58 protein-coding genes and 2 tRNA genes (2 of these 60 only partly in view) are annotated in these 55,696 nt (G+C 69.8%); 18 read left to right on the forward strand and 42 right to left on the reverse strand.

Annotated features, from left to right (window positions below):
* Positions 1-193, forward strand: partial view of a murein hydrolase activator EnvC family protein gene (locus ABMQ42_RS13675; protein ID WP_349723540.1) — the final stretch only. 218 nt of this gene lie to the left of the window's left edge; the window shows 193 of its 411 coding nt (coding positions 219-411); the start codon falls outside the window, past its left edge; it ends in the stop codon at positions 191-193.
* A 3-nt stretch (positions 194-196) separates the two neighbouring features.
* On the opposite strand, the gene ABMQ42_RS13680 is transcribed toward ABMQ42_RS13675, so the two are convergent.
* The 9 genes from ABMQ42_RS13680 to ABMQ42_RS13720 form a co-directional block, all read right to left on the reverse strand.
* Complete coding sequence (locus ABMQ42_RS13680; RefSeq protein WP_349723541.1) at positions 197-1,105, reverse strand: tyrosine-type recombinase/integrase; 909 nt, start codon at positions 1,103-1,105, stop codon at positions 197-199.
* A 16-nt stretch (positions 1,106-1,121) separates the two neighbouring features.
* Positions 1,122-2,327 carry a DNA-processing protein DprA gene (dprA, locus tag ABMQ42_RS13685; RefSeq protein WP_349723542.1) on the reverse strand — a complete coding sequence of 402 codons (1,206 nt, stop codon included), beginning with the start codon at positions 2,325-2,327 and terminating at the stop codon, positions 1,122-1,124.
* On the reverse strand, positions 2,324-3,853 hold the full coding sequence (locus tag ABMQ42_RS13690; protein WP_349723543.1) for a YifB family Mg chelatase-like AAA ATPase: 1,530 nt from the start codon (positions 3,851-3,853) through the stop codon (positions 2,324-2,326). The genes dprA and ABMQ42_RS13690 overlap by 4 nt, the downstream gene beginning before the upstream one ends.
* The gene (locus ABMQ42_RS13695) at positions 3,844-4,212 is read right to left on the reverse strand and encodes a YraN family protein (protein ID WP_349723544.1); all 369 of its coding nucleotides are present in this window, start codon (positions 4,210-4,212) and stop codon (positions 3,844-3,846) included. The genes ABMQ42_RS13690 and ABMQ42_RS13695 overlap by 10 nt, the downstream gene beginning before the upstream one ends.
* Before the next feature lie 108 nt (positions 4,213-4,320).
* Positions 4,321-4,641, reverse strand: a complete 321-nt coding sequence (locus tag ABMQ42_RS13700; RefSeq protein WP_349723545.1) for a DUF2469 family protein — start codon at positions 4,639-4,641, stop codon at positions 4,321-4,323.
* A gap of 44 nt (positions 4,642-4,685) precedes the next feature.
* Positions 4,686-5,345: a ribonuclease HII gene (rnhB, locus tag ABMQ42_RS13705; RefSeq protein ID WP_349723546.1), complete on the reverse strand. Its 660-nt coding sequence runs from the start codon at positions 5,343-5,345 to the stop codon at positions 4,686-4,688.
* Entirely contained in the window at positions 5,342-6,100 is a 759-nt protein-coding gene (gene lepB, locus ABMQ42_RS13710; RefSeq protein WP_349723547.1) for a signal peptidase I, read from the reverse strand. Before lepB ends, rnhB begins: the two co-directional genes overlap by 4 nt.
* Before the next feature lie 100 nt (positions 6,101-6,200).
* Complete coding sequence (gene rplS / locus ABMQ42_RS13715) at positions 6,201-6,548, reverse strand: 50S ribosomal protein L19 (protein ID WP_349723548.1); 348 nt, start codon at positions 6,546-6,548, stop codon at positions 6,201-6,203.
* 167 nt (positions 6,549-6,715) lie between these two features.
* Positions 6,716-7,231: an MFS transporter permease gene (locus ABMQ42_RS13720; RefSeq protein WP_349723549.1), complete on the reverse strand. Its 516-nt coding sequence runs from the start codon at positions 7,229-7,231 to the stop codon at positions 6,716-6,718.
* Positions 7,232-7,340: 109 nt separating this feature from the next.
* On the opposite strand from ABMQ42_RS13720, the gene map reads away from it, so the two are divergent.
* Complete coding sequence (gene map / locus ABMQ42_RS13725; protein WP_349723653.1) at positions 7,341-8,126, forward strand: type I methionyl aminopeptidase; 786 nt, start codon at positions 7,341-7,343, stop codon at positions 8,124-8,126.
* 33 nt (positions 8,127-8,159) lie between these two features.
* Positions 8,160-9,083 (forward strand): NADP-dependent oxidoreductase, encoded by a 924-nt coding sequence (locus ABMQ42_RS13730; protein ID WP_349723550.1) that lies wholly within the window; start codon positions 8,160-8,162, stop codon positions 9,081-9,083.
* A gap of 16 nt (positions 9,084-9,099) precedes the next feature.
* Here the strand turns inward: ABMQ42_RS13730 and ABMQ42_RS13735 are convergent, their stop codons facing one another.
* Both ABMQ42_RS13735 and trmD read right to left on the reverse strand, forming a co-directional pair.
* A complete protein-coding gene (locus tag ABMQ42_RS13735) occupies positions 9,100-9,855 on the reverse strand; it encodes a class I SAM-dependent methyltransferase (protein WP_349723551.1) in 756 nt (251 codons plus the stop codon).
* Positions 9,852-10,556, reverse strand: a complete 705-nt coding sequence (gene trmD, locus ABMQ42_RS13740) for a tRNA (guanosine(37)-N1)-methyltransferase TrmD (RefSeq protein ID WP_349723552.1) — start codon at positions 10,554-10,556, stop codon at positions 9,852-9,854. Before trmD ends, ABMQ42_RS13735 begins: the two co-directional genes overlap by 4 nt.
* Before the next feature lie 151 nt (positions 10,557-10,707).
* On the opposite strand from trmD, the gene nirB reads away from it, so the two are divergent.
* The 6 genes from nirB to ABMQ42_RS13770 all read left to right on the forward strand — a co-directional run bounded on the left by nirB (position 10,708) and on the right by ABMQ42_RS13770 (position 18,217).
* Positions 10,708-13,287 (forward strand): nitrite reductase large subunit NirB, encoded by a 2,580-nt coding sequence (nirB, locus tag ABMQ42_RS13745; protein WP_349723553.1) that lies wholly within the window; start codon positions 10,708-10,710, stop codon positions 13,285-13,287.
* A complete protein-coding gene (gene nirD, locus ABMQ42_RS13750) occupies positions 13,284-13,667 on the forward strand; it encodes a nitrite reductase small subunit NirD (protein ID WP_349723554.1) in 384 nt (127 codons plus the stop codon). Before nirB ends, nirD begins: the two co-directional genes overlap by 4 nt.
* Entirely contained in the window at positions 13,664-14,893 is a 1,230-nt protein-coding gene (cobA, locus tag ABMQ42_RS13755) for a uroporphyrinogen-III C-methyltransferase (protein WP_349723555.1), read from the forward strand. Before nirD ends, cobA begins: the two co-directional genes overlap by 4 nt.
* Positions 14,887-16,026, forward strand: coding sequence for a uroporphyrinogen-III synthase (locus ABMQ42_RS13760; protein ID WP_349723556.1), 1,140 nt, complete (start codon positions 14,887-14,889; stop codon positions 16,024-16,026). The genes cobA and ABMQ42_RS13760 overlap by 7 nt, the downstream gene beginning before the upstream one ends.
* On the forward strand, positions 16,023-16,712 hold the full coding sequence (locus ABMQ42_RS13765) for a sirohydrochlorin chelatase (protein ID WP_349723557.1): 690 nt from the start codon (positions 16,023-16,025) through the stop codon (positions 16,710-16,712). Before ABMQ42_RS13760 ends, ABMQ42_RS13765 begins: the two co-directional genes overlap by 4 nt.
* Positions 16,713-16,825: 113 nt before the next feature.
* A complete protein-coding gene (locus ABMQ42_RS13770; RefSeq protein ID WP_349723558.1) occupies positions 16,826-18,217 on the forward strand; it encodes an MFS transporter in 1,392 nt (463 codons plus the stop codon).
* A gap of 4 nt (positions 18,218-18,221) precedes the next feature.
* Here ABMQ42_RS13770 and rimM read toward each other — a convergent pair whose 3' ends face one another.
* From rimM to rpsP, 3 genes are read right to left on the reverse strand one after another with little or no spacing between them, the layout of a single operon-like run.
* A complete protein-coding gene (gene rimM, locus ABMQ42_RS13775; protein ID WP_349723559.1) occupies positions 18,222-18,860 on the reverse strand; it encodes a ribosome maturation factor RimM in 639 nt (212 codons plus the stop codon).
* Between the two features lies 1 nt (position 18,861).
* The gene (locus ABMQ42_RS13780) at positions 18,862-19,092 is read right to left on the reverse strand and encodes an RNA-binding protein (protein ID WP_349723560.1); all 231 of its coding nucleotides are present in this window, start codon (positions 19,090-19,092) and stop codon (positions 18,862-18,864) included.
* Between the two features lie 5 nt (positions 19,093-19,097).
* Positions 19,098-19,505 carry a 30S ribosomal protein S16 gene (rpsP, locus tag ABMQ42_RS13785; protein ID WP_349723561.1) on the reverse strand — a complete coding sequence of 136 codons (408 nt, stop codon included), beginning with the start codon at positions 19,503-19,505 and terminating at the stop codon, positions 19,098-19,100.
* A 188-nt stretch (positions 19,506-19,693) separates the two neighbouring features.
* On the opposite strand from rpsP, the gene ABMQ42_RS13790 reads away from it, so the two are divergent.
* Positions 19,694-20,860: a glutamate--cysteine ligase gene (locus tag ABMQ42_RS13790; RefSeq protein WP_349723562.1), complete on the forward strand. Its 1,167-nt coding sequence runs from the start codon at positions 19,694-19,696 to the stop codon at positions 20,858-20,860.
* Positions 20,861-20,863: 3 nt separating this feature from the next.
* Here the strand turns inward: ABMQ42_RS13790 and ffh are convergent, their stop codons facing one another.
* Positions 20,864-22,411 carry a signal recognition particle protein gene (gene ffh / locus ABMQ42_RS13795; protein ID WP_349723563.1) on the reverse strand — a complete coding sequence of 516 codons (1,548 nt, stop codon included), beginning with the start codon at positions 22,409-22,411 and terminating at the stop codon, positions 20,864-20,866.
* A gap of 12 nt (positions 22,412-22,423) precedes the next feature.
* Complete coding sequence (locus ABMQ42_RS13800; protein ID WP_349723564.1) at positions 22,424-22,990, reverse strand: TetR/AcrR family transcriptional regulator; 567 nt, start codon at positions 22,988-22,990, stop codon at positions 22,424-22,426.
* Between the two features lie 75 nt (positions 22,991-23,065).
* On the opposite strand from ABMQ42_RS13800, the gene lipB reads away from it, so the two are divergent.
* Together lipB and lipA are read left to right on the forward strand one after the other, a co-directional pair.
* Complete coding sequence (lipB, locus tag ABMQ42_RS13805) at positions 23,066-23,704, forward strand: lipoyl(octanoyl) transferase LipB (RefSeq protein WP_349723565.1); 639 nt, start codon at positions 23,066-23,068, stop codon at positions 23,702-23,704.
* Entirely contained in the window at positions 23,701-24,696 is a 996-nt protein-coding gene (gene lipA / locus ABMQ42_RS13810; RefSeq protein ID WP_349723566.1) for a lipoyl synthase, read from the forward strand. Before lipB ends, lipA begins: the two co-directional genes overlap by 4 nt.
* A 33-nt stretch (positions 24,697-24,729) precedes the next feature.
* On the opposite strand, the gene ABMQ42_RS13815 is transcribed toward lipA, so the two are convergent.
* From ABMQ42_RS13815 to smc, 4 genes are all read right to left on the reverse strand, one after another.
* The gene (locus tag ABMQ42_RS13815) at positions 24,730-25,230 is read right to left on the reverse strand and encodes a DUF2004 domain-containing protein (RefSeq protein WP_349723567.1); all 501 of its coding nucleotides are present in this window, start codon (positions 25,228-25,230) and stop codon (positions 24,730-24,732) included.
* Positions 25,231-25,275: 45 nt separating this feature from the next.
* Entirely contained in the window at positions 25,276-26,145 is an 870-nt protein-coding gene (gene ftsY / locus ABMQ42_RS13820; RefSeq protein ID WP_349723568.1) for a signal recognition particle-docking protein FtsY, read from the reverse strand.
* Positions 26,146-26,503: 358 nt separating this feature from the next.
* Positions 26,504-27,154, reverse strand: coding sequence for a hypothetical protein (locus tag ABMQ42_RS13825; RefSeq protein WP_349723569.1), 651 nt, complete (start codon positions 27,152-27,154; stop codon positions 26,504-26,506).
* Positions 27,155-27,210: 56 nt separating this feature from the next.
* Positions 27,211-30,726, reverse strand: a complete 3,516-nt coding sequence (gene smc, locus ABMQ42_RS13830) for a chromosome segregation protein SMC (protein ID WP_349723570.1) — start codon at positions 30,724-30,726, stop codon at positions 27,211-27,213.
* 481 nt (positions 30,727-31,207) lie between these two features.
* On the opposite strand from smc, the gene ABMQ42_RS13835 reads away from it, so the two are divergent.
* Both ABMQ42_RS13835 and ABMQ42_RS13840 read left to right on the forward strand, forming a co-directional pair.
* A complete protein-coding gene (locus ABMQ42_RS13835) occupies positions 31,208-31,474 on the forward strand; it encodes a hypothetical protein (protein WP_349723571.1) in 267 nt (88 codons plus the stop codon).
* Positions 31,475-31,513: 39 nt separating this feature from the next.
* The gene (locus tag ABMQ42_RS13840; protein ID WP_349723572.1) at positions 31,514-32,629 is read left to right on the forward strand and encodes a bifunctional GNAT family N-acetyltransferase/hotdog fold thioesterase; all 1,116 of its coding nucleotides are present in this window, start codon (positions 31,514-31,516) and stop codon (positions 32,627-32,629) included.
* 12 nt (positions 32,630-32,641) lie between these two features.
* Here ABMQ42_RS13840 and mutM read toward each other — a convergent pair whose 3' ends face one another.
* The 6 genes from mutM to ABMQ42_RS13870 are packed head-to-tail and all read right to left on the reverse strand — an operon-like array spanning position 32,642 to position 37,752.
* The gene (gene mutM, locus ABMQ42_RS13845) at positions 32,642-33,538 is read right to left on the reverse strand and encodes a bifunctional DNA-formamidopyrimidine glycosylase/DNA-(apurinic or apyrimidinic site) lyase (RefSeq protein WP_349723573.1); all 897 of its coding nucleotides are present in this window, start codon (positions 33,536-33,538) and stop codon (positions 32,642-32,644) included.
* Between the two features lies 1 nt (position 33,539).
* The gene (rnc, locus tag ABMQ42_RS13850) at positions 33,540-34,229 is read right to left on the reverse strand and encodes a ribonuclease III (RefSeq protein WP_349723574.1); all 690 of its coding nucleotides are present in this window, start codon (positions 34,227-34,229) and stop codon (positions 33,540-33,542) included.
* Positions 34,230-34,239: 10 nt separating this feature from the next.
* Positions 34,240-34,449: a 50S ribosomal protein L32 gene (gene rpmF / locus ABMQ42_RS13855; protein ID WP_275276726.1), complete on the reverse strand. Its 210-nt coding sequence runs from the start codon at positions 34,447-34,449 to the stop codon at positions 34,240-34,242.
* A gap of 20 nt (positions 34,450-34,469) precedes the next feature.
* Positions 34,470-35,027, reverse strand: coding sequence for a YceD family protein (locus ABMQ42_RS13860; RefSeq protein ID WP_349723575.1), 558 nt, complete (start codon positions 35,025-35,027; stop codon positions 34,470-34,472).
* Between the two features lie 16 nt (positions 35,028-35,043).
* Positions 35,044-35,541, reverse strand: coding sequence for a pantetheine-phosphate adenylyltransferase (gene coaD, locus ABMQ42_RS13865; RefSeq protein WP_349723576.1), 498 nt, complete (start codon positions 35,539-35,541; stop codon positions 35,044-35,046).
* A gap of 45 nt (positions 35,542-35,586) precedes the next feature.
* Positions 35,587-37,752 (reverse strand): ATP-dependent DNA helicase RecG, encoded by a 2,166-nt coding sequence (locus tag ABMQ42_RS13870; RefSeq protein ID WP_349723577.1) that lies wholly within the window; start codon positions 37,750-37,752, stop codon positions 35,587-35,589.
* 49 nt (positions 37,753-37,801) lie between these two features.
* Between ABMQ42_RS13870 and rsmD the strand changes: the two genes are divergently transcribed.
* Positions 37,802-38,377 carry a 16S rRNA (guanine(966)-N(2))-methyltransferase RsmD gene (rsmD, locus tag ABMQ42_RS13875; protein WP_349723578.1) on the forward strand — a complete coding sequence of 192 codons (576 nt, stop codon included), beginning with the start codon at positions 37,802-37,804 and terminating at the stop codon, positions 38,375-38,377.
* Here rsmD and thiL read toward each other — a convergent pair.
* On the reverse strand, positions 38,368-39,360 hold the full coding sequence (thiL, locus tag ABMQ42_RS13880; protein WP_349723579.1) for a thiamine-phosphate kinase: 993 nt from the start codon (positions 39,358-39,360) through the stop codon (positions 38,368-38,370). The genes rsmD and thiL overlap by 10 nt on opposite strands.
* A 33-nt stretch (positions 39,361-39,393) precedes the next feature.
* On the opposite strand from thiL, the gene ABMQ42_RS13885 reads away from it, so the two are divergent.
* On the forward strand, positions 39,394-39,873 hold the full coding sequence (locus tag ABMQ42_RS13885) for a DUF3515 family protein (protein WP_349723580.1): 480 nt from the start codon (positions 39,394-39,396) through the stop codon (positions 39,871-39,873).
* A gap of 7 nt (positions 39,874-39,880) precedes the next feature.
* Here the strand turns inward: ABMQ42_RS13885 and ABMQ42_RS13890 are convergent, their stop codons facing one another.
* From ABMQ42_RS13890 to ABMQ42_RS13925, 8 genes are all read right to left on the reverse strand, one after another.
* Entirely contained in the window at positions 39,881-40,966 is a 1,086-nt protein-coding gene (locus ABMQ42_RS13890) for a D-alanine--D-alanine ligase family protein (RefSeq protein ID WP_349723581.1), read from the reverse strand.
* Positions 40,872-41,999, reverse strand: a complete 1,128-nt coding sequence (locus ABMQ42_RS13895) for an NAD(P)H-dependent glycerol-3-phosphate dehydrogenase (protein WP_349723582.1) — start codon at positions 41,997-41,999, stop codon at positions 40,872-40,874. Before ABMQ42_RS13895 ends, ABMQ42_RS13890 begins: the two co-directional genes overlap by 95 nt.
* Positions 41,989-42,753 (reverse strand): lysophospholipid acyltransferase family protein, encoded by a 765-nt coding sequence (locus ABMQ42_RS13900; RefSeq protein WP_349723583.1) that lies wholly within the window; start codon positions 42,751-42,753, stop codon positions 41,989-41,991. The genes ABMQ42_RS13895 and ABMQ42_RS13900 overlap by 11 nt, the downstream gene beginning before the upstream one ends.
* 4 nt (positions 42,754-42,757) lie before the next feature.
* Positions 42,758-44,122, reverse strand: a complete 1,365-nt coding sequence (gene murA / locus ABMQ42_RS13905) for a UDP-N-acetylglucosamine 1-carboxyvinyltransferase (protein WP_349723584.1) — start codon at positions 44,120-44,122, stop codon at positions 42,758-42,760.
* Positions 44,123-44,151: 29 nt separating this feature from the next.
* On the reverse strand, positions 44,152-44,760 hold the full coding sequence (leuD, locus tag ABMQ42_RS13910; protein ID WP_349723585.1) for a 3-isopropylmalate dehydratase small subunit: 609 nt from the start codon (positions 44,758-44,760) through the stop codon (positions 44,152-44,154).
* 1 nt (position 44,761) lies between these two features.
* Positions 44,762-46,252: a 3-isopropylmalate dehydratase large subunit gene (gene leuC, locus ABMQ42_RS13915; RefSeq protein WP_349723586.1), complete on the reverse strand. Its 1,491-nt coding sequence runs from the start codon at positions 46,250-46,252 to the stop codon at positions 44,762-44,764.
* Positions 46,253-46,414: 162 nt separating this feature from the next.
* Entirely contained in the window at positions 46,415-47,428 is a 1,014-nt protein-coding gene (locus ABMQ42_RS13920; protein WP_349723587.1) for a TerC/Alx family metal homeostasis membrane protein, read from the reverse strand.
* 201 nt (positions 47,429-47,629) lie between these two features.
* Positions 47,630-47,702: transfer RNA gene (locus ABMQ42_RS13925), tRNA-Glu, on the reverse strand.
* Positions 47,703-47,821: 119 nt separating this feature from the next.
* On the opposite strand from ABMQ42_RS13925, the gene ABMQ42_RS13930 reads away from it, so the two are divergent.
* Positions 47,822-48,460, forward strand: a complete 639-nt coding sequence (locus ABMQ42_RS13930; protein WP_349723588.1) for an MBL fold metallo-hydrolase — start codon at positions 47,822-47,824, stop codon at positions 48,458-48,460.
* Positions 48,461-48,536: 76 nt separating this feature from the next.
* A complete protein-coding gene (locus ABMQ42_RS13935) occupies positions 48,537-50,555 on the forward strand; it encodes an ArnT family glycosyltransferase (RefSeq protein WP_349723589.1) in 2,019 nt (672 codons plus the stop codon).
* A gap of 3 nt (positions 50,556-50,558) precedes the next feature.
* Here ABMQ42_RS13935 and ABMQ42_RS13940 read toward each other — a convergent pair whose 3' ends face one another.
* The 7 genes from ABMQ42_RS13940 to gltX form a co-directional block, all read right to left on the reverse strand.
* Positions 50,559-50,834: a hypothetical protein gene (locus tag ABMQ42_RS13940; RefSeq protein WP_349723590.1), complete on the reverse strand. Its 276-nt coding sequence runs from the start codon at positions 50,832-50,834 to the stop codon at positions 50,559-50,561.
* Between the two features lie 51 nt (positions 50,835-50,885).
* Positions 50,886-51,908 carry an LLM class flavin-dependent oxidoreductase gene (locus ABMQ42_RS13945; RefSeq protein WP_349723591.1) on the reverse strand — a complete coding sequence of 341 codons (1,023 nt, stop codon included), beginning with the start codon at positions 51,906-51,908 and terminating at the stop codon, positions 50,886-50,888.
* 37 nt (positions 51,909-51,945) lie between these two features.
* The gene (sigJ, locus tag ABMQ42_RS13950; RefSeq protein ID WP_349723592.1) at positions 51,946-52,917 is read right to left on the reverse strand and encodes an RNA polymerase sigma factor SigJ; all 972 of its coding nucleotides are present in this window, start codon (positions 52,915-52,917) and stop codon (positions 51,946-51,948) included.
* A complete protein-coding gene (locus ABMQ42_RS13955) occupies positions 52,914-54,095 on the reverse strand; it encodes an NAD(P)/FAD-dependent oxidoreductase (protein ID WP_349723593.1) in 1,182 nt (393 codons plus the stop codon). The genes sigJ and ABMQ42_RS13955 overlap by 4 nt, the downstream gene beginning before the upstream one ends.
* A 259-nt stretch (positions 54,096-54,354) precedes the next feature.
* Positions 54,355-54,426 (reverse strand) — tRNA-Gln (locus tag ABMQ42_RS13960).
* An 82-nt stretch (positions 54,427-54,508) separates the two neighbouring features.
* Positions 54,509-55,000, reverse strand: a complete 492-nt coding sequence (locus tag ABMQ42_RS13965; protein ID WP_349723594.1) for a lipocalin family protein — start codon at positions 54,998-55,000, stop codon at positions 54,509-54,511.
* A gap of 63 nt (positions 55,001-55,063) precedes the next feature.
* Positions 55,064-55,696 carry the final stretch of a glutamate--tRNA ligase gene (gene gltX, locus ABMQ42_RS13970; protein WP_349723595.1) on the reverse strand. Its footprint extends 888 nt past the window's final position, so only the last 633 of its 1,521 coding nucleotides appear in the window; the start codon falls outside the window, past its right edge — the gene reads right to left on this strand; its stop codon occupies positions 55,064-55,066.

The following is a 55,696-nucleotide window of genomic DNA, read 5'->3' on the forward strand; positions in this document are numbered from 1 at the left end:
GGAGCCGATCGATTCGGATCTGGATGCCGGGACGAGCGTCCGCCGAGATCAGCCCGTCGGCACCCTCTCCGTCGGCGGCCACGCCGCACCGGGCACCCTCCACTTCGGGGTGCGCCTCGACGGCGCCTATGTGAACCCCCTCCTGCTGCTCGGCGACGTGCCGCGGGCGGTGCTCCTCCCCTGCTGCAGCTGAGCGTCAGCGCTCGGCCCGCGGATGCGCGAGCCGGTAGGTGGCCAGCAGCCGCTCGCTGGACACGTGTGTGTAGATCTGCGTCGTCCCGAGGCTGGCGTGGCCGAGCAGCTCCTGCACGCTGCGCAGATCGGCACCGCCGTCGAGCAGATGGGTGGCGGCCGAGTGGCGGAGGGCGTGGGGGCCGATGGTCTCGACGCCGACCTCGGGGCCGAGCGTGCGCGACACGACGGTGTACACGGCACGCGGGCCGAGCCTGCCGCCGCGAGCGCCGAGGAACAGCGCCGGCGTCGTCTGCGCCGCACGAGCGGCGAGGACAGGGCGTGCCCGGACGAGATAGGCGTCGAGCGCGCGCTCGGCGGGAAGCCCGTAGGGCACGACACGTTCCTTCGAGCCCTTGCCGAGCACCCGCACCGTGCGGCGGCCGCGGTCGAGGTCGTCGAGATCGAGCCCGCACAGCTCGGACACGCGCAGCGCAGACGCATACAGCAGCTCGAGGACCGCGTCGTCGCGCAGCGCCAGTGGGTCGCCGGAGTCCGCAGCGACCGCAGCCGACTCCATCACGTGGGACAGGCCGTCCGCCGTGGCGACGGCCGGGAGCGTCCTCCCCCGCTTCGGCGCCACCAGGCGAGCGCTCGGATCGGTGGCGATCGCCTCGGCGTCGAGCGCCCAGGCGAAGAATCCGCGGACCGAGGCCGTCCGACGGGCGAGGGTGGCGCGTGACCGGCCCTGCTGCATGGCGGCCCACAGCCAGTCACGCAGCAGGTCGAGCGTCACGTCGTCGACGGGCGGATCGCCGAGCACCTCCACGAGGTCGGACAGATCGGCCCGATAGGCACGCACCGTCGCCGGCGACAGACGGCGCACATCGCGGAGATGACGCAGATAGTCGTCGACGGCACGGGAGGTCTTCACCCCACCAGGATGCCGGTCACCCGGCGGCCCGGGCCGCGACGCGCCGCCACCCGCCGCCCTGTGCTTCGGCGGTGCCGTCGAGTGCGAGCAGGCCCAGATGCGTGCGCACGTCTTCGGGCGCCATGCCGCTGCGACGCGCGACATCGTCCACGTCGCGCCAAGAGCGGCTGCTCAGTGCATCGACGACACGCGTACGGTCGTCCGTCCGGGTGCCCGTCTCGACCTGTGCCGCGTTCGACAGCCCGATGAGCTCGCACACTTCGTCGGCCGTCGTGACACACTGCGCCTGGTACTCGCGCAGGATGCGGTGGCAACCGGCCGACGCACCGCTGGTCACCGGACCGGGAACAGCCGCGAGCGGCCGCCCCAGTTGAGAGGCGTGCGAGGCGGTGTTCAGCGAACCGCTGCGCCATCCCGCCTCGACCACCACGGTCGCACCGCCCAGAGCCGCGATCAATCGGTTCCGCTGGAGAAAGCGCCATTTGGACGGCACCGAACCGCAGGGGACCTCGCTCGCGACGACTCCCGACGACGCGATCCGCCGGAGCAGATCGGCGTGCCCGGTGGGATACGGCTTGTCGACACCGCCCGCGACGAGCGCCGCCGTAAGGCCGTCGGCCGCCAGAGCTCCCCGATGAGCCGCCCCGTCGATGCCGTATGCGCCGCCGGAGATCACGGCGATCCCGCGACCGGCCAACTCTGCCGCGAACTCCCCCGCCAGGTGCTCGCCGTATCCGGTCGCCGCTCGTGCGCCGACGATGGCGATCGCAGGCTCGAGCTTCGCGAGGCGACCCGAGTCTCCGCGAACCCAGAGGCACAGCGGCGCATGGGCGCCGAGGTCGCGCAGCGCCCTGGGCCAGCAGTCGTCGTCGGGCGTCACCAGACGCGCACCCACATCGCGGGCGCGTGCCAGCGCGAAGGCGATCTCCTCGGCCTGCAACCGGGGCTTCCACCGGGAGATCCCGGCCCGCAGCTCCGCGGCGGTCAGGCCGGCTGCATCCGCCGCGATGCCGTCCCGCGCGCCCGCGAGCACCTCGTGCAGGGCACTGTCCGCCCCCAGCGCTCCCACCAGCGCGCCGGCCACGCCATCCCCCGGTTCGACGAGATAGCTCCACACCGCCGTCGCGTACCGGCGCGCGAGCCGATCGCCGGCGGGCTCCGATGTGTCGGCGAGTTCTGCAACGATCTGGGCGGCAGTGTCGTCCCAGCGGAACGCGGTCATGAGCGGATTCCCTTCTTCAGATACAGCGCACGACCGATGTCTTCGGTCGTCAGTCTCTCGCGACCAGCCAGATCGCACAGTGTCCACGCGACCCGCAGGATGCGGTCGAACGACCGCATCGTGAGAGTGCCGCGGTCCAGCGCGGCGTCCAGCGGCCGTCGGATGACGGGCGCGGGGGCCAGCGGACCCTGTCGGAGCCAGAGTCCGGACACCTCCGAGTTCATGCGCCAGGGCGTGTCACGCAGACGGTGCGCAGCGTGGGCCCGGGCCGTGACCACCCGTTCCCGCGCCTGAGCCGTCGTCATCGACGACGACGCGCGCAAGGGATCTGCGACCCGCACCCTGGCGAGCTGCATCTCGATGTCGATGCGGTCGAGGAGCGGGCCGGTCAAGCGGCCCCGATAGCGCCGGATCGCCGCGGGCGGGCACGAGCAGCTCGCTCCGCGCACGCCGTAGTTGCCGCACGGACACGGGTTGGTCGCCATCACCAGCTGGAACCGGGCCGGGAACGAGGCCGTGAATCCGGCTCGATGGATCTCGATGCGCCCGGTCTCCAACGGCTGGCGCAGGGCATCGAGCACTCCGGCCGCGTGCTCGCCCGCTTCATCGAGGAACAGCACCCCTTCGCTCGCGCGGGCGATCGCTCCGGGGCGCACGGCCCGCGATCCCCCGCCGACGAGAGCCGCGATGCTCGCGCTGTGGTGGGGCGCCTCGAACGGCGGCATCCGATCCAGGCTGTTGACCACGCCCCCCGACAGGGAGCGGACCGACGCCGCCACCAGGGCCGCCTCGTCGTCCAGCTCGGGGAGGATCCCGGGCAGTCGACGCGCCAGCATCGTCTTGCCGGCACCCGGCGGGCCGACCATGAGCATGTGGTGGCCACCGGCCGCGGCCACCACGAGCGCGCCCACGGCGTCGTCCTGGCCGATGACGTCGCCGAGATCGAGCCGCTCGCGGGGCGCGGTCTCGTCTTCAGCGACGGCGACCGGCGTCACGTGCGCGGGCACCTCGACGTCGGCGCCGTGCAGACGCGCCACCTCGGCGAGTGTGCTGGCTCCGACGACCTCCGCGCCGGGGACCAGACGTGCTTCGGCGCGGTTCGCCCACGGAACGACGATGCGCGGCACACCACCGCGCACGGCCGCGCGTACCGCGGGCAGCACGCCGGGCACCGGCCGAAGCCGCCCGTCGAGCCCCAGTTCGCCGATGTGGACGGTGCGGGCGATGGATGCGGCATCCATGTCTCCGTCGGTCGCGAGCGCCGCGATCGCGATCGCCACGTCGAAACCCGATCCCTGCTTGGGCAGACTGGCCGGCGACAGGTTGACGGTGAGTCGACGCTTGGGAAGAGCGAGCCGGCTGTTCTCGCTCGCGTTGCGGACGCGCTGGACCGCCTCGCCGAGCGCGCGGTCGCCCAGCCCGATGATGCGGAACTCGGGCATCTGCTTGGTCTGGTCCGCCTCCACCTCGATGAGAGTCCCCTCGAGGCCGGAAAGGGCGACCGCCCATGTGCGCGTCACGCCCATGGCACGTCCTCGACATGCTCGAGCCGACCGCATGCCGGGTCTCCGCCGGTGATCCCGATCACGTCGAGACGCCAGCGCCTTCCCTGCGCGAGGTCGGGATGGGCCGACGACCACGCGTGGGCGAGTCGCCAGATGCGGGCCCGCTTGCGCGCGTCGACGGCCTCGAGAGGGTCGCCGAACAGGTCCGTCCGTCGGGTCTTCACCTCGACGAACACGAGGTCGCCCGCGGCGCATGCCACCACGTCGACCTCGCCGTCGGGCGCTCGCCAGTTGCGGTCGACGACGTCGAACCCGCGTGCGGTCAGATACGCGACGGCGCGGTTCTCACCCGCGCGCCCCAGTTCATCCTTCGCAGCCATAACGGCATGCTCCCGTGAACGCGCATCCTCGCGCGGCGCGAGAAGGGGATCTGGGGACGAATGTGCCGAAAGCCCGGAAAACCGCCTTCTGTGGAGGAACCGGTGACGCTAGGAGTCCAGCGAGAGCTCCTCGGGCAGGTGCAGGTCACGGCGCTGCAGTTCTTCGACGTTCACATCCTTGAAGGTCAGCACCCGCACGGATTTCACGAAGCGATCGGCCCGGTAGATGTCCCACACCCAGACGTCCTTCATCGTGATCTCGAAGTAGAAGTCGTGCTCGGTGTCGCGGCGGACCACATCCACGTCATTGGCGAGGTAGAAGCGCCGCTCGGTCTCGATCACATAGGCGAACTGCGAGACGACGTCCCGGTACTCCTTGTACAGCGCCAGCTCCAGCTCGCGGTCGTAATCGTCGAAGTCGTCGTCCATGGTGTCTCTATCCTAGGCGCCGCACCGCGCCCGCACGCACGCGGTCAGAAGAGTGTGGGAGCGTCTGCGATGGCCCAGGACGCGCGGTGATACGGACTCAGACCGTGGTCGCGGATGGCCGCACGGTGCGCCGCGCTCGCGTACCCCTTGTTGCGCGCCCATTCGTACGCCGGATGCTCGTCGTGCAGAGCGACCATCTGCCCATCACGGGCCACCTTGGCGATGACGGATGCCGCTGCCGCACTCGCGCAATCGCGATCGGCCTTGATCTGCACGAGCACCTCGGTCGCCACCTGTGCGACGGGCGCGATGTAGTCGTGGTTGCCGTCCAGGAGCACGATCGCGTCGTCGACGGCCACGCCCGCGCTGCGCAGCCCGGCGATCGCCCGCACGGCCGCCGTGCCCAGCGCCCACATGATGCCGTGCTCATCGATCTCCGCGGCGCTCGCCCAGCCGACGGCGTCAGAGCACACCCACGCCGCAGCGCGCTCGGCGACGGCGGGGCGACGCGCCTCGGCGACGAGCTTCGAGTCGCGCAGCCCCTGCGGCACGCGGCGGCGCGACGCCTGAGCGTCGATCGCCACCGCACCCACCGCGACCGGCCCCGCGAGCGCACCACGACCGACCTCATCGCAGGCGATCAGCACCGGGCGCTCGCGCAGAAGACGACGTTCCAGCGTCAGCGTCGGCTCGACGACGGTCACGGCGACGACCCCGACGCCGTCGGCGTCGGGACTCCCGCGAACACGGCGTGGTGGGTGTCGATGAGTCCGAAGCGGTCGAACGGCCAGGTGATCACGAACGCGCGGCCGACGACGTTCTCGATCGGGACGAAGCCCTTGCCGGGCTGATCCTGGTTGTAGCGCGAGTCACGAGAGCGGTCGCGATTGTCGCCGAGGACCCAGAGCCTGTCTGCCGGCACGGTCACGTCGAACGGGACGACCTCGGGCTCGTTCTCACCCGCGGCCAGCTTGAGGTAGGGCTTCTCATCGATGGGCTGGCCGTTCACGGTGATCTGGCCGATCGCGTTGCAGCACACCACGTGATCCCCGGGCAGACCGATGACACGCTTGATCAGATGGTCGTCGCTGTCGGGCGCGGACACCCCGATGAGGGAGAGCACCCAGTCGAATGCCTCCACGATCCACGGTCGGGGCGCCTCCGCGGTGGACTCTCCGGTCAGCCATCCGCCCGGGTCGCGGAAGACCACCACGTCCCCACGGTGGTAGCCCGTGAACCGTGGCGTGATCTCGTCGACCAGGATCCGGTCATCGATCTGCAGCGTGTTCTCCATCGACCCGGAGGGGATGTAGAACGACCGGATCAGGAAGGTCTTGACCAGGAATGAGACCAGGAGCGCGACGATGATGATGACCACCACGTCGCGCAGGAACGCGAGTGCGCCACGCCGCTTCGGCGGACGACGTTCGGGCACGGCCGCCGCGGAGTTCTCAGTCATTCACACCCTTCGACGATCGCACACTACAGCGTCGCACATTCTCGGCGGATCAGACGACGACGCCCCGAGGCGTCTGCCTCGGGGCGTCTGTGGGAACGCGTCAGTTGTCGCGCTTCTCCTTGATCTTGGCCTTCTTGCCACGCAGGTTGCGCAGGTAGTAGAGCTTCGCGCGGCGCACATCGCCGCGGGTGACGACCTCGATGCGGTCGATCACGGGGCTGTGCACCGGGAAGGTGCGCTCAACGCCGACCTGGAAGCTGATCTTGCGGACGGTGAAGGTCTCGCGCACACCGTCGCCCGAGCGGCCGAGGACGACGCCCTGGAAGATCTGGATACGGCTGCGGTTGCCCTCGGTGATGTTCACGTGCACCTTGACGGTGTCACCGGGGTGGAAGTCGGGGATGTCGGAGCGGAGCGATGCCGCGTCGACAGCGTCGAGGATCTGCATGATCGTGTCTCTCTGCGACCGCCACAGGTCGGCCGCGAAAATGGAAGGAATACGTGAGTCGGTGCACGCTACGCAGTCAGGATGACGCGCGGACTCCCCTGAGGCAGAGTCGGTGCGCGGGCACGATCATCAATTCTGCCATGGATGCCGCATCCTGACCAAAACGGCTAGTGGACGTTCCGTCCGTCGCCGGGTCGCCCCACCTCGTGCACGACGATGACTTCAGCGTGCTGACGCGCGCGCTCGCGGATGTCTTCATCGGCGTCGGGCAGGTCGGCCGGCCCCGTGCCCGACGACATGCGGCGCAGCGAACCGCGCGCCCCGTTCCAGAGCTGTGCGAGCGAAGACCAGAACACGGCGAGGAACACGATGATCGCAGCGACCAGCACGGCGAACGACACCGGCTGGATGAAGCACCCGAAGACGATGATCAGCGCGTGCCACACCGTGAGCCCGAGCACGTCCCACCAGGAGACCGCCCGCTCGGTGCGCACGGTCGGGCGGGCGCGGATCAGCAGCGCGAGGACGAGCTCACCGACGAGCACCGCGGGGGCCGCGACGAACAGGATGCCCAGGAACGCCCAGCCGCTCGCATTGAACACCGCCCAGCCGACAAGAAGCCAGGCGGGCAGGACGATGGCGGCCGGAAGGAGCCATTGGAAGAAGCCACGACGGAGCCACATGACGCGATACTACGCGTTGGCGTGCGACGCGTGGGGCGCGCCGCCTGTGCATCCGCAGAGCGAACGCCGATCATCATCCGCGAGAATGGACGCAGACGAGAGGAACACGATGATCGAACTGCGCACCCCGGCCGAGATCGAGCAGATGCGGCCGGCGGGTCGTTTCGTCGCCGAGGTCCTGGCGACGCTGCGGAACGAGACCAAGGTCGGGACCAACCTTCTGCAGATCGACGAGAGCGCTCACCGCATGATCCACAAGGCGGGCGCCCAGTCGTGCTACATCGACTACGAGCCGTCGTTCGGCAGCGGGCCGTTCGGCAAGGTCATCTGCACCTCGGTGAACGACGCCGTTCTTCACGGCATGCCGCACGACTACGTCCTGCGCGACGGCGATCTCGTCTCGCTCGACTTCGCCGTGTCGCTCGACGGCTGGGTCGCCGACTCGGCCGTCTCGTTCGTGGTCGGCACGCCGCGCGCCGAGGATCTCGCCCTCATCGACACGACGGAGCGGGCACTGGATGCCGCGATCGCGGCGGCGACGGTCGACCACCGCATCGGCGACATCTCCGCGGCGATCGCCGAGGTCGCGCATGCGGGCGGCTATTCCATCAACACCGACTTCGGCGGGCACGGCGTCGGCCGGATCATGCACGGCGACCCGCACGTGCCCAACGACGGCCGGGCCGGGCGCGGCTACCCGCTGCGGGAGGGCCTCGTGATCGCGATCGAGCCCTGGTTCCTCGCCACGACCGACGAGCTCATCACCGACCCCGACGACGGCTGGACGCTGCGCAGCGCCGACGGCTCGCGGGGCGCCCACTCCGAGCACACCGTCGCCATCACCGCCGACGGGCCCATCGTGCTCACCGATCGGTCATTCCTCGGCACGGACTGAGCCCCGGCCCCGAACGGGGTGTTGACTGGCGGTATGGCGAAGAAGTGGGTCGTGTCGGGCCGTGACGGCCTCGACGGTCTGAAGCTCATCGACGTGCCGGTGCCCGCGCCGTCCCCCGGAGAGGTCACCATCCGGGTTCATGCGGCCGGCGTCAACCCGGCGGACTACAAGCATCTGGTGCGCACCCAACCGGGTGACGGCATCGGCTACGAGGTGGCCGGCGTCCTCACCGCGCTCGGGACGGACACCCGGATCGCCTCCGGCGGCGGCGCCATCGGCGACGAGGTGTTGGCCTTCCGCGTGCAGGGCGGCTATGCCGAAGAGCTCACCGTTCCTGCGGCCGATGTGTTCGCCAAGCCTGCCACGCTGTCCTTTCCGCAGGCCGCGAACCTCCTGCTGGCGGGCACGACGGCAGCCGACATGCTCCATGTCACCGACGTGGGCGCTCACGACGTCGTGCTCATCCACGGCGCCTCGGGTGCGGTGGGCATCAGCGCGATCCAGCAGGCGCTGTGGCGCGGTGCACGGGTCATCGGCACCGCGTCGAGAGGGAACCTCGACCGGGTGCGCGCCTTCGGTGCCGAGCCGGTCGCGCACGGGCCCGGCCTCGAGGATCGCATGCGCGCTCTCGCGCCCGACGGGGTGGATGCCGTTCTCGACGCGGTCGGCACCGACGAGGCGGTCGCGGCATCCACCGCCCTTCTGCGGGATGCCGCGCGTGCGGTGACCATCGTGCGGGGGCCGGCGACGGATGCCGCGGGCTTCACCGCGATCGGCGGTGCGATGCCTGCCAGCAAGGCGTTCCGTGACGCCGCGCGCGCCGGGCTCATCGCGCTCGCCGGCGCCGGCGAGCTCGCCGTCCCGGTCGCGCGCACCTTCGCGCTGGAGGACGCGGTGGAGGCGCTCCACTTCCTGCAGCAGGGCCACCCGGGCGGCAAGCTCGCGCTCGTGCTGTGAGGCCCGGTCGCCGGCCTCAGCCGTCGATGACCTCGTAGCGGAACGCGTCCGCGACGTTCGTGAGAGGGAGCACGCTCCGGCCCGCGGTGACGGGGTCGGTGTCGAGGATCGCCTCGACGCGCGCGGTCATCTCGGCGTGCTGTACCTCATCCGCGGTGAGGAACGCGCTGACCGTGTGCCAGCGGCGGATGTAGTCGGCGCGCGGAATCTGCTCGGCCCAAGGGACCTGCCGCTCCTGCACGAGGCGGAAGCCCGGAAGTCGGTCGGCGGCGGGGTCATCCGCGGTCGGGTCCTCGTCACGGACGGCAACCGGCGGGTGCGCGACATGACCGCAGGCCCAGTCCCACGCGCAGTCCGGGGTCGATCTGTTCCAGACAAGGCCCAACGTGCCGCCCGGACGCAGCACCCGCCGGATCTCGGCGGAGGCGGCATCCCGATCGAACCAGTGGAAGGCCTGTGCGACGACGACGACGTCCGCACTCGCGTCGGGCAGCGGAATCGCCTCTGCCGTTCCCCGCAGCGCCGCGACGAACGGCAGCTTCTCGCGCAGGACCGAGAGCATGCGCTCCGACGGGTCCACCGCGAACACGCGCTCGGCCCGGTCGCGCACGAGCTCGGTGAGCTTGCCCGTGCCGGCGCCCAGATCCAGCAGTGCGGTCACGCGGGTCGGCACGAGCACATCAAGCGCCTTCTGCGGAAACGAGGGGCGATACCGGTCATAGTCCCGCCCGGTGCGTTCAAACGACCGCGCGAGCGCGCCGTGCGCGGTCATCCCTCGTCCTCCCGGCCGTCCAGCAGATCCGGCCGGCGCTCGCGCGTGCGTGCGAGCTGCTGCTCCCGTCGCCATGCGGCCACCGCCCCGTGGTTCCCGCTCAGCAGCACCGGTGGCACCTCACGGTCGCGCCAGACCGCCGGCTTGGTGTAGCTCGGATACTCGAGAAGCCCGTCCTCGTGCGATTCCTCGACCAGGCTGTCGGGATTGCCCACCACACCGGGCACGAGCCGTCCGGCGGCCTCGACCATCGCCATGACCGCGACCTCGCCGCCATTGAGGACGTAGTCCCCCAGACTCACGAGACGCACGTCGCCGAGCGTGGCCGCATAGTCGAAGACGCGCTCGTCGATCCCCTCATAGCGACCGCAGCCGAAGACGAGATGCTCGATACCGCTGAACTCGCGGGCCGTGGCCTGTGTGAAAACCTCGCCCGCCGGCGACGGGAAGACGAAGGTGGGGCGGGATGCCGCATCCCGCGCGATCTCGTCGAGCGCGTCGCCCCACGGCTCGGGCTTCATGACCATGCCGGCTCCCCCGCCGTACGGGGTGTCGTCGACGGTGCGGTGCCGGTCGTGGGTCCAGTCCCGCAGGTCGTGCACACGCACGTCGAGCAGCCCGTTGACGCGGGCCTTTCCCAGCAGCGACACCTCGAGGACGTCGAAGAAGCCGGGAAAGATCGTCACGATGTCGATGCGCACGACACGAGCCTAGTCAGGGGCGCTTGTCACACCGCCCCGACGGCGGATGTGACGCGGGCGTATCGCAAGGGTCACACGAGTGAGCATCACGTCACGAACACGAAACATGCATCACACACCGACGAAAACCCGTCTTCCTATCGTGAAGGCCATGAACACGGACGACGCTCTCCCCCGACTTGTCGTGGTCGGTGCCGGAATGGTGGCCCACCGACTCGTCGAGAGCATCGTCACCCGCGAGCCAGGGCGCTTCGACATCACCGTGCTCGGGGACGAGCGGTTCGCCGCCTACGACCGGGTCGGGCTGACCGTCTGCCTCACCGGAACGCCCGCGGACGACATCGCTCTCGACGCCGGGGTGTTCGCGGCCGAGGGCGTGACGCTGCGCACCGGCGTCCGCGCCACGCGCATCGACCGCGATGCGCACACCGTGCACTGCGACGACGGCTCGTCACTCCCCTACGACCGCCTCGTGCTGGCCACAGGCTCGAGCGCCACCCGCCCGCCGGTCGCCGGCGCCGACCACGACGCCTGCTTCGTCTATCGCACCCTCGATGACGTGCTGGACCTGCGCGCGTTCGTGCAGCGGCGCATCGCGGAGCTCGATCGCCTCGTCAACGGTGTCGTGATCGGCGGGGGACTGCTCGGGCTCGAGGCGGCCGGCGCCCTGCAGACGCTGGGTGCGGAGGCGACCGTCGTCCAGTCGTCGGACCGGCTCATGTCGGCACAGCTCGATCGCCCGGCCGGCGACGCTCTCCGCCGACTCATCGAGCAGCGTGGCATGGCGGTGCGCACCGAGTCGCGCAGCACCGCGGTCGTGGTCGGCGACGGCGGCGACGTGACGGAGGTGCTCTTCGGCGACGGCTCGTCACTGCCCGCCGACGTGGTCGTCTTCACGGTCGGCGTGCGGCCCCGTGACGAACTGGCACGCGACGCAGGCCTGGCCATCGCCGAACGCGGCGGCGTCATCATCGATGCGGAGTGCACCACCAGCGACCCGGACATCTTCGCCATCGGCGAGGTCGCCAGCTTCGGCGGTCAATGCGTGGGCCTGGTCGCACCGGGATATGCGATGGCCGAGGTCGCCGCCACACGCCTGCTCGGCGGCACGGCATCGTTCCCCGGGTACGACGAGTCCACGAAGCTCAAGCTGGCGGGCGTCGACGTCGCCACGTTCGGAGACGCCTTCGGCGTCACACCGGGGGCCCTCGACGTCGTCTACGCCGACCCGATCGCCGGCCTCTACAAGAAGCTCGTCCTCTCCGACGACGCGCAGACGCTGTTGGGCGGGATGCTGGTGGGCGACGCCTCCGCGTACGGCTCGCTGCGTCCGCTGGTGGGCGCTCCCCTCGGCGGCGATCCCGCCGCCTATCTCATGCCGGCGGACGGCGTCGCGGCCGCACCCACCGGCGATCTGCCCGACGAGGCGCTCGTGTGCTCGTGCAACGGCATCACCGCCGGGCGCATCCGGCTCGCCGTGACCGACGACGGGTGCACCGACGTCGCGGGCGTCAAGGCCTGCACTCGCGCAGGGGCCACCTGCGGCTCGTGCATCCCGATGGTCACCAAGATCGTCGGCGCTGAGCTCGCGAAGACCGGCCACGCGCTGAGCACCGGGCTGTGCGAGCACTTCGAGATGACGCGCCCGCAGCTGTTCGACGCGGTCCGCGTGACGGGGCTGACGACCTTCAGCGCGATCGTCGAGCGCTTCGGCACCGGTCGCGGATGCGACATCTGCAAGCCGGTCGTGGCGAGCATCCTCGCCTCCGTCGTGCACAGCCACGTTCTCGAGGGCGAGAACGCCGCCCTCCAGGACACCAACGACCATGTCATGGCGAACCTGCAGAAGGACGGCTCGTACTCGGTGGTCCCGAGGATCCCCGGCGGCGAGATCACGCCCGAGGGCCTGCTCGTCATCGCCGAGGTCGCACGCGACTTCGGCCTCTACACCAAGATCACCGGCGGCCAGCGCATCGACCTCTTCGGGGCGCGGCTCGAGCAGCTGCCCGACATCTGGGGCCGACTGGTCGACGCAGGCTTCGAGTCGGGCCACGCCTACGGCAAATCGATGCGCACCGTGAAGTCGTGCGTCGGCTCGACCTGGTGTCGCTACGGAGTGCAGGACTCCGTCGGGATGGCGGTGAAGCTCGAGCTGCGCTACCGGGGGCTACGCTCGCCCCACAAGCTCAAGCTGGGCGTCTCGGGCTGCGCTCGCGAGTGCGCCGAGGCACGCGGCAAGGACGTCGGCGTGATCGCGACCGAGGCCGGATGGAACCTCTACGTCGGCGGCAACGGCGGGTTCACCCCGCGCCACGCGACCCTCCTCGCCGAAGACCTCGATGACGACGGCCTCATCACCGCCATCGACCGCTTCGTCATGTACTACATCCGTACGGCCGATCGCCTGCAGCGCACCGCGGCCTGGCTGGAGGACCTCGACGGCGGGATGGACGCCCTCCGCGCCGTTGTCTTCGACGACAGTCTGGGCATCTGCGCCGACCTCGACGAGGCCATGGCCGCCCACGTCGACTCGTACGAGGACGAATGGAAGGCGACCCTCGAAGACCCCGACAAGCTGCGGCGCTTCGCCTCGTTCGTCAACGCCCCCACCACCCCCGACCCCGCGCTCGCATACACGATCGAACGCGGCCAGCCCCGTCCCGCCACCGCCGACGAGCAGCAGGACCGCCGCGTCCTGATCGCCGGCACCACTCTGGAGGTCCGCTCATGACCCTGCTCGCTCCCGAAGCCCCCACCACCGCTGAGCGCCGCGCGCAGTGGGTGCCGCTGTGCGCCGTCGACGACCTCGAGCTCGAGCGTGGTCGCGCGGCGCTCGTGGGCGACACGCAGATCGCCCTCTTCCTCCTGCACAGCGGACGCGTGCACGCCGTCTCGCACCTCGACCCGTACAGCGGCGCGCACGTGATCGCCCGCGGCATCGTCGGCTCCCGCGACGGTGCGCCGACGGTGGCATCGCCGATGTACAAGCAGGTCTTCGACCTGCGCACCGGCACCTGCCTCGACGCGCAGGGCAAGGAGGACAAGTCGCTCCGGACGTGGCCCACCGCCGTGCGCGACGGCGAGGTCCTCGTCCGATGGGAGGCCGCATGACCACGGTCGTCGGACTGTCGCTGAACGACCGCGACGTCGTCTTCGTGGGCGGCGGTGCCCTCGCGGCGCGCCGGCTCCTGCGGTTCATCGACGAGGGCGCGCGCGTCCACGTCATCGCCCCCGTCCTGCACGCCGATGTCGCGCGCCTGATCTCCGTGCACGGCCTGCGCAGCACGCGGCGCTCGGTACGCGCGTCCGACCTCGAGGGAGTGTGGCTCGTGCACACGGCGACCGGCGTCCCTGCGGTCGACGCCTGGGTCGCGGGGGTCTGCGAGCAGCGCCGCATCCTCTGCGTCAACGCGTCCGACGGCGCGCACGGCTCGGTGCGACTCGCCGCCCAGACGCGTGCCGACGACACCCTGGTGGGCGTCGTCTCGGACGCCGGTGTCGACCCGGCGCGGTCCGCGCGCCTGCGCGACGGGATCGCCGCCGCTCTCCGTGAGGGGCGTCTCCCCCTGCGTCGGCGCCGTCCGTCCGGAGTCGGCCACGTCGCACTCGTCGGCGGCGGGCCCGGTGCCACCGATCTGCTCACGATCCGCGGCCGGATCCTGCTGTCGGAGGCCGATGTCGTCGTCGTGGACAGGCTGGGGCCGGCATCCATCGTCGACGAACTGGAGCCGGACGTGGAGGTCATCGACGTCGGAAAGCGCCCGGGCGATCACCGTGTGCCGCAGCAGCGGATCAATGAGCTGCTCATCGACCGCGCCCGGGCGGGTCAGCGTGTCGTGCGCCTCAAGGGCGGCGACCCGTTCCTGTTCGGCCGCGGCGGAGAGGAGGCCGCCGCCTGCCTCGCGGCCGGCGTGGCCGTCGACGTCGTCCCCGGCGTCACCAGCGCGCTCGCCGTGCCGCAGGCGGCGGGCATCCCGGTGACCCACCGCGGCGTGTCCGCGTGCGTGCACATCGCCAACGGACAGGCGGCGCTCGCCTCGTCCACGCTCTCCGCGCTCGTCGACGCCGCCACGACGACGGTGCTGCTGATGGCGGTCGCCGCGCTGCCGCGCATCGTCGCCGCCGCGCGCACGGCCGGCGCCCCCGATGACCGCCCCGTCGCGATCGTCGAGAACGGTCACACGCCACAGCAGCGGACGACCCGCACGACACTCGCACAGGTGCTCGATGACGCCCGCGACGCAGAGGTGCGGAACCCGGCCGTGATCGTGTTCGGCGATGTCGCGCGCGCGGGGCTGCTGCTCGGAGCCGACCTGACGGCAGCCGCGGCATGCTGATGCGTCCCCAGCTGTCCGCAGCGCTCGACGGCTGCACCATCGTCGTGACCGCGGATCGCCGCAGCTCAGAGCTCGCCGCTGCTCTGGAGAGGCACGGCGCGCTGGTCCGTCACGCCCCGGTGATGTCGATCGTGCCGCATGCCGACGATGCCGCGCTCTCCGCCGCCACCCGCGCCCTCATCGCAGATCCCCCGGACATGGTCATCGTGACGACGGGCGTGGGCCTTCGCGGGTGGATGGAGGCGGCCGACGAAGAGGGCGTGCGCGACGAACTTCACCAGGCGCTCAGCGGTGCCAGGTTCATCGCGCGCGGCCCGAAGGCGCGCGGCGCCATCCAGCAGGCGGGCTTCTCCGTCCACTGGGTCGCCGAGACGGAGACTGCGGCAGAGGTCGCGCGGCACCTCCTCGAACACGGCATCGAGGGCTCCCGCATCGCCGTACAGCACCACGGAGCGGGCGCCGATGGTCTCGACGAGCTCTGCCGTCGGCACGGCGCAGACGTCGTGAGCCTCACCGTGTACCGCTGGGGTCCGCCGCCCGACGCGGAAGCCGTGCGGCAGTCGGTCCTGGATGCCGCATCCGGCGACATCGACGCCGTCGTGTGCACCTCGGCCCCGGGTGCGTCCGCATGGCTCGCCGCCGCAGGCCGGGAGGGCGCGGTGCCGACAATCGCGCGACGCACGCTCGAGCGCCGGCTGCTCGTCGCCGCCGTCGGCCCCGTCACGGCTGCGCCTCTGCACGCCGCCGGCGTCACGGCCACCGTCGCCGACCGCGGCCGCATGGGCGCCCTGGTGCGCACGGTCGTGTCGCATTTCGGTTCGGGATCGCACGCCGCCACCGAGACCACCGGCGGGCGTCTTGAGCTGCGCAGCGGCGGGGTCGTCCTCGACGGATCGTTCCTGCCCCTGTCTCGGACGTGTGCCGCCGTGCTCGAGCTGCTGTACGCCGCGGACGGTGCTGTGGTCACGCGCCGCGCACTGCAGCGTGCGCTGCCGCGTTCGACCGAGAACACCCATGCCGTCGACATGGCCGTCGCGCGCCTGCGCGATGCCCTCGACTCATCGGACATCATCCGCACCGTGGTCAAGCGCGGGTACCGTCTGGACGTCCGAGAAGGCCTTCCGACCGCATGAGCCCGGTCCTCATCGGATGCTCACACGGCACGTCCTCACCCGAGGGGCGGGCCGCCGTCCGCGGGCTCCTGGAGCAGTGCCGCACGATCCTCCCCGGCGTCGACGTGCGGGAGGCCTTCGTCGACGTGCAGGAACCGGCGCTCGGTGACGCGCTCGCGGGCCTGTCCCCCGGGACGCCCGCCGTGATCGTGCCCCTGCTCCTCTCCCCCGGTTTCCACACCACCGTCGACATCGAGGGCGCGGCGCGGCGCCGACCCGGCGTCGTCTCAACGCCCGCGCTCGGTCCCCACGATCTGCTCGCGTTGGTCCTCGAGTCTCGGCTCGAAGAGCTCGGTCTGCGCGATGACGACGCGATCGTGCTCGCCGCTGCCGGGTCGCGTGACCCCGCATCCGCGGAGGCGGTGCGCAACGTGGCATCGCGGCTCGCCGTCTGCGTGCGTCGGCGCGTCCACGTCGGGTTCACGGCGGGTCCTGGTCCCCGGCTGCCCGCGGCGATCGCCGCCACTCGGCGCGTGCACGCCGGGCGAGTGGTCGCCGCCACGTACATGCTGGCGCCGGGTCACTTCGCCGATCAGGTCCGGGATGCCGGAGCCGACGCCGTGACGATGCCGCTGGCTCCCGATCCCCGCGTGGCGGCGGTCGTGGCGGAACGCTACCACGGTGCCGTCGCGGCGGCCGCAGCCTGATCTCACGGTCGTGTGGGACGCGCCGTGACCCGATCGTCACGGCCGGGCAACGCTCGGGTCCGAGTGCGGAAACAGTGCATCCGTAGCGTCATTCCACCGACGAAAGGACGCCCATGACCACCGAGCCGACCCTCAGCGCCTCCCCGTCCGCCTCGACCGGTGCACGCCGCACGAAACGCTGGATCGACGACTGGCGACCCGAAGACGCCGAGTTCTGGAACACGTCGGGCCAGGTGATCGCCCGCAGGAACCTCGCCTGGTCGGTCTTCGCCGAGTTCCTCGGCTTCGTCGTCTGGCAGCTCTGGAGCATCGTCGTCGTGATGCTGCCGGGCGCCGGGTTCGACCTGACGACCACGCAGACGTTCTGGCTCATCTCGCTGCCCAGTCTCGTCGGCGCGACGCTCCGCTTTCCGTACACCTTCATGGTCGCGCGCTTCGGCGGGCGGAACTGGACGATCGTCTCCGCGAGCCTTCTGCTCATCCCCACCGTCCTGCTGGCGATCGTCGTCTCCGACCCGCAGACGCCGTTCGGCGTCCTGCTTCTCGTCGCCGGGCTGGCCGGGCTGGGCGGCGGCAACTTCGCGAGCTCCATGGCGAACATCACCTACTTCTTCCCGCACAGGGAGAAGGGCTGGGCCCTGGGACTGAACGCCGCGGGCGGCAACATCGGCACCGCGATCGCGCAGCTGCTCGTGCCGATCGCCGTCTCGCTCACGGCGGCGACGACGCTCGGCCTGTCCGTCGCTGGATGGATGTGGGTGCCGCTCATCGTCATCGCCGCCTGGGGCGCGTGGCGGCACATGGACAATCTGTCCACAGCGCGCGCCGATGTGGCGGGCTCCCTCGCCGCTCTGCGCGAGCCGCACCTCTGGCTGCTGGCGCTCCTGTACATCGGGACCTTCGGATCGTTCATCGGCTTCTCCAGCGTGTTCCCGAAGCTCATCGCGGATCAGTTCCCCGACTACTCGACGTTCCAGGTCGGTCAGGCCGCGCTCTCGCTCGCCTTCCTCGGCGCGCTCGTCGGGTCACTCGCGCGCCCCTACGGCGGGCGGCTTGCCGATCGCTTCGGCGGCGCGCGCGTGACAGCCGGCGCGCTGGCCGTCATGTCGCTCGGAGCGCTGTCGCTGATCGCCGTCCTGCCGACGGGAGGGTTCTGGGGCTTCCTCGCGTGCTTCCTCGTCCTGTTCGCCGCGACGGGCGTGGGCAACGGCTCGACCTATCGGATGATCCCGTCCGTGTTCGCCGCCCGAGGGCGGGCCCGCGGCGACGACGAGCAGGCGCAGGCAGCGAACACGCGCGCGGCCGCCGCCGCTCTCGGCCTGATCTCGGCGATCGGCGCCTACGGCGGGTTCGTCATCCCGCAGCTGCTGGGCGCGTCGAAATCACTGACCGGCGGGTACACCGCGGCGTTCTGGGGCTTCGTCGCCGCCTACATCGCACTGCTCGCGATGACGGTGGTCGTCTACCTCGTCCCGCGCCGCGCGCTCGCGGGGCAGCGGGTCTGACGCGTCAGTCCTCGACAGGCAGTTCGTCGGTGGATGCCGCGGGTCCCTCGGGCTCGTCGGCATCCACCGGCAGCTCTTCGAAGAGCCCGGCGGGCGGTGTCACGACGACGCGCCGCGCCGCGACATCCACCACCGGAACGATGGCCTTCACGAAGGGCACCAGCACCTCACGGTCGCCCTGCGGCACCACGAGCAGGTCGTGTGCCGGAAGGTGGTCGACGCGGGCGATGCGGCCGACGACCTGATCGTCGCGGACCACGTCGAGGCCGACGAGCTGGTGGTCGTACCAGGCGTCCTCCTCCGAGGAGGCCGATGCGTCGGCCTCGACCCAGAGGATCGCCTTGACCAGCTCCTCAGCGGCCGTGCGGTCGTCGACGCCGTCGAGGAAGACGACCGGGTGGGAGTTCATCCATCTGAACTCGCGCACCGTGACGGACTTGCCGTGCCACGGCGACGACTCGGGCACCTGCAGGGTGAACACCGCTCCGGGTACGAATCGTCCGTCAGGGTCGTCGGTGTACAGCTCGAGCTTGAGTGCGCCCTTCAGGCCATGGGCCTTCAGCAGCCGTGCGACGCGCAACTGCGTGCCGGCCGGCTTGGGCGAGTGCTTCTTACCGGTCTTCTTCTCAGAGTCCGATGCCATCTCAGTCGTCCGCGACGTCGACGCGGACGCGCCGGCCGTCGGCCAGCGCCGAGATGAGGGTGCGCAGGGCTTTGGCCGTGCGACCGCCGCGCCCGATGACACGCCCGCGGTCCTCGGGATGCACGTGCACTTCGAGCACTTCGCCCCGGGGGGACGTGGATTCGTCGATGCGCACGTCGTCAGGGTGATCCACGATCCCCTTGACGACGTGCTCGAGCGCGGCGGCCAGCACTGCGACTACTCCGCGTCGGCCGCGGGGGCCTCGGCGGCGGGCTCTTCAGCCGCGGCCTTCTTCTCGGCCTTGGGCTTGATGACCGACTTCTTCGCGGCGTCAACCTCGAAGGGGGCCTTGGGCTCCTTGACCTTGACGGTCGACACCGCGTCCTTGTCGCCCTTGAACTTGCCCCAGTCGCCGGTCAGCTTGAGGATCGCGCGCACCTGGTCGGTCGGCTGTGCGCCGACGCCCAGCCAGTACTGCGCACGGTCGGAGTCGACCTCGATGAACGAGGGCTCCTCGGTGGGGTGGTACTTGCCGATCTCCTCGATGACACGACCGTCGCGCTTGGTGCGCGAGTCGGCCACGACGATGCGGTAGTACGGGGCACGGATCTTGCCGAGCCGCTTGAGACGGATCTTGACAGCCACGATTCTCCTGAATGTGTGTGAAAACGGTGAACCAGTCGCCTGGAGCGTGGGGTGCACACCCGGCGGAAGCTCGAAGGTGGAGACGCACGCCGGATAGAGGGTCGGGCGTCGCTCCGACGTTCAATTCTGCCAGATCCCGCCCGATGCCGCGAACCGACAGCGGGGCGTGTCCATGCCAGACTGTGCCAATGGGGGTGCACTTCGCGTCATCGGCCCGTTCCACGATCGGCCTGGAATGGGAGCTGATGCTGGCCGACCGCTCATCCGGCGACCTCGTACCGCGTGCTCCGGAGCTCCTCGCCGCCATCGGCGCCGCCCTCGCCGACCACGAGCGCTTCACCGTCACCGGCGAGCTTCTGACGAACACCGTCGAGGTCACCAGCGGCATCGGTGCCACCGTCGCCGAGGCCGCGCACGATGTCGCGGATGCGATCGCCGCTGTCCGCGCGTTCACCGATCCGCGTGGCGTCGAACTGCTCTGCGCCGGCAGCCACCCCTTCGCACAGTGGTACGACCAGGAGGTCACCGACAAGACCCGCTACCGCACGCTCATCGACCGGACCCAGTGGTGGGGGCGGAACATGATGATCTGGGGCATCCATGTGCATGTCGGCGTCGAAGACGTGGCGAAGGTGTTCCCGCTCATCGGGGCCCTGTCCGTTTATCTGCCGCATCTGCAGGCGCTGTCGGCGTCCAGCCCCTTCTGGGCCGGGGAGCGCACGGGCTACGCCTCGAACCGATCACTCGTCTTCCAGCAGCTGCCCACCGCGGGGCTCCCCTGGCCGCTGCAGAACTGGGCGGAGTTCGAGTCGTATCTTGACGACATGGTCGGCACCGGGGTGATGGCCGACGCGAGCGAGGTGCGCTGGGACATCCGCCCCGCACCGCGCTGGGGCACGATCGAGGTGCGCGCGTGCGACGGCATGTCGACTCTGCCCGAGCTCGCCGCTGTCGCCGCGCTCACGCAGGTGCTCGTCGAGCACTTCTCACGCGAACTCGACTCGGGACGCACCCTGCCATCGCTGCAGCCGTGGTTTGTCCGCGAGAACAAGTGGCGCGCCGCACGTTACGGGCTCGACGCGCGCCTCATCATCGATCGCGACGGTCGGCAGCGCCCCGTGCGCGAGCATCTCGTCGAGACCGTGCACGCCCTCGGCGGCGTGGCCGACGACCTCGGGTGCGCGCGCGAGCTCACGGGCGTGCTGTCGATCCTCGAAGGCGGCAACAGTTCGATGAGACAGACCCGCGTCGCGGACGCGGTCGACGGCGACCTGCGCGCCGTCGTGCAGCATCTCATCCGCGAGTTCCGCGAGGGCCCGACTCTGCGCGAGCATCTCGCCCGGCTCGGCGGCTGACTTCTAGCGGTTGTCGCCGAGCATCTTCTGGAGCTCGGAGATGTCCTCAGCGGTGGGCACCTTCTTGCCGCTGAGACCGAAACCCGAGCCGGTCTGCTCGGTCGGAGCAGCCGCCAACCCGGCGTTCTCGGCGGCGCGCCGGGCGGGGTTGCCCGAGCGCGAGCCCTTCTTCTTCTGCTGCTTGCCGCGCTTGCTGGACGCCCCGGGCTTGCCCATCGGCCCCATCCCGGGGATGTTCGGGGTCCCACCGCGGGCCACGGTCTTCATCATCTTCGCGGCCTGCTCGAAGCGCTGCACGAGCTGGTTCACATCCGTGACGGTCATACCCGATCCGTTGGCGATGCGCAGACGACGCGAACCGTTGAGCAGCTTGGTGTTGCGGCGCTCCGCGGGCGTCATCGAACGGATGATGGCTTCGGTGCGGTCGATCTCACGCTCGTCGAAGTCGTCGAGCTGCTGCTTCATCTGGCCCATGCCCGGCAGCATGCCGAGCATCTTCTTCATCGAGCCCATCTTGCGCATCTGCTGCATCTGCTCGAGGAAGTCCTCAAGAGTGAACTGCTCGGTCGCGAGCTTCTCCGCGACCTTGCGCGCCTCTTCTTCGTCGAACGCCTGCTGGGCCTGTTCGATGAGGGTGAGGATGTCGCCGAGGTCGAGGATGCGGCTGGCCATGCGGTCGGGGTGGAACGGCTCGAGGTCGTCGAGCCCCTCCCCCGTGGACGCGTAGATGATCGGCCGTCCGGTGACCGAGGCGACCGAGAGCGCCGCACCGCCGCGTGCGTCGCCGTCGAGCTTCGACAGCACCACGCCGGTGAAGTCGACGCCGTCCTGGAACGCCTTCGCGGTGTTGACGGCATCCTGACCGATCATCGCGTCGATGACGAACAACACCTCGTCGGGGTCGGTCGCCGTGCGGATGTCGGCGGCCTGCTTCATGAGCTCGGCGTCGACGCCGAGTCGGCCGGCGGTGTCGATGATGACGATGTCGTGCTGGGCGCGACGCGCGTGCTCGACGCCGTCACGAGCGACGCGCACGGGGTCGCCGACGCCGTTGCCGGGCTCGGGCGAGTAGATCGCGGCACCGGCCTGCTCGGCGACGACCTCCAGCTGATTGACCGCGTTGGGCCGCTGCAGGTCGGCCGCGACCAGCAGCGGGGTGTGGCCGTCCGTCTCGAGCTGCTTGGCGAGCTTCCCGGCGAAGGTCGTCTTGCCCGAACCCTGCAGGCCGGCGAGCATGATGACCGTCGGCGGGGTCTTGGCGAACTGCAGACGTCGCTGCTCGCCGCCGAGGATCGCGACCAGCTCTTCGTTGACGATCTGCACGACCTGCTGGGCGGGGTTCAGCGCGCGGTTCACCTCATCGGAGAGTGAGCGCTCGCGCACCTTCGCCGTGAACTCCTTGACGACGCTCAGCGCGACGTCGGCGTCGAGCAGCGCGCGCCGGATCTCGCGGACGGTGCCGTCGACGTCGGCGGGCGAGAGCTTGCCCTTGGTGCGCAGGTTGCGGAAGGTCTCGGTGAGCCGATCCGAGAGAGTGCCGAAAGTAGCCATGATGCCCCGATTCTACGGGAGCAGGATGAGCGCGAGAGCGAGGGACCGGTCCAGCAGCGGCTGCAGCGGTCTTCGCCCCGCGCCTTCGTGCGCCCACGCGCGCACGGCGGCCCACACGGCGCCTCCGCACGCGGCGCCGATCACCTCGGCGCGCAGCGGTTCGAGCCCGCCGATCAGCAACCGGCGGCTCACGCCGTCGGCGATACGCGCCTGCCGCACCGCGGCTTCCCGTTCCAACTCGGCGGCGACGCCCATCTGCTCGGCGTTGACGATGGCCAGCGCCAGGGCGTCGGGAGCGAAGTCGTCGGCGAATGCGGTCAGGCTCGGCAGGACATCTCCCCCACCCGCGAAAGCCCGTTCAGCGGCATCCACCCGCTCATCGAAGGCCGCCCAGAGGATGTCGCCCTTCGACGAGAAGTAGTTGAAGAAGCTCGACCGGCTGACCCCGGCGCGCCGAGTGATGTCGACGACCGACGTCGCCGCGAACCCCTGCTCGAGGAAAAGCTCGCACGCCGCCTCAGCCAGGGTCTCGTGCGACGAGGACTTGGGACGACCGGGGCGCGGTGACGAATCGGACACGCCCCCAGCGTACGGCGGCACGCACGCGGCGGCGTATTGTTGGACTGCATCCAATATCACCCACGAGGAGATGTCGTGCTCGAGATCCACCATGCCGGGCTGGCCCCGGAGTACGTGCCCTACCGCGAAGCATGGGCGCTGCAGCGTCGCATCCATGCCGAGGTCGTGGCAGGCGACCGCCCCGACACGATGATCGTGCTCGAACACGAGGCGGTATACACGGCCGGGAAGCGCACGGAGCCGCACGAGCGCCCCCAGGACGGCACCGAGGTCATCGACGTCGACCGCGGCGGGAAGATCACCTGGCACGGGCCCGGGCAGCTCGTCGGCTACCCGATCGTGCGGCTGGTCGAGCCCATCGACGTCGTCGCGCACGTACGCCGCCTCGAGCGGCTCCTCATCGCCGCGCTCGCCGAGCACGGCGTCGACGGGTATCAGGTCGCGCGACGCAGCGGCGTCTGGGTGCGTCGCCCGCTGTCGGAGGACAAGATCGCCGCGATCGGAGTGCGCGTCGAGAAGGGCGCGACCATGCATGGGTTCGCGATCAACTGCGACAACTCGCTGGCGGCGTTCCGCAACATCATCCCCTGCGGGATCACCGACGCGGGCGTGACCACGGTCAGCGAGGTGGTGGGGCGGGATGTCGCGCCCGCCGACATCCTCGACACCGTGACGCGCGTGTTCCGTGACGAGTACGCGGGGGTGCCGGCATGAGCGCCGCCCCGGACGGTCGCAGGATGCTGCGCCTCGAGGTCCGCAACGCGCAGACCCCCATCGAGCGCAAGCCGGAGTGGATCAAGACCCGCGCGAAGATGGGGCCGCAGTACACCGAGCTGCAGCATCTGGTGCGCGATGAGGATCTGCACACCGTGTGCCAGGAGGCCGGGTGCCCCAACATCTACGAGTGCTGGGAGGATCGCGAGGCCACGTTCCTCATCGGCGGCTCGCAGTGCACACGGCGATGTGCGTTCTGCCAGATCGACACCGGCAAGCCCGCGGCCTACGACGTCGACGAGCCGCGGCGCGTCGCCGAGAGCGTGCAGCGCATGGGCCTGCGGTACGCCACCGTGACCAGCGTCGCCCGCGACGACCTGCCCGACACCGGTGCGTGGCTCAACGCCGAGACGGTGCGGCAGATCCACGCGAAGAACCCGAACACCGGCGTCGAGCTGCTCGCCAACGAGCACAACGCCGACCCGGCGTTCCTGGGGCAGATCTTCGACGCCCGCCCCGAGGTGTTCGCACACAACCTCGAGACGGTCCCCCGCCTGTTCAAGCTCATCCGCCCCGCGTTCCGCTACGAGCGGTCGTTGAACGTGCTCACGCAGAGCCGCGAGGCAGGGCTCATCACGAAGTCGAACCTGATCCTGGGCATGGGCGAGGAACCCGCCGAGGTCGTCTCGGCGATGCAAGATCTGCACGACGCCGGCTGCGACATCCTCACCATCACCCAGTACCTGCGCCCCACGCCTCGGCACCACCCGATCGACCGGTGGGTGAAGCCCGAGGAGTTCGTGGAGTACAAGGAGGAGGCCGAGCGCATCGGATTCCTCGGGGTGCTCGCGGGTCCCCTGGTGCGCTCGTCGTACCGTGCCGGGCGTCTGTGGGCCCAGTCGATGATCTCGAAGGGGCGCGAGATCCCCGCGCACCTGCAGCACATCGCCGCCGACGTGCACGTGGAGCGCGGGTTCGCCCAGGCCGTCTGAACGACGCGGCCTCGGTGCCCGGCGCCGGCCCCGTCAGTCGGCGCTGGTCACCGACTGCACGTCGCCGTCGGTGTTGAGGTTGACCAGCAGCACGTCGTCGGTGGCATCGGGATCCAGCGCGTACTCGAGCACCGCGAACGGGTCGGTGCCGCCGTGCTCGTCGGCGAGGATCGTCATGCTCATCAGACGCAGCGAGCGGATGATGTCGACGTGCGTGTCGCCCGAGATGTCGACGAGGTAGTCCTCGAGGTCATCACCCAGCTCCTCCTGCTGCTGCAGGATGAACTCGATGACCTCGCTGGTCCGGTCGTCGAGCTCCGACAGCATCGCGCTGCGGGCCGAGCGGTCGACATCCTCCAGCGACGTGATCATCGCCGCGGCGACATCGAGTGCCGCCGCAGACACGTCGTCCTCATCGGGCGCGGTGAGATCCACCGACACCGCTTGATCGCCCAGCTCGATGGTCTCGGACCAGAAGATCGAACCGTCCGGGCCGGATTCCAGAAGTCCGAAGTAGTCGTGTTCGATCGCCATGCCTTTATGAAACCAGCCCGCGCGCCGATCCGGTAGAGCCGCGCGTCATTCGACCAGCGACGCGGCGAACACGTGCGGCGTGAAGCCGGTGAGGTCGCCGATGTCTTCCCCCTGGCCGAGCAGCTTGACGGGGATCCCGGTGCGCTCCTGCACGGCCAGCACGAAGCCGCCCTTCGCCGAGCCGTCGAGCTTCGTCAGGACGAGACCCGTCACGCCCGCATGCTCGAGGAACGCCTCCGCCTGCATCACGCCGTTCTGGCCGGTCGTGGCATCCAGCACCAGCAGGACCTCGCTGATCGGCGCCTGCTTCTCGATCACGCGCCGGATCTTGGTCAGCTCGTCCATCAGCCCGCCCTTGGTGTGCAGGCGGCCGGCGGTGTCGACGATCACGATCTCGGTGCCCGTGTTCTTCGCGTACTCGATGGTCTGGAAGGCGACGGATGCCGGATCCTGCCCCTCCTGCTGCGGGCGCACGATCGCGGCGCCCGAGCGCTCCGCCCAGGTGGCCAGCTGGTCGACCGCGGCGGCGCGGAAAGTGTCGGCGGCGCCGACCACGACCGAGCGCTGGTACCGCTGCAGGAACTTCGCGAACTTGCCGATGGTCGTGGTCTTGCCCACGCCGTTCACACCCACCACGAGCACGACCGCCGGGCGCTCGGTGAGCTTGAGCGTCGTGTCGAACTTCGCGAAGTGCTCCTCGAGGGTCTCCTTCAGCATGCGCTGCAGGTCACGCGGGTCGGTCGTGTGGAACCGCTCGACCTTCTCGCGCAGCTCATCGACGATGCGCTCGGTGATGTCGGGCCCGAAATCCGCCGTGAGCAGCGCGGTCTCCAGGTCGTCCCACGTCGTCTCGTCGATCGTCGGCTTGACGAACATGCCGCGCAACGCGCGTCCCAGTGACCACTTCTCCGCCATGCCTCCAGCCTACGGGGCGCCTACCACGCCCATGCCCCACCCTTCTGGCCGGACGCTTGCCGCCGCGAGCGGGCGTTTCCCGTCGCTCCTCGGCTCGCTGCCTGGCGCCCTCGCCCGGGGCGAGGGGATCTGCCCAGGCGAGGGCCGAATTCGCCATATCGGCCCTCGCTCCGGGATATCTCCTCGCCCGCGGCGAGGGGCCGGCTCCCCCCTGGGACCACGGAGTGCGCCCCGACGGGCTGCGCGGCATCCCGACCCTCGTGGTCACGGGCGACTGGAACGAGGAATACGAGACGATCGCGCAGAAGCTCGTCGAGGGCGGCGCGCCATGCGAGCGTTGAGCCGGGGCGCTGATCGGTCAGGACGCCGGGCGGATGATCATCCGGATGCCGGTCGGCGCCAACTGGTCGCGCACCTGCGCGGCCGAGAAGCCGTCCGGGCAGTCGACCGACGTCAGCAGTCCGACCTTGACGGAGCGGAACACGCGTGCCGACACGATCGACGACGCCCCGTTCTTCGAATTGGTGCTCACCACGCTGCGCACCCGCACAGTCCCGTTCCCCGACGACTGAGTCGGCAGCGCGTCGTCGTACGCGTACTTGGTCACGCTCGCGACATCGCTGGTGCCATACTCCTGCGCGAGCATCGTGTCGGAGAGCGTGCGCTCGTCCTGCGTCAGATCGAGATCGTCGACCTTGGTCTGCCAGAACCCGATGATGCACTGCGACGAGGTCTGCTGGTACGACCAGCGTCCATTGCCGTCATCGGCGGATGCCACGGTGAAGCCATCCGCACCGCCCATCGTGTCGGCCCACTGGATGGTCGACGAAGAGTCCAGACCGGATGCCGCGTCGAAGGGGAAGTCGTCGGCCAGAGTGATCGTCGCCGACGGCGACGGTGTGGATGCCGGGGTCGGTGTCGGGTCGTCTGCAGCGATCACGCTGCAGCCTGACAGCGCGACAGCACCGAGTACGGCGGTCAGGAGCAGTGCGGTGCGACGCAAGAACACGCGCTCGACGATATCGCGCGGTGGCATCAACCGGCTGAGTGCGTCTCCTGCATGCGTCAGACGGCGGCAGGCTCCTGCTCGCGCGCCTTGCGGTCGCCCACACGCTGACCGACCACCGCCGAGACGCCGTCCTGGCGCATCGAGACGCCGTACAACGCATCGGCGATCTCCATCGTGCGCTTCTGGTGCGTGATGACGATGAGCTGACTCGACGCGCGCAACTGCTCGAACACGCCGAGCAGGCGTCCCAGGTTCGCATCGTCGAGCGCCGCCTCCACCTCGTCGAGGATGTAGAACGGGCTCGGGCGCGCCTTGAAGATCGCCGTCAGCAGGGCCACCGCCGCCAGCGACCTCTCTCCGCCCGAGAGCAGCGACAGCCGCTCGATCTTCTTGCCCACCGGCCGCACCGCCACCTCGATCCCCGTGGTGAGCGGATCATCCGGGTTCGTCAGCGAGATGCTGCCGGTGCCCCCCGGGAACAGAATCGGGAACACCTCGGTGAACGCCTGCCGGGTGTCGTCGAACGCCGCGAGGAAGATCGACTGCATGCGCTCGTCGAGCTCCTCGATGATCGTGAGCAGATCCTTGCGGGTCTGCGTGAGATCGGCGAGCTGCTCGGTGAGGAACTTGTGCCGTTGCTCGAGCGCTTCGAACTCCTCGAGTGCGAGGGGATTCACGCGTCCCAGTTGCGCGAGCTTGCGCTCGGCGTCCTGCAGTCGCTTGGCCTGTGACCTGCGCTCATACGGCGCCGGCTCGACGTCGTCGTCCGTCGCCGGAACCGGCTGATCCGGACCATATTCCGAAACGAGAATATCTTCCTCGAGCCCGAGCTCCGACTGCACGCGCTCCAACAGGCTCGTGACGTGAAGCTTCTTCTCGTGGATCTGCAGCTCGAGGCCGTGCACGTTCTCGGTGAGCCCCGCGAGCCGCTCGCGGACGGATGCATCATCGAGGCGCAGCTGCGACAGCTCGGCCGTGAGCGCCGTGCGTGCCGACTCGGCCGTGGCGAGTTCCACCCGCGCCTCGCTCACCGAGCGGTCCACCGAGTCGAGGAGAGGCGGCAGACGGTCGGCGACGCCCGCGGCGACCTCGCGCTGCGCACGGCGGACCACCGCCCGGCGGGCAGCTTCCGCGGCCGCGGCCTTCTCGCGTTCGCGCTGACGCTCCAGCCCATCGGCGCGAACCTCTTCAGCGCGGATGCGCTCCTTGAGCGTCTCGACCTCCAGCCGCGCGGTCATCTCCGTCTCGCGGGCCGTCTCCAGCTCGGCGAGCATGCCGTCGCGGGCAGACGCATCGAGAATCGGGCGGGGTGCCTCCAGCGCGGCATCGAGCTGTTCCTGAGCGGAACGCGCGGAGTCCTTCGCCTCGTCGACGGCCGCCTCCGCCTGCCGCAGCGTCGCTTCGAGGCGTTCGCACTCCGCCACTGCGGCCTCATGGCGCACGGTCGCCCGGTTCGCCTTCTCGGCGTGCGCGGCGAGCTCAGCATCGTGCTGCCGCAACGCCTGCAGCGCGCTCTTCGCCGTGCGCCGGGCATCCTCCTGCTGCGTCTGCGCAGCGCTCAGCGCTTCACGCAGTGAGTCCACGATGACACCGACCTCGTCGAGGCGGTCGGCTGCGGCATCCCGTTCCGCCCGCAGCTCGATGCGTGAGCGCCCTTCGCCCGAACCCGCGCGCAGGCGGAACGGTGTGACCAGCTCCCCCGCCCGCGTCACCACGGTGATCGTGCCGGGGGCTGCGTCCACCGCCGCACGCGCGGCATCGAGATCGTCGGCGAGGTACACGTCCGCCAGCAGCCCGCGCACCCCGTCGGGCGCCCGCACGACCTCGGCTGCCGAGGTGAGCCCCGCGACCGCAGACCCTTCGGTGCGTCGAGCGGGCTCGGCGATGGTGATGTCGACGACTCCGAGGTCGCCGCCGTCCAGCCCGCGGGCCACGTCCACGGCCGTCGCCGCGTCGTCGACGAGCACGCCCTCGGCGATCGGGCCGAGCACGGAGGCGATTGCGGCTTCCCATCCGCCCGAGACCTCCACAGCGTCCGAGACCAGGCCGCGCACGCCCGCGTCGCCGCGGGCGACGATCTCGGCGGCACCGCCGCGCACATCGAGCGCGCGCGAGAGCGCCTTCGTCTGCGCGGTGAGCGACTCCTTCTCGCGCTCGGCGGCGTGCAGCTTGTCCCGCAGCTCGCCGACGGCGGCCTCCGCATCGGTGGCGTCGCGCTGCGCGCGCTCGTAGGCGCCCGCATGCTCAGCGGATGCGGCATCCGATACCGACTCCGGATCGATCTCATCGAGCACGCGCTGCGCCTCGGCACGTCGAGACTGCGCGGCATCCAGCGCACTCTGCTGGCGTGCGACGGCCTGCTCGACGGCGGCGAGGGCGGATGCCGCGGCCTCGGCCGTGCCGCGCAGGCTCGTGATCTTCATGTCGTGCTCCGACACGAGCGCGCTCTGTGCTGCGATGTCCGCATCGAGGGCGTCCAGCTCGCCGCGCGCACGCACCACCGCGCGCGCCGCGTCAGCCGCGGCATCCTGTGCCGCATCCAGCCCCGAGGCGATCTCGTCGATGCCGGCGCGCGCCTCGTCGATGGACGCCTGGGTCACCGTCTGCTGCGGGGCCAGCGCGTCATCGTCCTCCGCCAGCAGCGAGAGCCGCTGGCCCGCGAGCGTGTACAGGCCGCGCAGACGCTCCTGCACCTGTTCCAGGGAGAACACGACGCCCCGCGCGCGGTCGACCGCCTCCGAGCGCTGGTCGGCCTCCAACTGTTCGATGCGCGCATGCAACGACTCGGCGCGGTCCTGCAGAACGAGCCTCTCGGCGTGACGTTCCTGCTCGCTCGCGGCCGCCGCCGCGAGCTCGGTGCGAAGTCCGACCAGCTCGTCCGCGAACAGCCGTGCCTTCGCATCGCGCACCACCGCTGCGATGGTCGCAGCCTCGCGCGCGATCTCGGCCTGCCGCCCCAACGGCTTCAGCTGCCGACGCAGCTCACCGGCGAGGTCGTTCAGCCGCGTGAGGTTCGCCTCCATCGCCTGCAGCTTGCGCACGGTCTTCTCTTTGCGGCGCCGATGCTTGAGGATTCCCGCCGCCTCTTCGATGAAGCCGCGTCGATCTTCGGGGCTGGCCTGCAGCACGGTGTCGAGGCGTCCCTGCCCCACGATCACATGCATCTCGCGGCCCAGGCCCGAGTCGCTCAGCAGCTCCTGCACGTCGAGCAGGCGGCAGCTCTGGCCGTTGATCGCGTACTCACTGGCCCCGTTGCGGAACAGTGTGCGACTGATCGTCACCTCGGCGTACTCGATCGGCAGCGCACCGTCGGCGTTGTCGATCGTGAGCTGCACCTCGGCGCGTCCCAACGGGCCGCGCGTCGAGGTGCCGGCGAAGATGACGTCTTCCATCTTGCCGCCGCGCAGGGTCTTGGCCCCCTGCTCCCCCATCACCCAGGCGAGCGCGTCGACGATGTTCGACTTGCCCGAGCCGTTCGGGCCGACGATCGCAGTCACACCGGGCTCGAGCACGAAGGTCGTGGGCTGGGCGAACGACTTGAACCCCTTGAGCGTCACGCTCTTCAGGTGCATGTCACGGCCCCTCCGCCCCGTACGATCACCGGAACACGTTATCGGATGCGGTCCGTTCGGGCCCTGCGACCGGCCGCGGAGCCCGCGATCCGGGCCCGCGACACGCCCGTCGGCCGCCGATTCTGGGGAATCGCTTGACATGCCCCGTGAGACCGCGCTAACGTCGCAACTCGCGTTTGATTCCTGAAGGGAGGCCCGCCGATGATTCTCACCACGCCGCACATGTCGCGCTGCGCAGACGCTGCCGTTGCAGTCGTCACCCGCCCGGCGGCCGTCACCCCCTTCGGAGCGACGACGCCCGCGGCCGGCTAACGGGTCAGAAGCGCTCCGCTTCGCCCTCCGCCCTGCGCCGTCACTCCGACGGCCCCACCGATCTGCGTGTCGGTTCTTCGTCGCCTCCGCGCGACATTTCCGCCGCCTTCCGTGCGGCACTCGCCGGGCCTTCTCGCCCGGGATCCCTGACGACTCCGAAAGAGCCCTCATGAACACCGTGCTGTCCCTGACGCGTCCCGATGAGCGGGAACGCCTCGAGACGCTCTCCCAGCTGACCCACGACACCCGCGTGTCAGCACTCGACCGATTGTCGCTGCGGCTCGGTCTGTGGCTGCTGCTGCACGCCGAGCGCAGCGCTCAGCGCCGCTCCGACCGCGAAGGGCAGCGCCTCCGCGCACTCGCCCGTGAGCACCGTGCCCGCACCGAACGCGAGAACGCGCTCGTGCGCGCCGCCATCACGCTGCAGTATCGCTGAGCCGCGGCATCCACACTGCGACGACGAAGGAAGACGATCATGACCCACACCACCACCACGCCGCCCGAGATCAGCATGCCCGACGGAGTCGAGCTGCGCCGGCTGGTCATCCCGCAGACGCGGGATGCCGCCGACGCGGCCGACTTCGTCGAGATGGTGCGCGCGCGCAACAAGATCTACCGCGAGATCAACGGCAACGACGACGACACCAATACGGCCGACGAACTTCTCCCCCGCTATCAGGACGAGAAGTACGAGCAGAATCTGCTCTGGCTGCTGTTGCGGGGCGGCGAGGCTGTCGGCCGAGCCATCCTGACGCTCCCGGGCGAGCAAGGGTCGCGGGTGGCGTTCGCGAACATCGAGATCCTGCAGGATGCCTGGGGCCACGGCATCGGCTCTGCCGCCGCCGCGGTGCTCGAGCGCGAAGCAGCCGACGCGGGGCGCACGGTCCTGCAAGCGTGGGCCGTGCACAGCGGCGACGAGCCCCAGCGCCTCGATGCCCCCACCGGATTCGGGACCGTGCCCCTCGACCACACTGCCCGTTTCCTACAGCGCCGGGGCTACGCGCTCGAGCAGATCGAGCGCAAGAGCGCCCTCCCGCTGAATGCGCACACGCATGCACACGTCGACGAGCTTCTCGCCGATGCGCAGCGGGCGGCGGTGGGCTATCGCATCGTGCAGTGGACGGCGCCGACTCCTCCCGAGTACCTCGCGGGCTATGGCCTGATGAAGGAACGCATGATCACCGATGCGCCGGCCGCCGGCATCGAGTTCGACGAGGAGGTGTGGGATGCCGCTCGCATCGCCGACCACGAGAAGCCCTACCTCGCATCGGGCCGCACGCTGCACGTCACCGCCGCGCAGCATGTCGAGTCCGGCGAGCTCGTGGCCTTCAACGAGCTTGTCATCGGTGCCGACCGCACGGAGACCACGCACCAGGAGGACACCCTGGTGCGTGCCGATCACCGCGGACGCCGCCTCGGCATGCTCGTGAAGTGCGCCGCGCTGCACGACTGGCGCGAGTTCGCACCAGAGTCGCCGCGGGTGGTCACCTACAACGCCGAGGAGAACCGCCCGATGCTCGACATCAACGAGGCGATCGGATTCACTCCGGTGTCATACAACGGCGCGTGGAAGAAGACGGTCACCGCATGAGACGAGCGTGGGTCACCCGCGCCGCGGCTGGCAGTGCGCGCAGAAGTGGCTCGAGCGGTTCATGAACGACGCGCGCACGATCGGGCGCCCGCAGCGCGGGCACGGCTGGCCTGTGCGTCCGTAAGCGTTGAGCGAATGGGCGAAGTACCCGGCCTCGCCGTTGACGTTGACGTACTGCTCATCGAAGCTCGTGCCGCCCTCCGCCAGCGCCTTCTCGAGCACCAGGCGCACCTGTGTGAGCAGGAGGTTCACCGCCCGCGTGGGCAGTGCGCGCGCCGACGTCTCGGGGTGGATACGCGCGGCCCACAGCGCCTCGTCCGCGTAGATGTTGCCGATGCCGCTGGCGACGGTCTGGTCGAGCAGCACGCGCTTGATCGCCGAGTCCTTGCGTGCGAGCCGCGCGCGGAAGAGCACATCGTCGAACGCGGGATCGAGCACGTCGCGCGCGATGTGGGCGACCTGGGTGGGCACGAGCGGAGCGGCATCGCCCCGTCCTCCCGCCGCGCCGTCGGGCGTCGGCACCAGCGAATCGATCGCGAGCGACCCGAAGGTGCGCTGGTCGGCGAACACGACGGCGAGTTCGCCGTGGACGGGATGCTGGATGTCGAGCCGGATGCGCTCGAACCGCTCCACGGGCGCCCCGGATTCGCGCAGCAGCAGCTGCCCACTCATGCCCAGGTGACCCACGACCGCCTCCGCCGCGCCGACCATCGGCAGCCACAGGAATTTGCCCCGACGTACGGCCGAGCGCAGCACCTGGCCGGTCAGTCGCGCCTCGAAGTCGGCGGCACCCGCGCTGTGGCGCGTCAGCGAACGCTCATCGCGTACCGTGACGGCGGCGACATGCGCGCCGCTCACGGCCGGCTCAAGACCGTGCCGTACGACCTCGACTTCGGGAAGCTCAGGCACCTCAGTCGCGCTCGGACAGCGCGTGCCATAGCTTCAGCGCTGCTGCCATCTCGGCATGCTTCTTGCTGGTGCCGGTGCCCGTCGTCGACGAGTCGCCGACAGTCACCGTCGCGGTGAACAGGCGGTCGTGATCGGGGCCGGAAGCCGTCACGCTGTAGACAGGCGGGGTCATGCCCAGACGCGCCGCCAACTCCTGCAGGCTCGTCTTAGGGTCGACCGCCGCGCCGTAGCGATCGGGGTCGGCCAGCAGCGGCTCGACGAGCCGGTGCACGAGGCCGGTCGCGGCATCCGGGCCGGCCGAGAGATACGTGGCGCCGATGACGGCCTCCATCGTGTCGGCGAGGATCGAGTCCTTGTCACGCCCGCCGGTCTGGTCCTCACCGCGGCCGAGCTTGAGGTACTCGCCCAGTCCGATGCCCCGTGCCACCTCGGCGAGGGCCACGGTGGACACGACCGACGCCCGGCGCTTGGCCAGCGATCCCTCTTCGAGCTCGGGATGCCGGGTGTACAGCAGCACCGTGACGGCCTGACCCAGCACCGAGTCGCCGAGGAACTCGAGACGCTCGTTGTGCGGCAGATGGCCGTGTTCGTAGGCGTACGAGCGATGCGTCAGTGCGAGCGACAGAAGCTCGGGGTCGATATCGACCCCGAGCTTGTCGGTCAGCTGGGACGTACCCGCTGTGAGCGTCATCGGACGCGAATCAGACGTCGGCGACCTTGCGGCCCTTGTACTCGAGGAACAGCTCGGTGCCCTGCGAGTCGGTGACGACCTTGGCCTGGTGGGGACGGCTGTAGACGACCTTGCCGTTCTCGACGGTCTTCACGAGCGTGGGGACCGAGGCCTTCCACTGCGCGCGGCGCGAACGGGTGTTGGAGCGGGAGACCTTCCGCTTCGGGGGGTTACCTGCCATGGCTGTTCTTCCTTTGCTTCCTACGTCTGGGATCCGGGCACATCATCGGTGCCCTCTGCCGGCTCGGACGAGAACCCCGCCAGAGCGGCCCACCTCGGGTCGATGCTCTGCCGGGATTCGTCATCCGGCAGGTCAGCCAGACGTTCGCCCGTTTCGGGGTCGAGCCCCGGGCAGTCCGGCCGGCACACCGGCTGAAACGGAAGCGACAGGACGAGGGCGTCCCGGACCAGAGTTTCAAGATCCACGTGGTCGTCTTGAACCTCGAAGTCGTTCGCTTCCTCTCCAGGATACGCGAAAAGCTCCTGGAACTCGACTTCGACAGGCGCTTCGATGGGCGTCAGGCACCGCCCGCACTCGCCCGTGTATCGCGAGAACGCGTTCCCCGAGGCGAGAATGCCCTCATGCACGGACTCGAGACGCACATCGACCTGCACATGTTCGCCGGCGTCGAGCGACACCAGACCCTCGCCCCACCGTTCCGGCAGGACGACATCCAACTCGGTCTCGCGCATCTCGCCGGGACGGCGCACGATGTCGCGGACGAGCACGCTGAAAGCGCCGGGACGCGGAGTTCTCATCCGACGATTCTACCGTTCAGATCCCGCGCGCGCCCGTGTCGAGGAACCGGGCGACGGGTGCCGGCACATACGGTGACACGTCCCCACCGAGGCCCGCGACCTGACGCACCAGCGAACTCGAGACCAGCGCGTGGGCGGGGTCGGGCAGGAGGAAGACGGTCTCGATGTCGGCGAGATGCCGGTTGACGATGGCCATCGGCGTCTCGTACGCGACGTCGACCTGCGATCGGATGCCCTTGACCAGCACGCCGGCCTTGACGTCGGTGGCGTAGTCGACGAGCAGGCCCATGCTCCACGAGGCGACGACGATGTCACCCTCGATGCCCGCTTCGGCGATCGACTGCTCGATCAGCGACAGGCGCTGCGCGATGGGCAGCATGGCCTGCTTGTCGGGGTTGTGCACGACCAGGACATGGATCGTGTCGTACAGCCGCGCGGCACGTTCGATGACATCCAAATGACCGAGAGTGGGTGGGTCGAATGACCCCGGGACGACGGCGATCCGGTTGCTCACCCCTCCAGCCTATCTGCCGAGCTTTGAGGTTTCTGAACGCCGTTCTCAGTTCTTCGCGAGCGCCGCGCGCTCCACGGTGTCGAGTCGCCGTTCGATGGCCGCGGCGAGTCCGGGGTGACGCAGGAGCGCGGGGTCGTTCTCGAGGATCGCCTCGCCCTCTTGACGCGCAAGGGCAATGAGATCGGCGTCCTTGACGACCCGCAGCAGTCGCAGCGAGCTGCGCACACCGGACTGCGCGTCGCCGAGCACGTCGCCCTCGCCGCGCAGCCGCAGGTCCTCCTCGGCGAGCTCGAACCCGTCGGAGGTCGCGGCGACCGCTTCGACGCGCTCGCGAGCCGGCGTGCCGGGTGCCGCCTCGGTCACGAGCAGACAGACGCCGGGCACGCTGCCGCGCCCGACACGACCGCGCAGCTGGTGCAGCTGCGAGACGCCGAATCGATCGGCCTCGAGGATGATCATCGCCGAGGCGTTGGGCACGTCCACACCGACCTCGATCACCGTCGTCGCCACGAGCACGTCGATCTCACCCGCGGCGTACGCCCGCATGATCGCGTCCTTCTCGTCGCCGGGCATCTTCCCGTGCAGGACCGCGACCCGGATCGACGAGAACGAGGGATGCTGCGCCAGCAGCTGCTCGGCCTGGACGACGCCCCAGCGCACCCGGGTGGACGCCGTGTCTTCGACGAGTGCATCGGGGTCGTCCGTGGCTTTCGCCGCCGTGGTCGCCTCGGCGTCGATGGCAGGGCACACGACGAACGCCTGGTGCCCCGCGGCCACCTCTTCGGCCACGCGCTCCCACACCCGACCGAACCAGCCCGGCTTCTCGGCGACAGGCGCCACGAACGTCTGCACGCCGGCGCGCCCCGTCGGCATCGTGCGGATCGTGGAGACATCGAGATCGCCGAACACGGTCATCGCGACCGTGCGCGGGATCGGCGTCGCCGTCAGCACGAGCGCGTGCGGGCTCGTGCCCTTCGCGCGCAGCGTCTCGCGCTGCTCCACACCGAAGCGGTGCTGCTCGTCGACCACCACGAGCCCGAGATCCGCGAAGGTCGTGCTGTCGCTGAGCAGCGCGTGCGTGCCGACGACGATGAGGGCCTGCCCCGACGCCACCCGCAGCGCCGCCCGGCGCCGCTCGGCCGCCGTCAGCTGCCCGGTCAGCAGCGTCGGCATGAGCCGCGGGGCCAGCTCGGGCCCCAGCATCCGCGCGATCGACCGCACGTGCTGGCCGGCGAGCACCTCGGTCGGAGCGATGAGCGCCGACTGCCCACCGCTCTGAGCCACCTGCAGCATCGCGCGCAGCGCCACGAGGGTCTTGCCCGACCCGACCTCGCCCTGCACGAGGCGGTTCATGGGCCAGTCGCCCACGAGGTCGGCCGCGATCCGGTCGCCCACCGCGATCTGGTCGGGTGTGCGAGGGAACGGCAGGGCCTCGTCGAACCTGGTCAGCAGCTCACCGCCCGGCCGCGACGTAGCAGACAGCGCGCGCACGAACTGCCGTTGCTGCAGCAGCGCCGTCTGCAGCACGAGTGCCTCGTGCATGCGCAGCGTGCGCACCGCCGGAGGCACCTGATCTTCGAAATCGGGCCGGTGGATGCGCTCGAGCGCCTCCCGCGCGGGAAGCAGCCCCTGCCGCTGGCGCAGGTCTTCGGGCAGCGGATCGTCGACGGGGCCGAGACCGTCGAGGATGAGGTCCACCGACTTCTGGATCGCGAAACTCGGCACGCTCGCCGTCGCCGGGTAGATCGGGATCGGGGCGTTCGCGTACGCCTCGGCGTTCATTCGCGCGTCATCGACGTCGTCGAAGAGCACGTAGTCGGGATGGGTGAGCTGCTTGCCGTCGCGGTACTCGCCGACCTTGCCCGAGAAGATGCCCTGCGCGCCCTGCTTGAGCGCGCCCAGGCGCCAGGCCTGATTGAAGAACGTCAGGCTCATCCGGCCGTGCCCGTCGGTGATGATGATCTCGACGATCGACCCGCGCCGCTGCCGCATCTTGCGCTCGCTCGCGCCCACGACCTCGGCGACGATCGTGACCTGGTCGCCGACGACGAGCGAGTCGATCGGGGTGAGCTCGCCGCGCCGCGCATAGCGGCGCGGGTAGTGCGCAAGCAGGTCGCCCGCCGTCCGCATGCCGAAAGCGCGCTCGAGCGAGCCGGCCGTCCGCCCGCCCAGCGCCGCATCCAGCCGCGAAGCGAGCGTGAAGTCCGACATGCATTCGAGTCTAGGCAGAACCTGCGACACGGGTTTGTAGGCTGAAGGGGTGACGCGCATCATCGCCGGGGCCGCCCGCGGCATCCGCCTTGACGTGCCCGGTTCGGGCACCCGCCCCACGAGCGACCGCGTGCGCGAGTCGCTGTTCGGCTCACTCGAGTCGGCGGATGCGATCGACGGGGCCCGGGTCCTGGATCTCTACGCCGGCTCGGGGGCGCTCGGCCTGGAGGCGCTCAGCCGCGGTGCGGCCTCGGCCGCCCTCGTCGAGAAGGCCGGCCCGGCGGCGCAGATCGCCAAGGGGAACGCGGCCCGGGTGACCACAGCGGCCGGGCTCGCGGCATCCACCGTCCAGGTGCACCGCGCCGACGTCGGCGGCTTCCTCACGCGCGGCGCCGGGCAGTACGACGTCGTCTTCGCCGACCCGCCGTACGACGTGACGGATGCCGCGACCGGCGACGTGCTGACGGCACTCGTCGCCCACCTGGCCGAGGACGCGATCGTGATCCTCGAGCGCGCTGCCCGCTCGCCCGAACCGCCCATGCCCACAGGACTCGCCGTCGACCGGGTGAGGAGATACGGCGACACCGCGCTCTGGTGGCTCTCCACCGCCACCGCTCAGCCCTGAGCCGCGTCCCATTCGAGGTACGGGTCCCAGCCGCCGCGGCCGGCGTAGGGCACACCGTCGACGAGCACGTCCGCATCGCCCCGGGTGAGGACGGCTCCGATACGACGGAACCCCTCCGGAACCACGGAGTCGGAGGGGAACGCGGCCAGCAGGGCATGGTCCTCGCCGCCCGACAGTGCCGTGGCAGGGTCATCGCCGAGGGCCGATGTCGCGAGGTCGAGGGTGACGCCCGATGCCTTCGCCATGCGCGACGCGTCCAGTGCAAGGCCGTCGGAGACGTCCATCATCGCCGTGGCGCCGGCCGCCGCCGCGACGACGCCGAGTCCGATCGGCGGCTCCGGACGCAGTTGGGCCGCCAGCTGCCCGCGCTGCGCGATGCCCAGGCCCGTCGCGTCGACCGCGACGGGCACGCCCTCCGGATCCCGGAACCGATCGAACAGGATGCGAAGCCCCGCCGCCGCACGCCCCGCGTCGCCCGCCAGCGCCAGCACGTCACCGGGCCGCGCGCCGCTGCGCAGAACGGGCGATGCGCGGTCGAGCACGCCGAGTGCCGTCACGGCGATCGTGAGCGTCGGCGACACGGCGAGGTCTCCGCCCTCCACCGCACAGCCGGGCGCGAGCGCCGCGCAGGCGTCGCGCAGACCGTCGGCCATGTCGGTGAGCAGCCGCAGGGGCGTCTCGTCGGGCACGGTGAGAGCCACGAGCAGTGCCGTGGGACGGGCGCCCATCGCCGCGACGTCGGCGAGGTTGACCGCAGCCGCCTTCCACCCCAGGTCGTACCCGCTGCTCCACGCGAGGCGGAAGTCGGGGCCGTGCACCAGCGTGTCCACCGTCGCCACCACGCGCCCGGACGCGGCATCCAACACCGCCGCATCGTCGCCCGGACCCACGAGCGCGCGCGAGGCCGGACCGAGCCGCTCGAGGATCGCAGCGAGCACCACGGCCTCGCCCAGTGCGCCGACGGTCTGCTCCTCGTTCGTCATCCCTCCACGCTAGCGGCGGGTTAGCCTTGTGGAGTGACCCGCCTCCGCCGTGCCCTCGCCGTCTGTCTCGTGGCCGGAGGGCTGGTCCTGACGGGATGCGCCACCACGATTCCGCTCGATCAGCCGACGGATTCGAACAATCCGAAGTGCGCCGAGATCATGGTGCGCCTGCCCGGCGACCTCGACGGCCAGTCCCGCGTATGGACCGACGCGCAGTCCACCGCCGCCTGGGGCTCGCCTACCCGCGTCATCATGGCGTGCGGCGTCACCCCGCCGGGACCCAGCACGATCAAGTGCGTCTCGTTGGGCGGCGTGGACTGGCTCGTCGACGAATCGGAGCAGCCGAACTTCCGCATCACGAGCTACGGGCGCACCCCTGCGGTGCAGGTCTACATCGACGGCGGGACGACCAGCGTCGACCCGAACCAGATCCTCAGCACGCTGGGCCGCCTGGTCTCCGCGCACACGACGAAGACCGCGGCCTGCACGAACCCCGACACGATCGACGGGTGATCCGGCCTCAGTCGCGGGTCAGCGCGGTGTCGATCACCTCGGTGATCAGCTCGGGATAGGTCATGCCACTGGCCATCCAGCACTTCGGGAACATCGAGATCGGGGTGAAGCCCGGCATCGTGTTGACCTCGTTCACGAAGAACTCCGTACCGGTGTAGAAGAAGTCCACACGGGAGAGCCCCTGCCCGCCGATGGCGTCGAAGGCACGCGCGGCGACGCGCTGCATCTCGGCGAGCTCGCCGTCGCGCAGGTCCGCCGGGCACACCAGGTCGATGCCGTCCGCACCGAGGTACTTGGCCGCGAAGTCGTAGAACTCGCGCCCCGAGATCACGACCTCGCCGGCCACACTCACTCGCGGCAGACCGCCGTCTCGGGCCTCGAGCACACCGCACTCCAGCTCACGGCCCTCGACCGCCTGCTCGACGAGCACGGTGCCGTCCTCCGCGAAAGCGGTCTCGAGCGCGGCATCCAGCTCATCCCACTCGTCCACCCGCGAAACGCCGACGCTCGAGCCGGCACGTGCGGGCTTCACGAACACCGGCAGGCCGAGACCGCGCATGCGGCGCTCCCACAGCTCGCGGTCGCGCTCGAGGCCGGCACGGGTCACGCTCACCCACGGCACGACCGGAACGCCCGCCGCGCGCAACACGTTCTTGGTGGTGTCCTTGTCCATGCCGATCGCCGACATGAGCAGGCCCGCACCCGCGTACGGGATGTCGAGCAGCTCGAGGAAGCCCTGGATCGTGCCGTCCTCACCGAACCGCCCGTGCAGGATCGGCAGCACGACGTCGACGTCCCCGAGAGAGCGTGTGCCCGCGGCATCCACCACCCTCAGCTCACGACTGCGGGCGGAGTCGGGCCACAGCACGCGCGTGCCGTTGTCGACGACCTCGGGGAGACGCTCGGGGTCGAGGGTGAATTTGTCGGGGTCGTCCTCCTCGAGGACGAAGGCGCCGTCGCGGGTGATCCCGACCGGGATCACGCGGAAGCGCTCGCGGTCAATGGCCCGCAGCACTCCCCCGGCCGTGGCGGAGCTGATCGAATGCTCGCTTGATCGTCCGCCGAACAGCACCGCCACTGCGACCTTGTCCATACTGCGTCCTCTCCCCCTTCGGGGCCTCGTCGTCGGTGGTCAGGTGCGGTGCGATGCGCCGCGGGTCCATGGTGCCGTCGAGCACGCGCTTGACCTGCTCGACGATCGGCATCTCGACCTGCGCGGCACGCGCGAGATGCAGGACGGGCGCGACGGAGGCCAGACCCTCAGCGGTCTGCTCCATCTGCTTCACCACGTCCTGGAAGCTGTAGCCCTGCCCGAGCAGGCGCCCGGCGGTGTTGTTCCGGCTCAGCGGCGACTGGCACGTCGCGATCAGGTCTCCGAGGCCGGCCAGCCCCTGCAGGGTCTCGAACTGGGCGCCGTGCGCCACGGCGAAGTCGGTCATCTCGACGAGGCCGCGCGTGATGATCGACGCCTTCGTGTTCTCGCCGTAGCCGACGCCGTCGACGATGCCGATCGCGACGGCGATGAGGTTCTTGAGCACGCCGCCGAACTCGGTGCCGATGACGTCGGTGTTCACGAACGTGCGGAAATAGCCGTTGCGCGCGCGTCGCGCGACCGCATCCGCTGTGGCTTCGCTGGTGGATGCCACGACCGCCGCCGTCGGCTGCTCCCGGGCGATCTCGAGCGCGAGGTTCGGTCCCGAGGCGACCGCGATGCGGGCGGGATCGCACTCGAGGACCTCCTCGAGCACCTGGCTCATCCGCAGTCCCGACTTGCGCTCGATGCCCTTCATGAGCGACACGATCGGCACGGTCGTGCGCATCACGAGCGGCCTGATGGTCTTGAGGTTGTCGCGTGCGGTCTGGCTGGGCACGCACACGTAGATCTGCTCGGCGCCGTCGATGGCGGCGGCCAGATCGGTCGTGGCGGACATCGTGCGCGGCAGGTTGATGCCGGGCAGATACTGGCTGTTGCGCTTGGCCTCGCTGATCTCGTGCGCCAGTTCGGGCCGACGCGCCCACATCGTGACCTGCGCGCCGCCGTCGGCGAGGATCTTGCCGAAGGTGGTGCCCCAGCTGCCCGCACCGATGACGGTCACACGCGAGGCGGGCTCGTGTCTAGGAGTCAAGGCGGCCCGTCTCCTTCTGTCCGTGTGCGGCGGGGTTCCAGCGCTCGGCCGGTGCCGGCAGGTCGCGGATCTCCCCCAGCATCGCGGCGATCCGGTCCATCACCCGCGTCGTCGCGGCGTTCAGCTGCGCCGGGGTGGCGTGCTCCTGGCGCACGTCGTCGAGGTCGATCGGATCGCCGATCATGACGCTCATGCGGCGGCGCGGCGGCCAGAGACGCAGCTTGCCGTAGCGCGGAAGAAGCTGCTGAGCACCCCACTGCGCCATCGGGATCACGGGGAGGTCGCCGGCGGCGGCCAGCCGTACGGCACCCGACTTGCCGCGCATCGGCCACAGATCGGGGTCGCGGGTCAGAGTCCCCTCCGGGTACACGATCACGCCGCGTCCATGCCGGACGAGATCGCGAGACGTCTTCAGCGTCTCGCGCGCCGCTGCCGACGACGCGGTGCGCGCCACCGGCACCATGCCGGTCTTGCGCAGGGCCCACCCCAGCACGGGGACGTGGAAGAGGCTCTCCTTGGCCATGAAGCGCGGGGCGCGGCCCAGCCGCCACACCGCCACGGCCACGATCAGCGGATCGATCTCGCTGTGGTGGTTGGCCGCGAGCACGTACGCGCCGGTCTGCGGCAGCTTCTCGGCGCCCTTGATCTCGATCTTCGCGAGCAGGCCCACCACCGGCACCACCACGGCGCCGAGCAGCCAGAACACACTCGGTCGCGTCTTCTCGGTCGAGGCCCGTCGACGACGGTCGCTCATCGGGTCACCCCAGAACGTCGAAGTCGGCGCCGAGGGCGGCGAGCTTGTCGTACAGCTTCTCGTAGCCGCGGCTGATGATGCCGACGTTGTGCACGGTCGACGAGCCGGTGGCGGTCAGCGCCGCGATGACATGGCTGTACCCGCCGCGCAGGTCGGGGACGGTGATGTCGGCTCCGCGCAGCGGCGTGGGACCGCTGATGACCGCCGCCTGCTCGAGGTTGCGCCGCGGAACGCGCCGCGGGCCCTCCTGCAGACCGTGCGGGTGCACGGTGATGTCGGCGCCCATCTTCACCAGCGCCTGGGTGAAGCCGAAGCGGTTCTCATATACCGTCTCGTGCACGATCGACGTGCCGGTCGCCTGGGTCAGCGCCACGATCAGCGGCTGCTGCCAGTCGGTCATGAAGCCGGGGTGCACGTCCGTCTCGACGGTCACGGCCTGCAGATCGCCGGCACGCCGGAACAGGATGCCGTCCTCACGGATGTCGAAGTCGCCGCCGACCTTGCGCACGATGTTCAGGAACGTGAGCATCTCCTGCTGGCGCGCGCCGGCGACGAAGATCTCACCGTCGGTCGCCAGTGCGGCACTCGCCCAGCTCGCGGCCTCGTTGCGGTCGAAGATCGCGCGGTGGTCGTAGCCGGAGAGCCGGTCGACGCCCTCGATGAGGATGACGCGATTCGGCTCGTACGAGATGATCGCGCCCATCTTCTGCAGCACCGCGATCAGATCCATGATCTCGGGCTCGATGGCCGCGTTGCGCAGCTCGGTCACGCCGCGCGATCGCACGGCCGTCAGCAGCACCTGCTCGGTCGCGCCCACACTCGGGTAGGGCAGGTGGATGTTCGCCCCGTGCAGCCCGTTGGGAGCCGACAGACGGATGCCGCTGGGCAGCTTCTCGACCACGGCGCCGAACTTGCGCAGGGCGTCGAGATGGAAGTCGATCGGCCGGTCGCCGATGCGGCACCCGCCGAGGTCGGGGATGAACGCCTGGCCGAGCTGGTGCAGCAGCGGGCCGCAGAACAGGATCGGGATGCGGCTCGCACCGGCGTGCGCGTCGATCTCCTCCATGTGCGCCGAGGCGACGTCGGCGGGGTCGAACGTGAACGAGCCCGGTTCGTCACCGGCGGTCACACGCACGCCGTGCACCTCGAGCAGAGAGCGCACGACGGACACGTCGCTGATGTCGGGGACGTCACGCAGCGTGCTCGGCGTCTCACCGAGGAGGGCAGCGACCATGGCCTTGGTCACCAGGTTCTTCGCGCCCTTGACGTCGACACGACCGCGGAGCGGTTGTCCGCCGCGGATGGCCAGCGCTTCGCCGGACCCTCCCGTGCGACCGTCGGTGGATGCCAAGCCGTTCAGGAGTGTCATGCAGTCTGCCTCACAGGTGTCGGAATCAGTCAGTCAGCTGGAGAGGGCACCGGGAGGGTGCGCGGCTTCCAGCGTGCTCGACGCGCCTCGTAAGCGGCGATTCTGTCTTCATTGCGGAGGGTCAGCCCGATGTCGTCGAGCCCCTCCAGAAGCCGCCACCTAGTGTAATCGTCGATGTCGAAGGTCACCTGGATATCACCCAGGGTCGCGGTGCGCGCCTGCAGATCGATCGTCATCTCCACGCCCGGAGAGGCCGTGATCGCGGCCCAGAGGCGCTCCACATCCTCCTCGGAGATGACACCCGTGACCAGGCCTTGCTTTCCCGCGTTGCCGCGGAAGATGTCGGCGAACCTCGGGCTCAGCACGGCCTTGAATCCGTAGTCGCGCAGCGCCCACACGGCGTGTTCGCGGCTCGAGCCGGTTCCGAAGTCGGGTCCCGCCACCAGGACCGACGCATGGCGATAGGGCTCCTGGTTGAGGACGAACTCGGGATCCTGCCGCCAGCTCGCGAACAGGGCGTCGTCGAAACCGGTCTTGGTGACCCGCTTCAGGTAGACGGCGGGAATGATCTGGTCGGTGTCGACGGCGGAGCGCTGCAGAGGCGCGGCCACACCGGTGTGCGTGGTGAACTTGTCCATGTCAGGCGCCCTTCACGTCGGTCGTCGAAGCGGTCAGACGAGCGGTGTCATCGGCTGCGGCATCCACATCACTCGGGCTGGAGAGCGTGCCGCGGATTGCCGTGGCGGCCGCGACGAGCGGTGAGACGAGGTGCGTGCGCCCGCCCTTGCCCTGCCGGCCCTCGAAGTTGCGGTTGCTGGTGGATGCGCATCGCTCACCCGGTGCCAGCTGGTCGGGGTTCATGCCCAGGCACATCGAGCAGCCGGCGAACCGCCATTCGGCGCCGAAGTCCTCGAACACCTTGTCCAGGCCCTCCGCCTCGGCTTCGAGCCGCACGCGTGCCGAGCCCGGCACGACCATGACGCGCACGTTCTCGGCCTTCTTGCGACCCTTCACGATCGATGCGAACTGGCGCAGGTCCTCGATGCGGCTGTTCGTGCACGAGCCCATGAACACGGCATCCACCGGGATGTCCTTCATGCGGGTGCCGGGAGCCAGATCCATGTAGGCCAGCGCGCGCTCGGCGGCGGCCTTGGCGTTGGGATCCTCGAAGTCGTCCGGCGACGGCACCGCCCCCGACAGCGAGACGCCCTGGCCCGGGTTCGTCCCCCAGGTCACGAACGGCTCGAGATCGGCCGCGTCGATGAAGACCTCGGCGTCGTACACGGCGCCCTCATCGGAGGGAAGAGTGCGCCAATAGGCCACGGCTTCGTCCCAGTCATCGCCCTGCGGCGCGTGCGGACGCCCCTTGAGATATGCGAACGTCGTCTCGTCGGGTGCCACCATGCCGGCGCGCGCCCCCGCCTCGATCGACATGTTGCACATCGTCATGCGGCCTTCCATCGACAGCGAGCGGATCGCGCTGCCGCGGTACTCGAGCACGTAGCCCTGGCCGCCGTTGGTGCCGATCTTCGCGATGACGGCGAGGATGATGTCCTTCGCGGTCACGCCGGGGTTCAGCTCGCCCTCCACCGTGATCGCCATCGTCTTGAACGGCTTCAGCGGCAGCGTCTGCGTGGCCAGCACATGCTCGACCTCGCTCGTGCCGATGCCGAACGCCATGGCGCCGAACGCGCCGTGGGTCGACGTGTGGCTGTCGCCGCAGACGACGGTGATGCCCGGCATCGTCAGGCCCAGCTGGGGACCCACGACGTGGACGATGCCCTGCTCCTTGTCGCCCAGCGAGTGGATGCGCACCCCGAACTCCGCGGCGTTGTGTCGCAGGGTCTCGATCTGGGTGCGGCTGGTGAGGTCGGCGATCGGCTTGTCGATGTCGATCGTGGGCGTGTTGTGGTCTTCGGTGGCGATCGTCAGGTCGAGGCGGCGCACCGGGCGTCCCTCCGCGCGAAGGCCGTCGAAGGCCTGCGGGCTCGTGACCTCGTGCACCAGGTGCAGGTCGATGTAGATGAGGTCGGGCTGACCGTCTTCGCCCTTGACCACCAGGTGGTCGTCCCAGACCTTCTCGGCCAGAGTCCGAGGGTGATCGGGAATCACAGATGCGGGTGTGCTCATTGCTGTTCGTTCTCCACAGTTACCGGGGTGTGCCCACGACGAACTCCGCGACGAGCCTGGGCTGATATCAGAACCCGCCGCGGCACGTAAGGAGAAGCCGCGCGATCCGCACCACGCCAGGTTACCACCGCAGACGGGTGCCCCCGGCCGCGTGACGAGCGCTCAGGGCTGATCGTCGGAAGACGCCGCGACCGCCCGCTTCTCGCGCCCGGCGGCGATGGCGCTCGCGCCGGCGGCGACGACCATCGACAGGATGATGACGCCGAGCGACACCCAGGTCGAGATGTCGGGAGCCCACTCGACGGGGTGGCCGCCGTTGATGAACGGCAGTTCGTTGACGGCGAGGGCGTGGAAGAACAGCTTGACGCCGATGAACGCGAGGATGAACGCGATGCCGAAGTGCAGGTACCGCAGTCGGTCGAGAAGCCCGCCCAGCAGGAAGTACAGCTGGCGCAGACCCATCAGGGCGAACACGTTCGTGGCGAAGACGATGAAGGCGTTCTGCGTGATCCCGAAGATCGCAGGGATCGAGTCGATCGCGAAGATCAGGTCGGTGAACCCGATGGCGACGAACACGAGCAGCATCGGTGTGAGGACCTTCTTGCCGTCCACGACGGTGCGGATCTTGCGGCCGTCGTACTCGTCGCTGATGTCGATGAACCGGCGCAGGATCCGGACGATCCACGTCTGCGTCTGGGCATCGTCCTCCTCCTTGCCGGGGAACGCCTGCTTCCAGGCCGTGTAGACGAGGAATGCGCCGAAGATGTAGAAGATCCAGCTGAAGTTCTCGATGAGCGCCGCGCCGAGCAGGATGAACAGGCCGCGCAGAACCAGTGCGATGATGATGCCGACCATCAACACCTCCTGCTGGTAGCGGCGCGGCACCGAGAACTGCGTCATCAGCAGGACGAAGACGAACAGGTTGTCGATCGACAGGCTGTACTCCGTCAGCCAGCCGGCGACGAACTCACCGGCGGCATCACCGCTGCCGGTGGCCCACAGCAGCAGCACGGCGAACACGAGCGCCAGGCACACGTAGAAGACGACCCACAGGGTCGCCTCCTTCATCGAGGGAATGTGCGGGCGCTTGAGGATCAGCAGCAGGTCGGCGGCGAGGATGAGCACGAGCACCACCATCGCGGTGATCTCGAACCACGCGGGGATCACGAAATCCATGGGGGCCCTTTCGAGGGGTCGACGTTCCGTCGAAAGTCTCTCCCCCGCGGCTGCGGTGCGTGCCCGGGAATCCTCCGACGGACTCCGTGATGACGAACACGCGATGGACGGGATACTCCCTCTCGCGGCGTCAAGCATAGCCGACGGACGCCACGCGCAAACGAAAGAGCCGGCCCTTTCGGACCGGCTCTTCTCTCACTGTGACCCCAGCGGGATTCGAACCCGCGTTACCGCCGTGAGAGGGCGGCGTACTAGGCCGCTATACGATGGGGCCGTCTTCTCCGGAGCTCCGGAGGCAACCGTTCAAGTATGCCATGCCCCGACGAGCGTCGCCAAATCGAGGGTGGGATGCCGCGGCTTGCCTGATTCCGGCGGGCGGGGTTGACTTCTCACATGCGAGTCACCAAGCACGAACACGCCGCTCTTCTGCTCGAGTCGAACGGCAAGTGTCTCATCATCGACCCGGGCGCATACACGAACCCCTTCACGGATCTGCACGACGTCGTCGCGATCGTCATCACGCATGAGCACGCCGACCACTGGACGCCCCAGCACCTCGACCGCATCATGAAACAGACCGGCCCGCTGCCCGTGTACGGTCCCGCAGGCGTGGCGGCCGCGGCATCCGGCTACGACATCACGGTCGTCGCGCCCGGAGACCGGATCACCGTCGATCCCTTCACCCTCGAGTTCTTCGGCGGCAGGCACGCGGTCATCCACGAATCGATCCCGGTGATCGACAACGTCGGGGTGCTCGTCGACGACGAGTTCTACTATCCGGGTGACTCGTACGCCGTGCCCGAGAGGCGCGATGTCGCTCTGCTGGCAGCCCCGATCGGTGCGCCGTGGCTGAAGATCGGCGAGGCGATGGACTTCGTGCTCGCCGTCGCGCCGCGGCGCGCGTTCGGCACGCACGACATGACGATCTCAGCTCTCGGACTGCGCAGCGGGCGCGATCGGCTCACCTGGGCGACGGAGCAGGGCGGCGGCGAGTTCCTCGAGCTCGATCCGGGAGACTCAGCCGACATCTGATCGGCGCCGCCGCGACACAGCGAGTTCATATCCCGCGCAGAGAGCACCTTCGCCCACGGGTTCTACCGTGAGCGACATGGTCACCGCCACCGCGCCCCTCCCGGCGCACGCAACAGCACGGCTCGTTCCCCGCCGGCTGACCCCGTGGCACGGGGCGCTGACCGTGCTCGGGCTCGGCACGGCCGTGCTCACCGTGTGGGGCTCGTGGGCCGGCTCTCGGTCGGACTATTACGCCGCCATCGCCCTGTCGATGAGCAAGAGCTGGTCGAACTTCTTCTTCGGCGCACTCGACCCGGCCGGGACCGTCACGCTCGACAAGATCCCCGGGTCGTACTGGGTGCCCGCCCTGTTCGTGAAGCTCTTCGGCTTCTCGACACTCTCCGTGGTCCTCCCGAATGCCCTCGCCGCGATCGCCGCGGTGATCCTGGTCGCCGTCACCGCGAAGCGCATGGCGGGTCCGGTCGCGGGCATCGTCGCCGGTGCCGTCACCGCCACGACCCCGATCCTCGTGGCGGTGGCGCGTTCGAACCAGCCCGAGACGTTCTTCGTCCTCGCTCTCGCGCTCGTGGCGTGGGCGGCCACGAAGGCGCTCGAACGGGCGAGCCTGCGCTGGCTCGTGCTCGCGGGCGCGTTCATCGCCCTGGCGTTCCAGTGCTACATGCTCGAGGCGTGGGCGGTGTGGCCGGCGCTGGCCGCGGCGTACCTGTGCGCGCGCATTCCGCTCCGTCGCCGCATCGCGCACCTCGCGGTCGCCGGACTCACGAGTGCCGCGCTCTCGGTCGCGTGGATCGCCGTCGTCGCCCTCGTGCCCGCCGGCTCGCGTCCGTACATCGGCAGCACGCTGCACAACAGCCCGTGGGAGATGGTGTTCGGCTACAACGGGCTCGGGCGGTTCGGCGCGACCACCGCCGACAGCACCGCCTACAACTCGTTCACTCCCCCGTACTCGGGCAGCGCCGGAGTCTTCCGGCTCTTCAACAGCCAGCTGGCCGGACAGATCGGGTGGATGATCCCCGCCGCGCTCCTCGCGGTCGCGATCCTCATCACACTGCGTGTGTCGGCACGCGTGTGGGTGTTCCTCGGCGGGTGGCTCATCACCTTCCTCGCGATGTTCTCCACGGTCGCCGGCATGCACGAGTTCTACACGGCAGCGCTCTCGGTGCCGATGGGACTGCTGATCGGCGTCGCGATCGGACTCTCACGACGGAAGCGGATGCTGTGGCCGCCGATCGCGCTGGTGACCGCGGCATCCCTGACTGCCCTCGGCATCGCCCTGTTCTACGGCGGATACTCCGTGCCGTTCGCCATCGTCCAGCTGGTGGTCGCAGCCGTCACCGTTGCGGTCCTGCTGTGGGAACGGCGCCGGCCCCACTTCCCGCGCGTGGTCGTTCCGATGCTGGCCGTCGTCGCGCTCCTGCTGACGCCGATGTCGTGGGCGGTCGTGACGATCGCGCACCCGAGCAGCGTGAATCCTGTGGCCGGCGGCGTCAGCGACTCTGCGGGCGGCGGCGGCACGAGCCTCTTCGGCCGCGGATCGGGGCGCCAGCAGCCGCTCGGCGGACCGCAGGCGACCGGCAACATGGGCGGCGCGGGCTTCTCGCAGCGCGGCGACGGCGGGTTCGGCCAGAACGGCGGCATGCCGCCCAGCCGAGCCTTCGGCGGGCAGGGCCGGTCCGGTTCAGCGGGCGCGCCCAGCGGATTCGGGGGCGGCCCCACAGCCGGTTTCAGCGGCTCTGATTCCGCCCTCCTCGACTACGTCGAGAAGAACGCGACCGACTCCCGCTACCTCGTGGCGGTGTTCGGTGCGCAGACGGCGGCCGGGCTCATCATCGCCTCGGACGGCGGATCGATCCTGCCCATCGGCGGATTCAACGGGGGCGACCCGGTGCCCACGCTGGCCGCGTTCACCGCCATGGTGCAGGCCGGCGACATTCCGTATGTGCTCGCGACGAGCAGCGGCCGGGGCGGCTTCTTCGCATCGGGAACGACGTCGACGGTGTCTTCGCAGATCCGCGACTGGGTCACGTCGAACTGCACCGAGGTCTCGACCGACGAAGCCGCGCTCTCCGGCCTGTATCGCTGCGGGGCGTCCTGACCCTCAGATCTCGCAGACGCTGAGCAGCTGCCACCCCTCGGGCACTTTCGCGCGGAGCGCGGCGATGTCTTCGGCCTCGATCTCCTCCACGCCGTCGCGCCGGGCCATCTTCGCGTTGAGCGTGATCATCGTCGACGCCTTCGGCATGGTGGCCGCGGCGTCGGTCAGATCCCATCCCTCGGGAACCTCGCTGCGCACCTGCTGGCGCGTCTCATCGATGGAGGGCGCCTGCACGGTGAGCTCACGGGTTTCAATGGGACGGATGCGGCCGCTCAGCATGCGTCCAGCCTATGCGCGCGAGGCATGAGGTCGCGGCATCCACACCCCGCGTCAGCTCAGCATGTCTTTGACCATCGGCACGACCTTCTGCCCGTACAGCTCGATGGAGTGCAGCTGGTCGGCGTGCGGCACCGGCTGGTCGAACTTGAAGTCGAAGCGATCGACCTTCAGCGTCTGCAGCGTGCGCACGATCTTGCGGGCGACGGTCTCGGGACCACCCACGTACAGCGCGCCCTCTTCGATCTCGTTCTCGAAGTCGCCCGGGCGCGGCGGGGCCCACCCGCGCTCCTTGCCCATCTGCGTGCGCATGGCCAGCCACCCGTCATGTACGATCTCGCGCGCTCTCTCGTCGGTCTCGGCGACGAGACCCGGCGAATGCACGGCGATCGGCCGATGCGCGATCTCGAGTTGGTCCTGCGCCCGTTCGAACAGGGCGATGTACGGCGCGAAGCGTGTGGCGGGACCCCCGATGATGGCGAGGAAGAGCCCGAAGCCGTAGCGTGCGGTGCGCACGACGGACTCGGGACTGCCGCCGACGCCGACCCATGCCGTGATGCCCTTCTCGGTCGTGGGGTACACGCGCTGGTCGGTCAGCGACGCGCGGGTCGTGCCCTGCCACGTGACCGGCTCCTCTGTCAGCAGTGCGGACAGAAGCGCGAGCTTCTCTTCGAAGAGCACTTCGTAGTCGTGCAGGTCGTAACCGAACAGAGGGAACGACTCGATGAACGACCCGCGGCCGGCGACGATCTCGGCGCGGCCGTTCGAGACGGCATCCAGCGTCGCGAAGCGCTCGTAGACGCGCACCGGGTCGTCGGAGCTGAGCACCGTCACCGCAGAACCCAGACGGATCCGCTCGGTGCGTGATGCGATGGCCGCCAGCACCATCTCGGGGCTGGAGACGGCGAAGTCGGGGCGATGGTGCTCCCCCACCCCGAAGAAGTCCAACCCGGTCTCGTCGGCGACGACCGCGTCGTCGATCAGATCGCGGATCACCTGGGGGTGCGGCACCGGCTCGCCCTGCGCGTCGGGGGTGACGCCGCCGAAGGTGTCCAACCCGAACTCGATTTCGCTCATGGCACGCACAACCGCACCGGGCACCCGGGTGTTCCCGTCACCGCGAGCCGGGCGTGTGCTTGGCGAACGCCCGCTCCGCACTGCGGACCGCCTCGAGGTCTGCGAGCGGTCCGAACAGCGGCACCAGGTGCCGCAGCTTCTCGGGATTGACCACCCCGTGCACGGCCGCGATCAGCCCGTCCCGCACGTCGAGCGACATGACCGCGATCACGCCGCCGCCGACCGGCAGGTCCGCGATGATGACGACCCCGGGACCGCCGTTGACCGCGCACGGCGCCATGTGCGCGGGGAAGACCGCGCGCCGCCCGAAGGACGCGAGCAGTTTCGAGACCGCATCGGCGCCGCGCACCGAATGGCTGATCGCGAAGCCGGGAGGGACCTGTCCCCCGCCGTCGCCGACCATGGCCACGTCGTCGGCCAACAGACCGACGAAGCCGTCGACCTCGCCCGACTCGATCGCGGTCATGAACTGTGACACCAGCCGCTGCTGTTCGGCGGTGGATGCCGCGTACCGCGGCTCGCGCCCGGCCACGCGCGTCCGCGCCCGCGAGACCAGCTGCCGCACCGCGCCCGATGTCGGCCGATCGAGGATCGACGCGACCTCGTCGTACGGGTAGTCGAGCACGTCGTGCAGCAGGAACGCCGCCCGCTCGCTGGGCGTGAGCGTCTCCAACAGCACGAGGAACGCGAACGAGAGCTCCTCGGCGAGTTCGGCGTGACCGGACGCATCGGGTGACGGTGCGAGCGTGCTGCCCACCAGGGGTTCGGGCAGCCAGTCGCCCACGTACTGCTCGCGCCGTGCGCGCGCCGAGCGCAGCTGGTCGACGGCCAGGCGTGTCGCGACGGTCGTGAGCCAGGCCTCGGGGTTGCGTGGCTGCGCGTCGTCGTCGAGCCGCAGCATCCGCTCGATCGCCGTCTGCGCCACGTCTTCGGCATCGGCGATCGAGCCGAGCATGCGATACGCGGCGCGGAATGCCACGCTGCGCAGCGCCTGATCGATCTCGGTCATGCCCTGATCTTCTCGCGATGACCGCCGGTCGGGGTGAGAACATGCGCGCGCCGCATCGGGAGGTACGGACCGGGATGCCGCGGGACCATCTGGTTGCCGCGATGGATGAACTCCTTGATCGACACGGCGGCACGCCCGGTCGTGATGCGTGCGGTCGGGGCACCCTCGGGCGTAAGCCACTGCACGAGCGCATCGTGCCGCCCGAGGCTGATGCACTCGGCGAAGTAGCGCCCTGCGTACGGCGAAGAGGTCGCGCCGGCGAGCTCGCGGGCGATCTTCTGCGGAGCGCTGAACGACATGAACGCGCCGGTGCGGCAGCCCATCTTCAACGGCTCGCCGTCGCGGCCGGCGACCCGTGCGGCGTCACCGAGCACCCAGACATCGGGGTGCGAGACCGCCCGGAACGTCTCGTCGACGCGGGCACGTCCCAGCTCGTCGACCTCGAGCCCCGACGCCTCGACGAGCGGGTTGGCCCGGAAGCCGCCCGCCCAGAAGGTGACGGACGAGGGGATGCTGCGGCCGTCGGCCAATGCGACGGCGTCGTCGTCGATGCGCGCGACGCGCCCCGTGATGTGCTCGATCCCGAGCCGGTCGAAGGTCTCCGCGAGGTGCTTCCGAGCGGGCTCGCTCAGCCAGTCGCCGGGCTCGCGTGCGCTGACCATCGCGACGTTCAGCCGCGGGTGCGCCTCGGCGAGCTCGGTGGCCAGCTCGATGCCGGTGAGGCCCCCGCCGACGACGGTGATGCGGGCACCGTCGGGCGCAGCATCCACCCGCTTCGCGGTGTCTGCGATCGAGGTGACGTCGGTCAGCCCCTGCGCGTTCTCGTGCGCACCGGGCACGCTGCCGAAGTCGATGACGCTGCCCAGCGCGATGACCAGGGAGTCGTAGGGCAGGCGTTCGCCGCCGGAAGTGTTGACGGTGCGGGCGGCGAGGTCGATGCGCTCGATGTGCGCGACCTTCAGCGCCGCGCCGGTGCCGCGGAGTGCCTGTTCGATGTCGAGCCGCGGGTAGGACTCGCCGGCTGCCAGCTGGTGCCAGCGCATCCGTTCGTCGCGCGTCGCGTGCTCGGTCACCAGGGTGACCGACGCATCGTCGGCGCGCACCATGCGCGCGAGCCGCGCGGCGGTCACGATGCCCGTGTAGCCGCCGCCGAGGACGAGGATCTGATTCTTTGCCATACAAGGACGACGAGACAGGCAGTGCGGATGTGACACGCTCGGTCGCTCGTGACCGTGAGACTGCAACTGACGGACGAGGGAGCGGTTGCTTCCCTCTGTCTCGTCCGTCAGTTGCAGTCTCACCGATGTGGCGGTGAGACGGGATGCCGCGGCCCGGAGCGGCCCTCAGCCACGGAGGCCCACGAGCCGGCGCAGCACCTCGCGGGGACTACGCCTGGGAATGAAGAAAACCCCCGACCGAGCGGGGGTTTCAATCTTGCTGGGGTACCTGGACTCGAACCAAGAACAACTGAACCAGAATCAGCCGTGTTGCCAATTACACCATACCCCATGGTGTTTCGGCCGAAGCCGCAACAGTGATCAAGTCTAGACGAAGACGGCAGATGCGGCAAAACGACCGACAGCCGCGCGTGTCAGACCTCGACGCGTCGGCCCGACTGTGCCGGACGGATCCACTCGGTGAGGTCGAAGCCCCGCCGTTCTGCCTCGGCGAGGAAGTCGGCCTCGACCTGGGGATCGATCCTCGGCTCCCGAGACAGCAGCCACAAGTGCTTGTGGTCCGGCGTCCCGACAAGCGCGCGACGGTACGCCGGATCGATCTTCAGCACCCAGTAGTCCGCGCGCGTGAAGGGGATCCACCGCAACGCGCTCGGCAGGAACGACACCTGCAGGAGCGCAGAGTGATCGGGATCCGGCTTCGCCTCCCCCAGCGCCTGAGTCGGCTCACCCTGGGCGTTCAGGCACCTGTTGTCGACCTGAACGGTGCCGTCGTCGTTCAGCGAGTATTCCGCCGTCACGTCGCGAGCGTCATCGTCTTCGAAGCGAAGGGGAAGTCTCCCCACCTCGAACCACATTCCCACGTACCGCTCGAGGTCGAGCCGGTCCACGTCCTGCACATTCGCCATGAGGCCTCCTTGCTGGCACGTCACGCTACCGAACGCGCCCGCAGGCGGCATCCCCCTTGCGGATCAGTCGCTGAGGTGCTGCACCAGGGCATCGAGGCGACGCAGGGTCTCGGCCTTGCCGAGCAGCTCCATCGATTCGAACAGCGGCGGCGAGACGCGCCGGCCGGTCACCGCGACCCGCAGCGGACCGTAGGCGACGCGGGGCTTCAGTTCCAGCCCCTCGACGAGCGCGGCCTTCAGGGCATCCTGTACGGCGTCGGGCGTGAACTCGGCCTCGGGCACGTCTTCGAGGGCGCCCACCGACGCCACGAGCACCTCGGTCGCGTTCTCCGGCAGGCTCTTCAGGCCCTCCTCCGTGAACTCGACCTCGTCCACGAACAGGAAGCCCAGCATCCCGGGAATCTCACCGAGAAGCTGCACGCGCTCCTGCACGAGCGGTGCGGCACGGAACGCCAGCACGATCTGCTCGTGCGTGGGCTCGCCGTCGCCGAACACACCCGCGGCGGCCAGGTACGGCATCATCCGCTCGGCGAAGTCCTTGCCGTCGAGCATCCGGATGTGATCCGCGTTGATGGCCTCGGCCTTCTTCTGATCGAAGCGGGCGGGGTTCGGGTTGACATCCTTGATGTCGAATGCCGCGGTGAACTCCTCGAGGCTGAACACGTCGCGGTCAGGGCCGATCGACCAGCCCAGCAG

The organism is Microbacterium sp. KR10-403 (assembly GCF_040196215.1).
Lineage (GTDB): Bacteria > Actinomycetota > Actinomycetes > Actinomycetales > Microbacteriaceae > Microbacterium.

Coding starts and splice junctions, on each gene's coding strand:
- ABMQ42_RS13955 (WP_349723593.1), bottom strand. CDS start 54,095: ATGGCAAAGAATCAGATCCTCGTCCTCGGCGGCGGCTACACGGGCATC.
- ABMQ42_RS13690 (WP_349723543.1), bottom strand. CDS start 3,853: ATGGGCGTGACGCGCACATGGGCGGTCGCCCTTTCCGGCCTCGAGGGG.
- ABMQ42_RS13890 (WP_349723581.1), bottom strand. CDS start 40,966: ATGGACAAGGTCGCAGTGGCGGTGCTGTTCGGCGGACGATCAAGCGAG.
- ABMQ42_RS13720 (WP_349723549.1), bottom strand. CDS start 7,231: ATGTGGCTCCGTCGTGGCTTCTTCCAATGGCTCCTTCCGGCCGCCATC.
- ABMQ42_RS13790 (WP_349723562.1), top strand. CDS start 19,694: ATGGGGGTGCACTTCGCGTCATCGGCCCGTTCCACGATCGGCCTGGAA.
- leuD (WP_349723585.1), bottom strand. CDS start 44,760: ATGGACAAGTTCACCACGCACACCGGTGTGGCCGCGCCTCTGCAGCGC.
- ABMQ42_RS13765 (WP_349723557.1), top strand. CDS start 16,023: ATGAGCCCGGTCCTCATCGGATGCTCACACGGCACGTCCTCACCCGAG.
- lepB (WP_349723547.1), bottom strand. CDS start 6,100: ATGACTGAGAACTCCGCGGCGGCCGTGCCCGAACGTCGTCCGCCGAAG.
- nirB (WP_349723553.1), top strand. CDS start 10,708: ATGAACACGGACGACGCTCTCCCCCGACTTGTCGTGGTCGGTGCCGGA.
- cobA (WP_349723555.1), top strand. CDS start 13,664: ATGACCACGGTCGTCGGACTGTCGCTGAACGACCGCGACGTCGTCTTC.
- sigJ (WP_349723592.1), bottom strand. CDS start 52,917: ATGACCGAGATCGATCAGGCGCTGCGCAGCGTGGCATTCCGCGCCGCG.
- map (WP_349723653.1), top strand. CDS start 7,341: ATGATCGAACTGCGCACCCCGGCCGAGATCGAGCAGATGCGGCCGGCG.
- rplS (WP_349723548.1), bottom strand. CDS start 6,548: ATGCAGATCCTCGACGCTGTCGACGCGGCATCGCTCCGCTCCGACATC.
- leuC (WP_349723586.1), bottom strand. CDS start 46,252: ATGAGCACACCCGCATCTGTGATTCCCGATCACCCTCGGACTCTGGCC.
- ABMQ42_RS13965 (WP_349723594.1), bottom strand. CDS start 55,000: ATGGCGAATGTGCAGGACGTGGACCGGCTCGACCTCGAGCGGTACGTG.
- ftsY (WP_349723568.1), bottom strand. CDS start 26,145: ATGGCGGAGAAGTGGTCACTGGGACGCGCGTTGCGCGGCATGTTCGTC.
- ABMQ42_RS13815 (WP_349723567.1), bottom strand. CDS start 25,230: ATGGCGATCGAACACGACTACTTCGGACTTCTGGAATCCGGCCCGGAC.
- murA (WP_349723584.1), bottom strand. CDS start 44,122: ATGACACTCCTGAACGGCTTGGCATCCACCGACGGTCGCACGGGAGGG.
- ABMQ42_RS13700 (WP_349723545.1), bottom strand. CDS start 4,641: ATGGACGACGACTTCGACGATTACGACCGCGAGCTGGAGCTGGCGCTG.
- ABMQ42_RS13735 (WP_349723551.1), bottom strand. CDS start 9,855: ATGACCGCGCACGGCGCGCTCGCGCGGTCGTTTGAACGCACCGGGCGG.
- ABMQ42_RS13900 (WP_349723583.1), bottom strand. CDS start 42,753: ATGAGCGACCGTCGTCGACGGGCCTCGACCGAGAAGACGCGACCGAGT.
- ABMQ42_RS13835 (WP_349723571.1), top strand. CDS start 31,208: ATGAACACCGTGCTGTCCCTGACGCGTCCCGATGAGCGGGAACGCCTC.
- ABMQ42_RS13870 (WP_349723577.1), bottom strand. CDS start 37,752: ATGTCGGACTTCACGCTCGCTTCGCGGCTGGATGCGGCGCTGGGCGGG.
- nirD (WP_349723554.1), top strand. CDS start 13,284: ATGACCCTGCTCGCTCCCGAAGCCCCCACCACCGCTGAGCGCCGCGCG.
- rnc (WP_349723574.1), bottom strand. CDS start 34,229: ATGACGCTCACAGCGGGTACGTCCCAGCTGACCGACAAGCTCGGGGTC.
- ABMQ42_RS13730 (WP_349723550.1), top strand. CDS start 8,160: ATGGCGAAGAAGTGGGTCGTGTCGGGCCGTGACGGCCTCGACGGTCTG.
- ABMQ42_RS13840 (WP_349723572.1), top strand. CDS start 31,514: ATGACCCACACCACCACCACGCCGCCCGAGATCAGCATGCCCGACGGA.
- ABMQ42_RS13940 (WP_349723590.1), bottom strand. CDS start 50,834: ATGCTGAGCGGCCGCATCCGTCCCATTGAAACCCGTGAGCTCACCGTG.
- rimM (WP_349723559.1), bottom strand. CDS start 18,860: ATGGCATCGGACTCTGAGAAGAAGACCGGTAAGAAGCACTCGCCCAAG.
- ABMQ42_RS13760 (WP_349723556.1), top strand. CDS start 14,887: ATGCTGATGCGTCCCCAGCTGTCCGCAGCGCTCGACGGCTGCACCATC.
- ABMQ42_RS13860 (WP_349723575.1), bottom strand. CDS start 35,027: ATGAGAACTCCGCGTCCCGGCGCTTTCAGCGTGCTCGTCCGCGACATC.
- dprA (WP_349723542.1), bottom strand. CDS start 2,327: ATGACCGCGTTCCGCTGGGACGACACTGCCGCCCAGATCGTTGCAGAA.
- ABMQ42_RS13935 (WP_349723589.1), top strand. CDS start 48,537: ATGGTCACCGCCACCGCGCCCCTCCCGGCGCACGCAACAGCACGGCTC.
- rpmF (WP_275276726.1), bottom strand. CDS start 34,449: ATGGCAGGTAACCCCCCGAAGCGGAAGGTCTCCCGCTCCAACACCCGT.
- thiL (WP_349723579.1), bottom strand. CDS start 39,360: ATGACGAACGAGGAGCAGACCGTCGGCGCACTGGGCGAGGCCGTGGTG.
- ffh (WP_349723563.1), bottom strand. CDS start 22,411: ATGGCTACTTTCGGCACTCTCTCGGATCGGCTCACCGAGACCTTCCGC.
- ABMQ42_RS13695 (WP_349723544.1), bottom strand. CDS start 4,212: ATGGCTGCGAAGGATGAACTGGGGCGCGCGGGTGAGAACCGCGCCGTC.
- ABMQ42_RS13930 (WP_349723588.1), top strand. CDS start 47,822: ATGCGAGTCACCAAGCACGAACACGCCGCTCTTCTGCTCGAGTCGAAC.
- ABMQ42_RS13770 (WP_349723558.1), top strand. CDS start 16,826: ATGACCACCGAGCCGACCCTCAGCGCCTCCCCGTCCGCCTCGACCGGT.
- ABMQ42_RS13945 (WP_349723591.1), bottom strand. CDS start 51,908: ATGAGCGAAATCGAGTTCGGGTTGGACACCTTCGGCGGCGTCACCCCC.
- smc (WP_349723570.1), bottom strand. CDS start 30,726: ATGCACCTGAAGAGCGTGACGCTCAAGGGGTTCAAGTCGTTCGCCCAG.
- ABMQ42_RS13920 (WP_349723587.1), bottom strand. CDS start 47,428: ATGGATTTCGTGATCCCCGCGTGGTTCGAGATCACCGCGATGGTGGTG.
- lipA (WP_349723566.1), top strand. CDS start 23,701: ATGAGCGCCGCCCCGGACGGTCGCAGGATGCTGCGCCTCGAGGTCCGC.